Below are 57,671 nucleotides of genomic sequence, written 5' to 3' on the forward strand. Positions count from 1 at the left end.
CAATATGAGTAGGGAGGGGGATGGAAAACTGTTAGGTGGCGCTACCGCTTACCTAACCTACGCTGTTTGCTAGCTGTTCCGACGGGTCGAATCCGGGCGCAGCCAACCACGGCAGTTTCTTACAGGCACAAAAAAGCCCCAGCGAGTGGGGCTATTTCGTAATATGGCGGACCGGACGGGACTCGAACCCGCGACCTCCGGCGTGACAGGCCGGCATTCTAACCAACTGAACTACCGGTCCGCGGTATTGAACGTGGTGGGTGGTACAGGAGTCGAACCTGTGACCTACGCCTTGTAAGGGCGCCGCTCTACCAACTGAGCTAACCACCCCCGCTCAAGAGGTGCGTATTCTAATGAAACGGGGGCTGAGGTCAATTCCTTTTTGGCATTTTTTTCAAAAATCTTCCGTTCGCGAAAACTCTTGTAAAAGGTGGGGCTCTTGCCTCGCCAGTGTCGCTGGCGGCTTGTTATACTTCCGGCTCGCTAAAATCACCCGGGGGTGCTGTGTCGAATCACGTGTTGCGTATTAACTACATCTGGTGTCGATGGTGTCTGCTGACCTTGATGCTGGCTATGGGCGCCGGCGTTCAGGCGGCGGTGGATGTTCGTGAGTTTGATAACGAGGCCGACCGGGAGCGCTACCAGAGCTTTATCGATGAACTGCGCTGTCCCAAGTGTCAGAACCAGAACCTGGCGGGGTCCGATGCGCCGATAGCCAAGGACCTGCGGGACCAAGTCTATCGGCTGATCCAAGACGGACGGTCCGACAAAGAAATCGTGGACTTTATGGTGGAGCGCTATGGCGAGTACGTGCTTTACCGTCCGCCCCTGAGCACCGCTACGCTGGTGCTTTGGGCCGGCCCGCCGGTGGTGCTGATTATCGGCATCATTATCCTGATTTGGGTGGTCCGTCAGCGCCGGGGCGGCGATCCCGCCAACCAATCGGAATCAGTCTCGCAGAGTGAACTAAGCGCCGATGAGCGGGCCCACCTCAACGAGATTCTAAACGACACCGACAACGAGACACCGAAACGATGATGTTACCCCTATGGTTGGCCATTGCGCTGTTGACGGCCCTGGCGCTGGCGTTTTTTTTGTGGCCGATGCGTCGCAAAGCCTCCGGCTCCCACCTGGAGCGGGTTCGCCGGCACTATTTGGAAGCGAACGTCGCGCTGTTTCGGGAGCATCTGGCCGAACTGGAAGCCGCTCGGGACGCGGGGCGGCTTTCCTCGCAAGCCTTTGAGCAATTGAAGCTTGAGCAGGAGCGGGCGCTGCTGCAGGAAGAGCGCGAGCTGGCGGCCAGTCGGCCGACCCGTGGCCGAGCCTTGCCCGGCGGCCGCGTGTTGGTGATGACCACCCTGGCACTGCTAATCGCCAGCGTGGGCTTTTATCAATGGCGTGGCGCCAGTGATGATGTGAAGCTGGCGGCCATGCGCGCCGATAAGGCCATGGCGGACCGGGATGACCTGAATAACGACCGGCGAGTTGACCCGGGACGTACCTGGGCGTTGATTGAGCAATTGAAGAAGCATCTGGAAGACGAGCCGGAGGCCACGGAGTATCGCTATCTGCTGGCGTACTATTCCAGAGAGCTGGGCCACTATGAACAGGCCATTCAAGCCTACCAGGAAATTCTGGCCCAGGAGCCTGACTCCCCACGCATTCAGGCGGAGCTGGCCGAGACACTGTTTATCCGGGACGACAATCAGCTCAATGCCCGCGCCAGAACCCTGGTGCAAGAGGCGCTGGCCTCCAACCCTCAGGAAACGACGGCTCTGGGGCTGGCGGGCATCGACGCCTTTGGCAAAAAGAATTACCGCCAGGCTATCGATTATTGGGAGCGGGCGGTGGCCGTCATGGAGCCGCGCTCTGGGAACGCCATGGCCTTTCGGCGGGGTATAGAGCGAGCCCGGCAGGCGCTCGGGGAAGACGCGCCCGAGACACAAACCGACACTGACCAGGCGGAAGGCACTGCGATTCCCGTGCAGGTTCGTCTGGGAGAGGGGGTGGAGCACTCCGGGGACGAACGGGTGTTTATCTACGCCCGTGCCTGGCAGGGTTCCAAGATGCCTCTCGCCATCACTACGATCCAGGCCAAACAATTGCCAACATCCATTACATTGGATGAAACTATGGCCATGTCACCCGCCGCCTCTCTGGCCTCTGTCAGCCAGGTTGAAGTGGTGGCCCGGTTATCCAAGAGTGGAGATGCCTCCGCGCAGCCCGGAGATTGGCAGGGGAGCGTGGGACCCGTGGATCTCAGCGCTATCCCCGATTCATTGACGGTGACCATCGACGAACCCATCGCCGAATAGGGCGAATCCGTGTAGAATTCCCGCCTTTGTGATTCCCTTCCCGAGACGCCACTCGGGAAGGTTAAAATTCTAATGATTTCAATGAGCTAGCGGGCTTTGGCAAAGGCCCGCACGACCGCCCGGCGGTTGTACTCAACGCCAAGAACAGAGTGAATTAGGGACCTATGCGCCTCAAGTGTATCAAGCTGGCCGGTTTTAAATCTTTCGTCGACCCCACCACGGTCAACTTCCCCAGCAATTTGTGTGCGGTTGTCGGCCCCAACGGCTGTGGCAAGTCCAATATTATCGACGCCGTACGCTGGGTGATGGGGGAGTCTTCCGCCAAGAACCTCCGTGGCGAGTCCATGACCGACGTCATCTTCAATGGCTCCAACGCCCGCAAGCCGGTGGGGCAGGCCTCCATTGAATTGATATTCGACAACAGCGACAAGACCGTTCAGGGTGAATACGCCGCGTTCAACGAAATCTCCATTAAGCGCAAGGTCACCCGCGACGCCCAGAACATCTATTACCTGAATGGCACCAAGTGTCGGCGCCGTGATATTACCGATATTTTCCTGGGTACCGGCCTGGGGCCCCGCAGCTACGCGATCATCGAGCAGGGCATGATTTCCCGTTTGATCGAGGCGAAGCCCGAGGAGCTGCGGGTTTACATTGAAGAGGCAGCGGGCATTTCCAAGTACAAGGAGCGCCGGCGCGATACCGAAAACCGGATGCGCCGTACCCTGGAAAACCTCGAACGTCTGACCGATATCCGCGAAGAGCTTGAGCGCCAACTCAGTCGTCTGCAGCGTCAGGCCCAGGCCGCGGAGAAGTACACGGAATTCAAAAAGGAAGAGCGCCAGCTCAAGGCCCAACTACAGGCGTTGAAATACCGAAATCTGGACGATCAGGCCAAGGTTAAGCAGGAAGGAATTCGGGACCTGGAGCTGCGCATGGAGTCCTTTGTGACCGACCAGGTCAACAAGGACACCCAGATCGAGAAATGCCGCAGCCAGTACACCGAGCTGCAGGACAAGTTCAACGAAGTGCAGGGCCGTTACTACGCCATCGGCGCGGATATCGCCCGCATTGAACAGACGATCCAGCACGCCCAGGAGCGCGGCCGTCAGCTGCAAACGGACCTGGAACAGACCAACCGCGACAGTCGCGAGGCGGAAGACAGCCTGCAGTTCGACCGGGAAAAGGCCGAGGGCTGGGAAGCGGAGCTGCTGGAACTGGAACCGGAGCTCGAACTGATTCGCGCCGCCGAGGAAACCTCCGGCGATGCCCTGCAGGAGGCCGAAGAGGCCATGCAGCGCTGGCAGAGCGAGTGGGACAGCTTCAACCAGCGGGCCGCCGAGCCTCGTCAGCGGGCCGAAGTGCAGCAATCGCGCATTCAGCACCTGGAGCAGGTCCAGCAGCGGCTGTTACAGCGAATTGACCGCTTGAAGGAAGAGCGCTCCAACCTTCAGGTGGGCTCCGCCGACGAAGAAATTGAACAGCTGAACGAGCAGCTGGCCGAGCTGGACTTGGTGATCGACGAAAAACGCACCCGCAGCGAGCAGTTGGGCGACCAGTTGGACAACCAGCGCGAGGCCAACAACCGCCTTGCCGACGAGCTGGACCAGGCCCGCAGCAAACTGCAAAGCCTCCGGGGTCGGCACGCGTCTTTGGAAGCCCTGCAACAGGCTGCCTTGGGCGAGAAAAGTGAAGCCGTGGCCGACTGGCTCGCCGAGCACCAACTGACCGACAAGCCGCGCCTGGCGGAAACCCTCACCGTGTCTGATGACTGGGACAAGGCCGTGGAAACGGTGCTTGGAAACAGCCTGCAAGCGGTGTGCGTGGAAGGGCTGGACGCCGTGGCGGAAACCCTGGCCGGCCTCAGCCAGGGCGAGTTGGTGCTGCTGGATACCGACCGCCGGCCCAATGCCTCCACCGGCCGGAAAGCGGCTCGTTTGCAGGACAAGGTGCAGGCTGATTGGGATCTGAGCGACCTGCTCCAGGGCGTGTATATCGCAGAAGACCTGTCGGAAGCCTTGGCGCTGCGAGATCAACTGGAAGCCGGCGAATCGGTAATCACCCGGGATGGCATCTGGCTCGGCCCCCAATGGCTGAAAGTGGCCCGGGATACCGATGCCAGCGCGGGGGTGATTGCCCGCCGTCAGGAGCTGGAAGAGCTGGACGCGACCATAGAGGAGCGCGAAGCGGAAGTGGCCCGAGTGGACGAGGCCCGCACCGAAGGCCGTGAGACCGTCCAGAACCTGGAGCGCGAACGAGAGACCACCCGCCGCGAGGTGGACGAACAAAGCCGCAAGGCCAGCGAACTGCGCGCCCAACTAAGTGCCAAGCAGGCGCGCATTGAACAGATATCGGTCCGGCGCGAGCGGGCCGAAACCGAAATTCGCGAAGCCAGCGAGCAGATGGACCAGGAAAGCGAGCAGCTGGCCGAAGCCCGCATGATTTTGAGCGAAGCGATCGAATCCATGGAGCAGGATACGGATGAGCGCGAGCGTTTGATGCAAGAGCGCGACCGCATCCGCGGTGGGTTGGATGACGCCCGCCAGAAGGCCCGTCATGACCGGGACAAGGCCCACGAAATGGCCATGCGTGCCCAGTCGCTCAGAACTCAGCTCGACAGCATCCGCTTGGGCATTACCCGCCTTCAGGAGCAGACCCAGCGCCTGCGCGAGCGCAAGGAACAGTTGATGGAAGCCCTGGGGGAAACCCGGGACCCGGCGGAAGAGCACCAGCTCGAGCTGGAAGCCAACCTCGACAAGCGCCTGGCCGTCGAGGGCGAGCTGTCCGAAGCCCGCTCCGCCCTGGAAGCGGTCGAGCACGAGCTGCGCACGGCCGAGCAGGCCCGGCACAAGGCCGAACAGGAAGTCCAGGCGGTGCGCTCCCACCTGGAGCAGGAGCGTCTGGCGGCGCAAACCTTCGAAGTGCAGCGCTCCGGCCTGGCCGAGCAGCTAAAGGAGGAAGCCTTCGATTTGGACGCTCTGCTGGCCGAATTGCCCGAGGGCACCGACGTCAAGCCGCTGGAACAGGAACTGGAACAAATTGCCGGGCGTATTGCCCGCCTGGGGGCCATTAACCTGGCCGCCATTGACGAATACCAGACCGAGTCCGAGCGCAAACAGTACTTGGATGCCCAGGATGAAGACCTGCGCGACGCGCTGGAAACCCTGGAAAACGCCATCAAGAAAATCGACCGGGAAACCCGGACTCGCTTCAAGGAAACCTTCGACGAGGTGAACCGCTCGCTGCAAGAGCTCTTCCCGAAAGTATTCGGTGGCGGGCACGCTTATTTGGAACTCACGGGCGAAGATTTACTCGATACGGGTATCGCCATCATGGCGCGGCCCCCCGGTAAGCGAAACAGCACCATCCATTTGCTCTCGGGTGGGGAAAAGGCCCTGACGGCCATTGCGCTGGTATTCTCGATTTTCCGCCTCAACCCGGCGCCGTTCTGTATGCTGGATGAGGTGGATGCGCCGCTCGACGACGCCAACGTGGGCCGCTATGCCCGGATGGTGGAAGAGATGGCGGAACACGTACAGTTTATTTACATTACCCACAACAAGATTGCCATGGAAATGGCACATCAACTGATGGGTGTTACTATGCACGAACCGGGCGTTTCCCGCCTGGTGACGGTGGATGTGGACGAGGCGGCCGAACTTGCCGCCGTATAATGCCCCCAACGGAGTAACTGACGGAAAACGCTATGGGTGACTGGCTGACGATACTCATTATCCTGCTGATCCTCGGGATCCTGCTCGATGGCTGGCGGCGCATGCGCAACGCTCAGCGAGATTCGCTAAAAGTTTCTCGTTCCATGCGTCGCTCGAGCGCGAGCGGCACGAGAACGGGCGGGGACGACTACAACAGTGCCGAGCTGCCCAACGGGGGCGCGCGCGTGGTGGCCTACCGGGAAACTCCGGAAGATGAGCGGCCCTTCGAAGGGCAACCACCCGCCGACGAAGTGGACATGGACGATACCGAAGAAGAAGGCGAATGGCTCGATGAAGCCTACGATCCGGACCCCGAGGAAGAACACCCGACCGAAGAAGCACCGGCGGAGGCCCCCGAGACCAGACGCGGTAGCATCCCACAACAGGTAAGCTTGAACCTCGACGAGTCGGTCCCCATTTTGATGGAAACCGAAGAAGAGGAACGGGGCGATGACGGTCGTATCGAACCGACCATGGCCGAGACCCGGGAAAAATCTGAACCCGCCCGTCCCGAGCCCACAGCGAAGGCCGCCCCCAAGGCCGAGCGGCCGAAACCCTCGGCGAAGCCCTCAACGCCTAAGCCCTCGGCCGCCAAACCGACCGCTTCCAAAGCGGCGGCGCCTAAACCGGAACCCAAACCGGCACCGCCACCGGAGGAGGTGTTAATCATCAACGTGATGGCGCCCAGCGGCCAGCAGTTCCGCGGGGATGCGCTCCTGGACGCGCTGCTGGAGGCGGGCCTGCGCTACGGCGATATGAATATTTTCCACCGCTATGAGGACCCGAAAGGCGGCGGTTCGATCCTGTTCAGCCTGGCGAATATGGTCAAGCCGGGCACCTTTGATCTGGATGCGATGGATGACTTTACGACTCCCGGGGTCAGCTTGTTCATGACGCTGCCACTGGAGACGGAGAGTGTGGAACTGGAAAACGTCGAAGTCTTCGATGAAATGCTGGAAGCGGCCCGCTCCATTGCGTTTGCGCTCGGTGGCGAGATGAAAGACGAGAACCGTAGCGTATTGACCCGGCAAACCCAGGAGCATTGTCGCCAGCGAATCCATGAATTCGAGCGCAAACAGCTCTCGCGGGCCCCTTGAGGCTCGCGTCTTGAGCCGAGCTTTGTCGTCACCTGATCGGTAGGAAGCACCGCCACATGGCCAAATCCAACTCCGCCATTCCGGCTGAGAAGAGCGCCCGGGCTCAAGAGCTTCGGGCCGAGATTCAAGAACACAATTACCGCTACTACGCCCTGGACGATCCGCAGATTCCCGATGCCGAGTACGACCGGCTGATGCGTGAGCTCCAGGACCTGGAAGCGGAGTATCCCGATCTGGTCACCCCGGACTCTCCCACCCAGCGAGTGGGGCAGACGCCCTTGAGCGCCTTCGCCACCGTCACCCACGAGCGCCCCATGCTTTCCCTCGACAACGCCTTCGAGGAGGACGATTTGGTGGCGTTTGACCGCCGGGTGCGGGAACGGCTCCAGGACGAGGCCACCCTCGAATACGCCTGCGAGCCCAAGCTCGACGGCATCGCCGTGAGCCTGCTTTATCGCGATGGACTGCTGGTCCGGGGCGCCACTCGCGGTGACGGCACCCAGGGGGAAGACATTACCCAGAATGTGCGTACCGTGGACTCCATTCCCCTGAAACTGCGCGGTAAAGGCTTTCCGGCGGTCTTGGAAGTGCGCGGCGAAATCTATATGCCCAAAGCCGGCTTTGAACGTCTGAACGACACCGCGCGGGAGTCCGGCGACAAGCCATTCGTCAACCCGCGCAATGCCGCCGCCGGCAGCCTGCGCCAGTTGGACTCCCGGATTACCGCCAAACGGCCGCTGGAAATGTGTGCCTACGGCGTGGGCCATACCGAAGGCGGCGACCTGCCCGGCAAACACTCGGATATTCTCAAGGCTCTGAGTCAGTGGGGCCTGAAAATCAACCGGGAAATGGCGGTGGTGGAGGGCATCGAGGCCTGCATTGAATACTACCAGTCCCTGGGCGAGCGGCGCTCGGGGCTCGACTACGATATCGACGGCATCGTCTTCAAGGTCAATCGACTCGACCTGCAGGACGAGCTGGGTTTTGTGGCCCGAGCCCCCCGCTGGGCCATTGCCTACAAATTTCCGGCTCAGGAGGAAATGACGCGCCTGCTGGATGTGGAATTCCAGGTGGGCCGTACCGGCGCCGTGACCCCCGTGGCCCGGCTGGACCCGGTATTTGTCGGCGGGGTCACGGTTTCCAACGCGACCCTGCACAATCGTGACGAAATCGAGCGCCTGGGCGTCAAAATTGGTGATACTGTCATCATCCGCCGGGCCGGCGACGTTATCCCGCAGATCGTTTCCGTGGTGACCGGCAAACGGCCGAAAAATGCCAAAGACATCGAGTTTCCCGACCGTTGCCCGGTGTGCGACTCGCCGGTGGAGCGGGTGCCGGGGGAAGCCGTGGCCCGCTGCGACGGCGGCCTGATCTGCCCGGCCCAGCGCAAGCAGGCGATCAAACACTATGCCTCGCGCAAGGCTCTGGATATCGACGGCTTGGGCGACAAACTGGTTGAGCAATTGGTCGACAAGGACTTAGTCCAGGCGGTGGCGGACCTGTACACACTCACCCGGGAGGACCTGACCGGGCTTGAGCGGATGGGGGAGAAGTCCGCCGATAACCTGCTCGACGCCCTGGAAAAGAGCAAAGAGACCACACTGGCCAAGTTCATCTACGCCCTGGGCATCCGGGAAGTCGGGGAGGCCACCGCCCGCAACCTGGCCCAGTACTTCGGCAGCCTGAACGCACTGGCCGAAGCGGATGAGGACAAGTTGCAGCGAGTTGAGGATATCGGCCCGGTGGTGGCCCATTTCGTGGCCGAGTTCTTTGCCCAGGAACACAACCGGGAGGCGGTCAAAGCACTGCGCGAGGCCGGGGTCACCTGGCCGGAACAGGCTCCGGTGGACCGCGAATCCCTGCCGCTGGCGGGCCTGACGTATGTGATCACGGGCACCCTTGAGCACCTGACTCGGGATGAAGCCAAGGAACGTTTGCAGGCGTTGGGGGCCAAAGTGGCCGGAAGCGTCTCGAAGAAAACCGATTACCTAGTGGCGGGCCCCGGCGCGGGCTCGAAACTGAAAAAAGCCGAGGAGCTCGAGGTCGATATCATCGACGAGTCGGCCCTGATGGAGTTGTTGCAAAAATGGGAGCAAGCCTGATGCGGTACTCGGCTTTACTGGGCGTTTTGGCGCTGGCGCTGTTGAGTGGCTGTGCTTCGGCCCCGCCCAAGAGCTTGGATAATATCTGCGATGTGTTCGATGAAAAGCGCGGATGGTACAAGGACACCCGCCGCTCGGAGCGCCGCTGGGGTTCGGATATTTCGACGTTGATGGCGATCATGTACCAGGAGTCGAGTTTCAAGCCCAAGGCCAAGCCGCCGCGCACGAAGATTCTCTGGGTGATTCCGGGGCCCCGCAAGAGCAGTGCCTACGGCTACGCCCAAGTGAAGGATGAGACGTGGAAGGAGTACCAGCGCATGAGCGGCAACCACTGGGCCAGCCGAAGCCGCTTTGCGGATGCGGTGGATTTCGTCGGGTGGTATAACGCTCAGAGCCACAAACGGGTGGGCATCGGCAAGAGTGATGCGCGCAATCTGTATTTGGCCTACCACGAGGGGCACGGCGGCTATGAGCGCCGCACTTATGAGGGCAAAGCGTGGCTGGTGGGCGTGGCCAATAAGGTGGGTGAGCGGGCCAAACGTTACAAGAAGCAGTTGGAAGAGTGTGAGCGCCGGTTTAAGGGGCCTTGGTGGTGGCCGCTACGGTGATTGTGTATCGATTGAGTTTGGTGAGGTCGTAACAGGAGCGGCTATGGATCAGGAGTCTATTGTTTACGGTTGTATTAAGGATACGGCGTATTTGCCGTCTGAGGGTGAGCGGTTGGTGGTGAACCGTGAGGCGATGTTGACGTTGCCTCATGCGGATGATTGGCCGTTTTTGTCTCAGGAGATGTTTTCGATTCCGCAGGTGGAGCTCCGTCCGGGGCATTATCAGACGGAGGTGATGCATTTCGGGGCGTCCTATAAGGCGGTGGAGTATGAGTGGGATCAGTGGCTCGCGCAGTTTGAGGATTTGTTGAGCCGTATGTATTGGGTCTCGGCGACGGTACACCTGGAGACGGAGCTGTCGGGCACGCATACGTTCACTTGGGAGTCCACGGCGAACTATCACAAGCCGGGCTCAGGCGACATGCACGTCCGCTGCGAGTGGTCCCACGAAGGTGCCTTGGCTGTTTGAGGGGGTGCCAATAGTGCTTCCGGGTCGGAGTGAGGTGTATGGTACCCAGACACGCCGTAAACCCCTCCCTGGGGGCTCGAATCGCGGGTCCCCCGCTCCACGGTCTGGGTACCATACACCTCACTCCGACCCTAAGTGCCACCGTTATACGTAGGGCGTATAAGGCGAAGCCGCATCCGCCAAGAGACCGCTCGTCGCAATGAATACACCTATTGCTCGTACACACGTAGGGTAGGCAAGTGAAACGCCACCTACCAAAAAGGGCAAAATCATCCCCTGACGGGCATTAAGAGAAAGTGTGCTATCTCACCACAACTTCCAGCTCGCACAAGCTCAGGGTGGGCATACCACGGCAAGACTCTCTGACGCCTACATGGATGTAGGTGCTAGGGCGACGCAGGAAGCCAAAGCCGCCGCCTACATGGATGCCGATGAGAACCCCCCATGGACGACCCACATGGATGTGGGAAGTGTCCGTAAGCGCCCGGAGCGCGTAGGACCGGGTTTACGGCGGGTCTTGCAGGGATATGCCCACCCGGAGCGCTCCAATACGAAGTGATGAGAATTACCTACAGAACAGGCTAAACAACCGAGGCTAAAAAATGACCAACGACACCCATCCCGAATTCCGCTTCCGCCGCCTGCGCCGCACCGGCGCGCTGCGCGACATGGTCCGGGAAACCCGCGTGACGGTCAGCGACCTGATCCTCCCCCTGTTCATCGAAGAAGGCATCGACCAGCCGGTAGAAATCAGCAGCATGCCCGGCGTGGTCCGCTACCCCGAAAGCCAACTGGCCGAGAAAGTGAAGGGCGCCTGGCAGAAGGGCATTCGGGCCGTGTTGTTGTTCGGTGTGTCCCGCCACAAAGACGATATCGGGTCAGACACTTGGAACGAAGACGGGCTCATGGCCCGCATGATCCGCACCGCCAAGCAGGCCCAGCCCGAGATGTGCGTGATCAGCGATAACTGCTTCTGCGAGTATACCGACCACGGCCACTGCGGCGTGGTGCACGATCACGACGTCGACAACGATGCGACCTTGAACAACCTGCAAAAGCAGGTGGTAGTGGCGGCGAAAGCCGGGGTGGATATGATTGCCCCTTCGGGCATGCAGGATGGTATGATCGCGGCGATTCGGGTGGCGCTGGATGCCTCGGGTTACGGTCACGTGCCGGTGATGTCCTACTCCACGAAATTTGCCTCGGCCTTTTACGGGCCCTTCCGGGATGCCGTGGACAGCAACTTCAAGGGCACGCGGGCGAGCTATCAGATGGACCCGGCCAACCGGCGTGAGGCGCTGGCCGAGTCCCTGCAGGACGAAGGCGAGGGGGCGGATGTGCTGATGGTTAAGCCCGGCATCGCCTATCTCGATGTGCTGGCGGATATTCGGGCCCACTCCGAGCGGCCACTGGCGGTGTATCAGGTCAGTGGGGAGTTTGCCATGATCAAAGCCGCCGCGGCCGCCGGGGTGGTGGATGAGAAAGCCGTGGCGTTGGAAAGTCTGCTGGCGTTTAAGCGGGCCGGTGCCGACTTGATTATTACCTATTTTGCGGAAGATGCCGCCGATTGGCTGGCGCAATAGCAATTCGAGTAGCGGAGAGGGTGGAATGAAGGCGATTTATGCATTGATTGTGGCCAGTTTGCTGATGATTGTAGGCGGCATTGCGCTGATTATGAACCAGCCGCCGGTTCCAGAAGAGTCGCTTGCCGCGGGGCCCTCCCGCGATATCGGGGTGATTCCCGCTCCCGCTGAGACCGATTCGGAGATTCCTCAGCTTGAGATTGAGGCCGACCCGGGCAGCGAGCCCTGGTGTGAGCAGATGATGAATGTTCCCAACGCCGACTGGACCCAAGAGGACTCCAAAACCTTTGCCGACAATTGCATCTACGAATAATTACTGAATGTTCTTTACCGAAGAGCGTCCGTATTTTTTCAACCCCCTGACCGGAAAATACCGCGAGGTGGTGGCGGAGTGCCTGCGCCTGTTGTATCAGCGGCTGTACACCGATTTGCGCGATTACGGCTCCGGACTCAACCGGGAAGGGTTGTTGGATATCTTCAAGGAAGCCATCGCCCGCACGCCGGTGTTGGATAGTCGGGACGAGCCGGGGGACACTGAAGGCCGGTTCAAGAATCAGCGCGAACTGGCCGGCTTTATTATTAACCGTCTGCTGGAGGCCGGCTGGTTGGAGCGTCGGGTGGACGATGCCAACCTGCAAAGCAGCTACGGTTTTTCCCGCATGGGCCGGCTGTTTACTCAGCCGTTCGCGGCCAATCAGCACAATGACTTCCGTACCCGTCACCGGAACACTCGCAATACCCGCAACAGCCTACAGGCGTTTCTGGACCGGGCCGAGGTGTACGACCTGCTGGACGCTTACGAATACTCCGAGCGAATTATCAGCGACTTTACGGATGTGATTGCCGAGCTGGAAGAGCGCAAGCGTCAGCTGGTTCGCGATGTGGAAGCGCGGCAGTTGGTGCAGCAGGCCAGCGACGAATTTTTCGATTTTATGGAAAAGGTGTTCAAGCCGGACTTGGAAGTACGCCTGTCGGCGGACAGCGTGGAAAAGTACCGGGACCAGATCGCTCATATTATCAGCCGCATTCGCCGCAAACGGAAGTTTGGCCAGGGCGATGCCGCTGAAAAAGACTGGCGGGCGGTGATGGAGATGCGGTTGCGGGCATTGTTGCCTCAGCGGGTGGTGTCGGGCAGCTCCTTGCTCGAAACTCTGCTACAGGCCATTGAGACCCGGTTAAAAAACGCCTGTGAGGTCATGCTACCGGCACTGCGCAAGGCGTTGAACACCTTTACCCAGCGGGCGGATATTATCATCCGCCAGCTCAGTTATATTCACACCCAAAGCGGCGACAGTGCCCTGGAGCTGTGTCAGATGCTCTCCCAGCAGCCGCGCGAGCGGCAGGATGCGCTCTTGCGTGAACACGGCGACGGCTGGTCGGCCATGCACCTGGGCTATCTCGATCCAGGGCAACTGGTACTGCGGGAGCGGCGGGATAAAACGCCCATCCGCAGCGACCTGGACGACGAGAAGCCCCTGGACCGGGAGGCTCAAAAGCAGCTGTTTGTTCAGCAGGCGCTCGAACAGGCCTTTACCTTGCAGGGCAAAGACGTGCGCGCGTTTGTCCAGCGGGCGCTGAGTGAGTCCGGGCGCGTCAGCAGTCGGGACCTGGTAGCCGAGTCTCTGCCGGAGCTGTTAAGCCTGGCGCGGGCCAGCGAAGTGGGCGCTTCGGCGAACCTGTCTTCCGAGTTCGGCTTTCGGGTCCATCAGGACGACCAGTGGCTGCAGGACAGCCCCGGCATAACCGATGGCGGCTTCTTTACCCGCCGCGACGAATACACGATTGAACTGACCGAGGACGCTCATGAGCGGTCTGACCGATAGCCTGGAACAGGCGTTAACTGCGGAAAATCTCAGCCTGCGAGACTGGCGCGAACTGATTCAGCGCTTGCTGGATTACGGCGTGCTCTGCCGGGACGACAGCCAAGTGGAGGCGGAGCTGTACGATCGGTTTGAGCGCATCGAAGCGCTGGTGGATGAATACCTCAGCCTGATGGGTGTGCGCTTGCAGCACGACCAACGCTTTCAATTTGTTCGGCTGATTCCCCCCGGCGCGCGCGTGCCCGGTATTGAAGACGAGGCCGATGAACCCTTTAACGGGGGGTTCCGCACCCGTCTCACCCAGGCGGAAATTGCATTGGTCTTGATTCTTCGGGCCGAGTACGACAAGTCCGTGCGCGAGGGCATCATCGACGAGCAGGGCTGTGCCACCTTGTCGGTGGAAGCGGTGGCCCTGGCGAGCAAAAATCTGCTTCAGCGCAGCCTCCCAGAGAATATGGTGGAACGCCGGCAACTGTTTCGCCGCCTGCGCCAACTGCGGTTGATTCACTACGCCCACGAAGCGGACCTGGAGCAGACTGACAGCTGGATTAAGGTGCGCCCGCTGATTGTGAACCTGGTTAGCAACGAATGGCTCGATAATCTGAAACAGGCGATTGAAACCGAGGTAGCGCCAGAGCCGGAAGACTCCCCCCCGGAAGGCGCCTCCCTGTTCTCACAGAATACGTAACGCATTTCCGTAGGCCGGGTGAGCGAAGCGTCGTCCGACCTACAGACCGAAAAGACTCCCCAATTTGTGGGCACGAACACACTATGTACCTGAAAAAGTTCATTTATATCCACTGGGGCAATATCCCGAACACCGAATGCGAGTTCGGCCCCATCAACCTGTTTTCCGGGGGCAACGGCTCCGGCAAGACCACGGCGGCGGACGCTATTCAGACCGTGATGACCGCGGCCCATGACAACCTGTTTCACTTTAACCCGGGGCAGGACGAAGCCAGCCAGCGGGGACGGGGCGGCAAACAGGTGCGTACTCTGGCCTCCTACATTCTGGGCTGCGACGACGGCGCCTACGCCCGTCCGGGGGGGTGCGACGGTTATCTCGGGGCGGTGTTTTATCCCACCCCGGGAGAGACCAGCGAACCCTTTACCGCGTTGATCGGCATGCGCGCCTACCTGGAAGGCTCGGGCCAGCAACGGGTCGCGCGCCTGGACGATACCCAGTTCTTCCTGTTGCCCGGTGTTCAGCTCGCCCTCAAGGATTTACTGAAAGAAGACAAGGCGGGCCGCTACGTGCTGCCGCTGGATCGGGTCTACAGCGTATTGCGTAAGCAGTTCGGACCGGAAGCGGTGGAGAAGTACGATAAGAAAAAAGCCTACCTCGGGCGCTTGTACGGCTTGATCCGAGACCGTGCCGACGCGGTGCCCGAGCGCGAAGCGATGAATGCCGCGCGGGCCTTCTCACGCTTTATGGCCTACAAGCCCATCAAGGGCATCGACGAATTTGTGGCCAACGAAGTGCTTGAGCCTCGGGACTTGGGTGAAGCCGTCCGTTCCGTCTCCGCCATGCTCAAGCGCATTCACGGCATGGAAGCCGAAGCGCGCCAACTTCGGGATGCCATTGAACGCCTCAACCAAGGGCGCCATACCGCGGCGGCCTTTATCGACCAATGGCTCGACTGGCAGTTGTTGCATTACGGCTTGGCCAAGCGCCGCTACAGCGACTGCCAGAGCCGATACCTGACGGAAAAACGCCGTCAACAGGAGCAGCGCGAAGCGGTGGAAGCCAGCCGCCAGGCCATTGAGTTGAGCGAACAGCGCCGGGATAACCTCCAGCAACTGCTGCTGGATCTAAATACCCGGCGCCTGGGCATTCCCAGCCTGCGGGAAAAGGATCAACTGGTGCAGGAGCGTCGCGGCGAAGAGCAGCGCTTGCAGCAGTCGGCCCCGAAACTGCTGGAACAGCTTCAGCAGGTGGAGCGCAACGTGGCCAGTGCCGGCTCGCTTCGGGATGGGTTGCAGAAAACCTCTCTGGCCCTGGCTCTGCCGACATTGGCCGATAAGACCTTTGTCAAACGGCTCAAGGAAATTGCGGACGACGATCTCCGTCTGGACGTTCACGGCTGGCTGAACCAGGACTGGATTGACATCTCGCCCCTGGAAGCCCGGCTGGATGAAGCCCTGGCGCAGCAACAAAAGCACCGCCAGTGGGTGGCCAGCTGGTTTGAGGGCGTAGAAGGCCAAAGCCACCTGCGGGACCAGCTTGCGCGCGAGTGTGAAAAACGCCAACAGGCCAGCGAGCAGGCCCGTACTAAACTGGAACGGCTCGAGCGGGAAATGCGCGCGCTGGAGGCGAGAGAGGTGAGCTATCCTCCCTACGTACAGCAAGCGCTGGCTGAAATACACCGACAGTTGCCTGAAGCCGACGCGCGGGTGCTATGCGATCAAGTGGAAGTGACCGACCCTGACTGGCAGTCGGCCATTGAGGGTTACTTGGGCGGCGCCCGTTTCGGTTTGATTGTCGATCCGGATTGCGAGGCAGAGGCCATTCGCCTGGTGCGAAGCCTGCCCGGCCAGGGCCAGAAGGCCCGCGTCATTCAGGGTGAAAAAGCCCGCCGTGATGTAGAAAAACTCGGCGCCGCGCCGGAAGGCAGCGTGGTTGAGGTCATGCACTTCAGCCACGCCACGGCGGAGAATTACCTGCGCGCCAGCTACGGTGCCGTGCAACGGGTAGCCGATGCCGAGACGCTGCGCCGCACCCGGCGCGGTGTGACCCAGGACTGTCTGGGCTCGGGCAATTATTCGCTGTTTCGTTGTGATATTGCCGACAGCGATCTGGTTTTCGGCCAAAGCGCGCGGGAGCGTGCCCTGACCGCTCGGCGGGAGGAGCGCGATGCGTTGGCCCGCGAATGGGAGGCCTGCGAGCAGCTGGCCCGCGAAGCCGCCGCGTTGCTGGCCGCCGTGGATAAGGTCGCCGCACCGTCCCACGGTGACTTATTACAGCAATTGCTTAGCGCCCAACGCCGGCTGCAAACGCTGGACCAGCAATCCGAGCAGTTGGACCTCAGCGCCGGCGAAGACCTTGAACAAGAACTGGCGGCGTTAAAGGCGAAAGTGGACGAGCAGGCCGCCCAGGGGCGGGCGCTCAACGAAGAGCGGGCCAATTTGCTCGCCGAGCTCAAGAATATCGACAGCCGCTGTCACACCCTGGACCGTGACCAGGATCAAACCCTCGCGGTGGTTGAATCCTGTGAGGCGAGCCTGGAGGGGCTGGACGCCCTGGTGCCGGGCTTTGACCCGGAAGCCCGGCTAGCCGCGGTGGACGAGGATTTGCGGGAGGCCAAATATTACGAGGCGCAGCTCGCGGAAGTTCAGGGCGAGCTCAAATCCGGCATGCACCGCTTGCAGCAGGCCGTAATGCAGCACAACCAAGTGTGTCGCCAGGCCGATGCCATTGCCCTGGAACTGAATTTCAGTGATGAGTTCGGGCGGGACAACTTCGCCCGGGTATGCCAACTGCGCCGGCAGTTCGACAGCCTGTACAACCGGGACAAAAACCATATTCTTGCCCAGCGCCACAGCGAATTGCAGTCCCTGCGGGAGAGCTTCAATAACGCCTTCGTCACCAACCTCTGTCACTCCATTTACCAAGCGATTAACGATGGCAAGCGGGTACTGGAAGACCTTAACCGTGAGCTGGAACACCACCGCTTCGGTGCGGACCGCGAGCGTTTCCGCTTCGACTGGCAGTGGGTGCCGGAATTCAAGGAGTACTGGCAGTTCTTCAAGGCGATTATCGACAACCCCAGCCTGGGTGACGGGGAAACCCTGTTTGATATCAGCCTGGAGCCCAAGCACCAGAAGGTCCGGGAGCGGCTGATGTCCATGCTTCTGGATGACGATGAACAGAAAGCATTGCGGGAACTGGAGCGCTTGGCGGACTATCGAAACTACCGGCGCTATGAGATTTACAAAGAACCCGAAGGCAAGCAGCCCATCGCTTTGAGCCAGTACGGCACCGGTTCCGGTGGCCAGTTGGAGACGCCGGCGTATATTATTCGCAGCGCCGCCATTACTTCGGCTTTCCGTTTTGGCGAGGGCAACAGCCACCTGCGAATGGTGCTGGTGGACGAGGCTTTCTCCAAGATGGACGAACACCGCTCCCGGGAGGTGATTCACTACCTGACCGAGAGCCTGGGGCTACAGTTGTTGTTTATTATGCCCAGCAGCAAGTCCGGCCCCTTCCTGGAGCTGATTTCCAACCAGTTTGTGTTTAGCAAATGCGCCACCGCCGAACACACCGGGGAGCTGAAAACCCGCGTGGTGCTTGACCGCCAGGAGTGCGACCGGGCGCGAATTCAGCAATTGATGGCCAACCATCGCCAGACCATCCGCCAGCAGGCGGAGTTGGACTTTCTGGAAGAAGTTGAAGAATGATGTAACCCGGTCGTTTTTCAACAAGCTGGCGCTTCGGCGAAAACGACGCCGGAGCGGCAGTGGGCCTTTCTAGAGACAATCAACAATGATTTCAAACGAAACGCTTCAAGCCCGTTTCAACCAGCTGCGCAGCAATAAGGCGTTCGAGTTGTTCGTGGTGGGCATTATTATCTTTTCGGCGCTGGTCATCGGCGCCAAAACGTATGATATCCCCCCGCTGGTGTCCAACGCCATTGTCATCACTGACTGGTTTATTACCGTCTTCTTTCTAGTGGAAATTACCATCCGCTTTCTGGGGGAGCCGCGCAAGCGGGACTTCTTCAAGAACGGCTGGAATATTTTCGATACCACCATTGTGGTGGTCAGCCTGATTCCCATCGAAGACAGTGAGTTGGCGCTGGTGGGCCGCTTGGTCCGGGTCTTTCGAGTGCTGCGGATGGTCTCTATTATCCCGGAGTTGCGCACTTTGCTGGTGTCGCTGCTCAGGGCAATGCCGCAGTTGGGCTATGTGGCCCTGATGATGTTCATCATCTTCTACATTTATGCCGCGATCGGGAGCATGTTTTTCGCCAGCGTCAACGAGGAGCTTTGGGGCGATATCGCCATTAGTATGCTGACGCTTTTCCGAGTCATGACCTTCGAGGACTGGACCGACGTCATGTACGAAACCATGACGGACTACCCGTTCAGTTGGATCTTTTACGTCACCTTTATTTTCCTGTCAGCTTTTGCCTTTTTGAACATGATTATTGGTATTGTGGTTAATGTGTTGGATGAGCAGCACCGCAAGGAACGCCAGGAGGAGGGTGAGCCTACCTTAAAGGAGTTGCGCGACGAGTTAACGGAACTTAAAGCAATGCTTAGGGAGAAAAGTTAACCTGGTTTCGGCCGTCCTGTTTGGCTTGATACAAGGCCCGGTCGGCCCGTTCCAGCAGCTTTTCCCGGGTGTCATCGGGTTGGTATTGGGTCAGCCCCAGGCTCATGGTGATATCGATCTCCTCTCCGAAGTATTGGTAGGCCACCGCTCGGCGCAGCTCGTCGGCGACCTGGCGGGCCGCCTCCAGGGTGGTGTTGGGACAAATCAGCAAAAACTCCTCTCCGCCCCAGCGCCCCAGGCAGTCCGTACGCCGCACACGCTGACTGAGGATGGTCGCCACTTCGACCAATACCTGGTCGCCCTTGTTGTGGCCGTGCCCGTCGTTGACCACCTTAAAGTGGTCGATATCCATTAGAATCAACGCCAGAGGGGTAGGGCAGCGACTTTGGCGCTCAATCTCAGCGTCCAGGGTTTCGTCAGTGCGCATGCGGTTGTATAACCCGGTGAGGGGGTCGGTAGTCGCCAAACGCTGCATTAACCGGTTAGTCTCTTCCAGTTCTCGGGTACGCTCCTTGACCAACCGTCGCAGCACTTGGCTTCGCTCCTCCAGTTCCTTGAGCGGATAGCCTTCATTCTCTCCATGAGCCTGAGAGGGCTGCGACAGGTGCTTGTGTTCGAGCACCCAGGCCCCGTCGATCCAACGCATCACCAATGAGAAACGAATGTTCAACAGACTGGCGGCCTGGTTTAGATAGGTAAAATGCCAATCCATCTCTCCCATCACCACACCAACATCGTCGGTTAAAGGCTGCGCTTGAATATGCTGTAGGCAGTATTCAATCGGGCTGGGGAGCGCGTCGGTATCCGCTTGGTACAGCTCCAGCGCTCGCTCCACGCTGTAGACCTGCTCTTGGGCACCGGTACCGAACCCGGTGATTCGGTTGCTGGCCAGGGCCGCCGAAGCCTCGGGATCCCGGTGACACAGAAAGGTGTCGAAATAAAGGCGCGCGGCCGAAATAAGCGTTTCAGAAGTGGGACTATAATCCATGTGTGTAACGAACCCTTGTTACTCAGATCTGCATTCCAGACTCTCATTCCAACGTTCTGTTCCCAAAGCGCTCGCCGGCCGCAGCCTGACTGTCCCTTTAAATCAGGTACTATTTAAATCAGGTACTATAAAGGTCAGCAAGGTTAGCGAACACCTGGCAATTTGTTAATATGCACGCCAAGTGCTCGGAACAGTGCCCTGAGTATAGCTGAAAGACTGAGCGACGCGACCTGTCGGCCGAATTCAATGTGTAGAGGAGCTCCCGTGAGTCAAACGGATGCGATTGTGCAACGACTGGATGCCTTGCTCGGGCATCTCGAGAGGCTGGTTCCGCCGGTGACTCCGGCGCCTAATTGGAGCGCTCAGGCGTTTCGTTGGCGGCGAGTCAATGGCCGGGGCCACCTGCAGGCGGTTCGCCACCCGCACCGGGTGGCGTTGGCGGCGCTTCAGAATATCGAGCCCCAGAAAGAGGCGCTGGTGCGCAACACGCGGCGTTTCGTGGAAGGGCAGCCGGCCAATAATGTGCTGCTGACCGGCGCCCGGGGGACCGGGAAGTCGACCTTGATTAAGGCGGTCTGGAACGAGTTTTCCGGACGCGGACTCAAGTTGATTGAGGTGGACAAGTCGGACCTGCCCGAGCTGACCGATATTCTCATAATGTTGGAAGACCGCCCCGAGCGGTTCATCCTGTTTTGTGACGACCTGTCGTTCGAAGAAGGGGATGCCAGCTACAAGGCCCTGAAATCCGCCCTGGACGGTTCCATTGCCGCTCCTTCCGAGAACGTTCTTTTTTACGCCACTTCCAACCGGCGCCACTTGTTGCCCCAGAGCATGCGCGATAATTTGGATGTGAGCTACGAAGAAGGGGAGCTTCGCCCAAGCGACAGTATTGAGGAAAAAACCTCGCTCTCGGACCGCTTTGGCCTCTGGCTGAGCTTTTATCCCTTTAGTCAGGAGGAGTATCTGGCGGCGGCGCGCTACTGGGTGGAGGCCATGGGAGGACGCTGGAGCAATGAGGCCGAATCCAGCGCACTGCTATGGCACCGTACCCGTGGCGCTCGCAGCGGCCGGGTGGCTTGGCAGTTTGCCCGGGACTTTGTGGACGTGCGTTGAGTGAGGCATCTACGGCTATCCGAATCAGCCGTGCACCCCATTAGTGATACCCGTAGCCTTGAATGATACGCTCGGCCGTATCGCTTTGCAGGAACGTCAACAGAGCTTTGGCCGCCTCGCTATCGGCGCCGGTTTTTAATAACACCGCGTCCTGGCGAATGGGACTGTGGTGGCTGGAGGGAACCCGCCAAACCGAACCTCCCTTGAGTTCGCCATTCTCCAGTACCTGAGACAGCGCGACAAAACCGATATCGGCGTTGCCGGTGTGAACAAACTGGTAGGTCTGGGCGATATTTTCCCCTTGGACCCACCGGGGGCGGGTCGCCTCGGCCAGCCCCAGGCTCTGCAGCACTTCCACTGCGGCGGCGCCGTAGGGTGCCAGCCGGGGGTTGGCGAGGGCGAGTTTATTGAAATCGCCTTCGCGTAGGACTTGCCCCCGCGAGTCCACCCGGTCCGGTTGGCGGGACCAGAGCGCCAGCGCCCCCAACGCATAAGTAAACCGGGTGCCCTCAGCGGTCCAGCCTTCGCGCTCCAGGGCTTTCGGTTTGGCTTGATCGGCGGAGAGAAAAACCTGGAAGGGCGCCCCATTGCGGATTTGCGCATAGAACTTACCCGACGCTCCAAAAGATAGCCTGACGCGGTAACCCGTCTCGCGCTCAAAGCTCTTAACAATGTCTTTCATCGGTGCCGTAAAGTTGGAGGCAACGGCAACGTGCAGCTCTTCTACGTCGCTCGTGCAAGCCTGTGCCAAAAGCGCCAACAAGCCCACCAGGCACGCCCTGATTGAACGGCCAGTGCGGGAGGGGCGTGGGCTTGATGGGGTCAAAACGTTCATAACGTCCCGAAAAGGTGTGGCTACCGTCGCATTAAACGGCGATGGAATCGTACACAACAACTTTGCGCCAAAGGTGAGAGCACTCTTCCACAAACTTTTCGTGAATGGGGTGAGTTTGATAGGCGTTCTGCCCCTCCACATCATCAAAGAACAGCAGCTCCGAGACCTGGTAGCTGTTATCGACCACTTCCCGCTCTTCCGTGGAAGCCGGCACGCCGATGTGAATACCCTTGACGGTGTCGATGTCTGCCAGCGTCTTGAGCCCGGCAATCAAGGCGTCGCGGTCCTCTTTTGACTCCGGGTTTTTCAGCCAGAAGAACACCGTATGAGTCAGTTTGGGAAGTGTGTCCGGGCCGGAGTGATCGTGGTGCTTTGCCTGCACACCGGGGACCACGGCGGCGGCACTGAAAGCCGCGGCGCCTGTGAGGAACTGCCGACGGTTGGTTTTGGTGGTCATTGTTTTTCTGCTCCTTTGTAAATGCCGGTATCCGCAAGAATAACCAGTTGATCGTGAGGCTGAATCGCCAGGGCCGCTTCCCGGTTGGGGTTTAAGTGCAATTGTCGGACGCCTTGCGAAGAATGGTGCAACACGCCCAACGCCGTCTCCCCGCGCTCGCCGGCCAGTGTTTCCAGCTTCCAAAAGGGCACTGGCCCTTTAATACCGTAGTGTTCCGGCGCCCGAAATACAATCTCGGCGCCGCCTTCGGTAAACAGCTCGTCAAATACCAGGCGCAGCTCCGGGCGCAGCGCTACTTGGGCAAGCAAGTGGCTCAGAATCAGAGGGCTGATAATCGTCTCGCCCCGTTGTTGGCCGAGCAAAATGGCGTTGTCCGGGTCACTGAGCTCAAGCAACAGGTGAGGAGGGTTGTCCACGTCTTGAAGGTGCTCTTCAATAATGCTCTGCCCCACGATGGCGCGGGCATCGGCCTCTTCCCCGCTGCCCAGCCGGTCGCTGCTGATCAGCACAATACTGTCATACTGGGCGGGGTCGATGTCGTGCAGTTCGCCTTCGAGCATAAAGTCCGTTTGGATATGGTGGCAGTGCGCCCGAACCTTGCCGTTGTGATAGCGGATGATGGCTTTGTCGCGCTCTTCGGGCGGCACGATGGAGACAATGTCCAGATCAAAGCGGTAGTGGCGGTAACTGCCCAGCTCGTGCACCAGCGCTGGCAGCCGTTCATTCCACCCCAGAATGAGTACTCGGCGGCGATGCTGGCGGCTGGAGGGGGCCTGCTTGGGGTCGGGGCCCCGGCGCTCCACCGGGTTCAGCCGATGCCCGCTGGCCTTGAGAGGCTGGGTGTCCTCCAATTCCTGGGCGATCATAATGACTTTGTCTTCGGCTCGCACCGGCGTATTCGAAGGGGCGTTGAGGTGTACCTGCCATTGGCCCTGGCGGCGCGTCAGCACTCCACAAACCACGGCGCGCGGGCACGCCATGGCGACGCTGGATAGGGTTTCCCCGCCGAAGTGTTCGCCGCTGCGCACGTAGAATTCGTTACCGCTTTGGTCTGCCAGCAGCTCGTTGTAGATTTCCGATAGCCCCGGATGAATCAGGTTCTGGGCCATAAGGCTGGCGATGGTGACATCCCCGGCGACCACCTGAAGGGGGCCGTCATAGGCACGGCGGGCAATGGGGAGCTTGCGCAAATCCTGGATTTCCGCCACCACAAACGGGCGGGAAACGCCCTGGGCGCGGGCCTGGGCATCCAGCGACATCAGGGCCTTAACGGTTTCCACATCGGAGCTGACCAGGCTGCCCAGTTCGTGTGCTTCACTGGGAATAATAACCGCGGCGGCGTTCAGGCAGGCGGCGCGGTGGAGCGCATCGGGCTGCAGGGGACTGCCGGAACGCAGCACAATGTGTTTCGCCTTGCGGCCGATGCCCGGCTCGTTGCGTAGCTCCTGGGCCTGGGCGGCGGACATTTGCTCGGCGAGCACGACCAGTTTCAGGCGGGAGCTGTCCCGTCCCAATAAGTGTTTGCGCATACTGCCGGAGGCGCTGAGCAGTTCACGAATCAAGGGCAGGGTGCGGCTGTTCCAGCCGAGAATGACCACATGATTGCGATAGGCAACCGGCGTCATGCCGCGCTCGAGCTCGGTCATGCGGGCGATCAGCGAGCGAGTAAGAATGGCCACCAGCGTACCCATAAACACCACATAACCGCTGATGGTGAGGAGCGTGGAAACCGCTCTAAGCCAGGAGCCTTCATCGTCGCCCAAGTAGCCCGGATCGGTCAGCCGCAGAAAGGCCCACCAGATGGCATCTCCCACATCCTCTCCCTGTCCAGCGGGGAAGGCGAGCAATCCGCCTGCCAGAGAAATCAGGCCGATAATGGCGCCGACAACCAGCAACTGGAAGAGCGCCCCTTTGACGAACTGGCGCTCGACAAAAAACTTGGCCCGGTCTATAAAACGCAACGGCAGCATTGTGGCTCCCAAACTCCATTGAGACATAAAAGGTGTTGGTTCGCCCACCTATTAGGCAGGGCGCTCAGTATACCCGTTTTTGCGATCCGTCCAATTGAGAACCATGACCGTCAGCGCCGGCAGCATTGTCAGCGTTACCAGTGCGGCCCCGACGATCCCCGACATCACGATGATACCCACACCCCGGTACAGCTCACTGCCCGCGCCGGGCAGGAACACCAGCGGCGCCAGCCCCATAATGGTGGTGATGGTGGAAATGGCGATGGGGCGCAGACGCGAGCTGACCGCTTCGCGCACCGCGTCAACCGGCGTCATGGCTTCCTCTTTGAGGTTACTGATGGCCCGGTGAACAATCAGAATAGGGTTGTTCACCACGGTGCCCATCAGAATCAAAAAACCGAGCATGGTAATCATATCGAAAGGTTGGCTGAAGCCTCCCAGGCCCAGCGCGGCAAACAGAGCGCCCAGGCCATTGAGCAGGGCCAGCCCGGCAATGCCCCCGGCGATACCCAAGGGGATAGTGGTCATAATCAGCAACGGATAGCCCCAGTGGGTAAAGATGGCCACCATTAGCAGATATACAATCACCAAGGCCACCAAGTAGTTGTTGCTTAGGGACTCGCGCGTGGCATCGAGCTGGTCCGCCGCACCGGAGATGTTCAACGTGACGCCCGTGGGCACCTGCCCGTTATCCTGTAGGTGTTGGACTATGTCTTCCCGTACGCGCCGCACCCCGGTCTCGAGCGCCACCGAGCGGGGCGGAATAATGTTCAACGTTACGGTGCGGCTGCCATCAAGGCGGCGTATGCTGCTGGTGTCTACCGTCTCTTTAATGCTGACAATATCGGCCAGTGGCAGAGCGCCGTGACCGGGTACATAAGTCACGATGTCATTCAGCGTGTCCACGGTAACGCCGGGCCCCTGTTCGTTGTACAGGTACATATCAATTTTGTCGTCGGCCCAAAAGAACTCGTTGACAAAGGCCCCGTCGGTCAGCGCTGAGACAGTGAAACCCACATCTTCCGTGGTCAAGCCGAGCTCGGCGGCTCGCTCCCAGTTCGGCCTGACTTCCAGTAGCGGTTGGGCCAGTGAAAGGCTACCCGGGCGGGTCTGGATGCGCGGGTTATCAAACACTTCTTCGGCGCGGGCATAGGCGGCCCTGGCCACTTGGAACAGGTCGGCGAGCTGCGGGCCTGACACATCGAGATTGACACTGCGGGTCCCGCCGTCGTTGCTGCTGATAATCGAGCCGCGGGCAGCGAAGGCACGCATGCCCGGGTAGCTCTCGTACTTCTCCACAATGGCGTCCATCAGCGGTTCAATGTGAGAGGGGTCTTTGGATTCGGTGATGATACGCAGGCTTTGCGGTGAAATGCCCATGTTCACATATTGCATGGCCGGCACGTCAGCTTCCCCGGTTTCAAATGCCGAGGGATCGTCATCCACGAACTGCATGAAGTACTCCTGGATTTCCAGGCCGATGTGTTCCATGGTTTCCAGATTGTAGCCCGGGGGCGCATTCATGGAGGCAAAGGTTTTGGCTTCCTCACCTTCGGGCAGGTACTCCGCCGGCGGAGTGAGGAACAGGGCAATGGCCCCGCTGGTTAACACGGTAATCAGGATGCAACTGATCCGCCGACGGGGCGTGGCGATCAGCCAATCGATTCTATCAGTGATACGTTTCTGCAGAGGATGCGCAGCGTCGCCGGATGAGCCGCTCTCGGATGAAGCACCCCCCTTGAAAGACAGTCTGGCGCTGGCGGTCGGTATAACGGTAATGGCGACCAGCATGGAAACCAGGATGGATGCCGAGATCGCGATGGCCACATCGGAGTACAGTTGGCCGGCTTCTTCCTGAATAAACACCACCGGCAGAAACACCATGACCGTGGTCAGGGTGGAGGCCAGCACGGCGGGCCAGACTTTTTGGACGCCGGCCAGGGCTGCCTCCATTTTTTTCAGGCCACGGCGCCGCTCCAGCTCAATGCTTTCGAGCACCACGATGCTGTTATCCAAGGTCATGCCGATGGCAAAGGCAACCCCCGCCAGGGAGATGACGTTGATGGTTCGCCCGGCAATCAGCAGCCCGAGAAAGGCGGCGATGGTACAGATGGGAATCCCCACCACGCCCAGGGCGGTGGCGCGGAACGACCGTAGGAACAGATACATGACGCCGGTCGCCAGCAGGGCACCGAGAATCAGATTTTTCCAGACATTGAAAATGGAGTCCTGAACGTACACCACATCGTCGGCGGTGCGTTCCAGAATCATGCCTTCGGGGTTTAGAAGGTCCCGGTTCACAGCGTCGACTTCCTTCATCATCGCCTCCTTGATGGCGATGACATTGGAGCCACTTTCACGGCGCACCGATACGCTGATAACGGGGCGTTCGTTCACATAGGATTTTTCCCGAACTTCGAAGTGGTCCAACCGAACGTCGGCCACATCGGACAGCCGGGTAATGCTGTCGCCGCTTCGCGCGATGATCAGTTCTCGCAGGTCTTCCAGGTCCTCGAACCGTCCCATGGTACGGAGCAGGTAACGTCGTTTGCCGCTTTCCACCTCGCCTCCGGAGAGGTCCCGGTTCCGCTCGCGAATGGCAGTGCTTACCTGCCTCGGCGTCAGTTGCCGCTCGGCGAGGCGGTCCGGGTTCAGCATGATCTGTATCTGCCGTTCGGCGCCGCCGCCGACGTTGATCTCGGAGACTCCGGGCACGCCGGACAGGCGCGGGCGCACATTGTCTTCGACGTAGTCGCGCATCATCACCATATCCAGCCCCCGAGGGTTTCCCTCAAGTGGTGAGATACGGAAGTACATAAACGAGTTGGCTGAAAAAGAGGTGGCGAAAACCCGGGGTTCGTCCACGTTTTCGGGGTAGGAGGGGACCTGGGTCAGGGCGTTGTTAACCCGAATCAAGGTTTCGGTGATGTCCACCCCGAAAGGGAACTCAAGTTCAATCTGCGCTTCGCCGAAGTTGGCACTGCCTTGCATTTCCGCCAGGTAGGGAATATTGCGCAAATATTCTTCCTGCTCGATCAGAATTTCCTTTTCCACGTCCTGGGGAGTGGCGCCGGGCCAACTGGTGCGGATGGAAATAGTCCTTACTTCCAGGTCCGGGATCATCTGCACGGGGATGCGGGTGGCCGCCAGAATACCCAGTACACAGATAATCAGTACGGTGACCGTGACCAGAATGCCGTGTCGGATAATTTGAGAAAACATCGCTTACTGCTCCCCGATGGCGGAACCGTGCTCTTCAATGGACTCCGGCAGCACCTGTTGGCCTTCCTGCAGCGCTTCGTTGCCCCGGGTAATGACGACGGCTCCGGCTTCCAGGCCCGAACGGATTTCCACCCAGCCCGAAGCGCTCATTCCGGTCTCTACCTGTTGCTCCCGTACGGAGCTGACCTCCCCCTCGGAAGGTTCGGTAATGACCCAAACGGTGACGCGGCCGTCGGGGTAACGAATCAAGGCATCTCGGGGCACGGCGATGCCGGTTTGCCCCGTGTTCAGGCGCAGGGCGCCGGAGGCGGACATGCCGGGAATCAGCGTGACGTTCTCATCCTCCGGTGCGCTCACCCGAAGCAGAAAGGTGCGGGCGCCGCTCTCGCTAAGGGGGACCTTGCGGTGAATAGCGGCATTGAAGGTGCGGTCCGGATAGGCGTCGAAACGCAAGTCCATGTTCGCGGAAGGATCAACTTCGGGGTAATACCGCTGAGGGACCTGGAAGTGAACCCGCAGGGGGCTGATGGCGACCATATCCACCAAAGTGTCGCCGGGAGTGACCCATTCACCAAGATCCACAAGCCGGGCGCTGATCACACCGGTGTAGGGCGCCCGTACCCGGTGGCGCTCGAGTTCGGCTTCCAGGCGCGCCAGGTTGGCGCGCGCGGCATCGCGGGTCGACTCCTGAACACTGACTTGGGCTTCCAGCGTTCGGACCTCGCTGGCGGCGATAGCACCGCTTTCCAGATTCTTCGCTTCGGTGAGTCGCCGCTGACGGTCTCGCAGCTCGGCTTCCGCCCCTTTGAGTTCGGCCTGGGCACGGTCCCGGTCGATGCCGGTCAGTTCCGGGTCCAGTTCCAGAAGCAGGTCCCCTGTTTCAACGGTATCGCCAATATTGGCCTCAATGCGATGAACAATGCCTTCCACTTGGGGTGAGATTTGGGACTGGCGTTCGGCGTTGACCGAACCGGTTACCGGCACCGTTTCAATCAGCGGCTGCTCATTCAAACGCACCGCCTCGACCCGAGTGGCCTGCTCCGGCGATTGCGCCAACGCCGGGGCTTGAAAGAGTATAATTGTGCTGAGCGCAGTCCAAAGGAACCGCTGGGCGGTGTTCAGGGTCTTCATGTATTGAGGCTCCCGGTATCCGTGGTGAGGCCGAGTTTGTCACGGCTCGGTCATCGCTGTGACCCGAAATTATGGTACTGTTGGGGCATTCAGCGAACCCTTCTTCATGTAAGGAAGGGTAAAGTAAAGAGCAATACGGGTGGAACACTATGGCCGATCAATACAACCGGCGCAACGCCGCTTGGCGCGCGGCGCAAGACTGGCGCCAACGCGCCCAGTCGTCCGGGCGCTGGCGTGGGCCCAAGCTTTTCCTCGCCTGGTTGGTCTTCGGCGTGCTGATGGTAATGGGGCTGATCATCGCCCTGGTTTTCCTGCTGATCGGTTGGATAGCCATGCCCTTTTTGCGCCACCGTCTGCGCAAGCGTACCGAGCACATGCGAGCTCAAGCCCAGGCCGCCGCGGACCGCGCGGCGGGGCGTGGCGCCCGAACGGACCAGCGCGGGAACGTCATTGAAGGGGACTACTCCGTCGAGGAAAATCGAAATGAACGCTAACACCTTGGTTTGGCGGGGACGTACCCTCGGCTTTCTAATGTTCCTTTCTTCGATGCTATTGTTGCCCGGATGCGCTTTCTGGAAAACCGACATCAGCCGGGAAAGCTGGCCAAAGGAAGCGCCTCCTCGTTCTGTGTTTGAGGCCGAATATGCTGCCGACAAGAACAATCAGGCGGTGCAGAGCGAGGAAGAGTACCTGCTTTGGGTGAAGCGTTTCTATACCGGCTGGCGGCTTTACGGCGACGGTTGGAACGACCTGGTGCCGGAAGTGCTCTCGGATATTGAGGATCCGGACGTTCTCCAAGAGCTGGAGAATACGCTTTACACCATCGGCCGGGATATCGCCAGTGAGTGGGCCAAAGACACCGAGGACCGCCGAGTCCATACCCGGCATCTGTCAGTGTGGGGTAACGCCATGCGAGATGCCATGACCCGCGGTGAAACTGAGGAATTGATTAACAATATCGCTCGTGATGTCGACCGTCTGATGGATCGCCAGCTTACGGTTGGAGATATTACTTCGGGCCGTTACCACGAAGAAGACGAAGACGACGTTTTTCGCCCCTAGTGGCCGCGCCCGCCGCTCAAGCGGGCGTTTCCTCCCGATCCAGTTCTCTTAGTATGCGATGGACGTACTCCTGGAGCACGCCGGGCGCTTGCTCCAGGAGGCTGTCGAGGTCGCGGGCGTTGTCGCGGCCTTCCTCGCGCTCCTGCACAAACTGTTTGGCCGCCGCTTCCAACACCTGACTGAAAACCACCGGCTCCTCGAAATAGGCTTCCGGATGCGCTTTACAGTATTGGGTGAACACATAGAGCGCTTCGACTACGGCGCTTTTGTAGTAGGCCGGGTGCAGGTGCTGCGTCAGGCCATCGATCAGCTGCGCGAAACTCTCCTCCCCGGAGGTCATGGAGCTGCGCACCAGTTCGCAATCCAGTGTTGAGTCGTCGCTGTCCCGGTCCCCAAACTCCAGAATACTGGCGTGGGACAAACTTTGCCAAATGGCCTTCAGGAAGTCGTTGTCAAAACGAGTGATCAGCCCGCGGGCCAGGCGCCACTCAAACCAGTCCGCGTCCAGCGCGTGGTATTGCACCGCATCACTGATGGCGACGCTGTCGGACGCGGCGTTTTCAAAGGGTTTGCTGAGCTGAATGTCTTGGGAAAAAATTCGCCGTTGATAGGTAAGAATGTCCACCAACCGCTGCATAACGGTGGAGGGGGGCAGAATACCCAATTCATCGAGTGAACAATAGTCTTCCGTCATATGCCCCTGGCGCAAACACAGCTGCATAAAATTGTGCAAATGAATCGAGCGTAAGCCTTCGAACAACTCCGGACGAGTGCGAACAAGGGTGCCTATTTGGGCCAGCATCTCCTGGGCCAGTGTTCGTTCCACGGGGTCCTCGTAGGTTTTGAGAATGCCGGCCATTAACTCGTCATTATTGAGTTGGGCGCTGACCACAAACTGGTGCTTCTGATCCCCCAGAACGATTAACAGGTGGCGCACCGCCAGCACCGATAGGCTGCCCGCCAGATCGGGATGGAATCGATTGAGGGCGGCAAAACAATAGCGGGCGAGCAGCCAGTGGTTCAGTTCACGGGCACGGCGATAAAGCACCTCCAGCCACTGCTGCACGACAACGGCTTCCCCATCGTGGGTGCCCACCAGGTTGTCCAGCTCACGCTTGCTCAAAAACTCATTCAGTTGATGCTGAACCTCCACTTGTGCGCCGTCGGCCACTTGATCCCAGATCGCCTGCGCGGCGGGGTCCAGGTCGTCCCAGTGGCTTTGGCAGAGGCTGCAGGGCCTCGGCCCAAAGGGATTGAAGTCCATGTTGTCCACGCACAGGGAGTTGACCCGCGAGGCCCGGTAGGCCAAGTTCGCGGACGCATAGCCCACGTGCTCGTGTTCGGTGCGCAACTGCAGGGACCGGATCGCGGCGAACAGTTCTTCCACGTTGGGCATTTGGCACAGTTCATGGGTTAGCAGCAGCGTGAACACCGCCACTTCCTGGTTGATCCAGTGTTTTCGAATATGCTCGATCTCTTGCGCGAGGCTTTCGCTGAACCAGCGGGCATCGTATAACCGATAGTCGTCCTCTTCACTTTGTAACCAAGACAGGCTCAAGTAGACCTTGCCATTAATCTGGTAGGTTTGGGAGCTGGCCAGACTTTGCAAACGACGTGCGGGTCGGCCGGTGAGCCGCAGCGCCGCATTCGCCCCAACAGCGCTGTAGGCTTTGACCAGCTCCGGCGCCGAAAGCGCCACCAGCGGTTGAATATCCTGCAGGCTTTCGGCGATTACGCCGCTTTCGGACAGGGTCGCCTTGGTGGTTTCGTTGTCGGTCAGTACCACCAGAGCAATCTGCGACTTAATGAACTTGGTGGCTCTTCGGCGCAAAGCCAAGGGGTCCAAGTGATCCGGCTCAAGCAACCCCTCGTGCAAGATCAGCCCCGTCCAGTATAGGCTTTGAGCCCACACCAGCGGCACATTCTCATTGGCCACTCGCTTTTGAGAGCCCGGGTGTTTTTTCTCCGTGCCGATACACTCTTCGGGTAAATAGTAAAGTTCCGGCAGCAAACCGGTGTCGCCCACCTTCACCATAAGCGACTCAAGCCGCTCGCGGTAGTGCTGGGCGGTGGATTCGTTGCCGTCAAACAGCGCCTGTATGTAGAGGTAGGTAAAAAATAGCGGCCATTCGGATTCGATGTGCTCGAAGTTGACCAGCTCGGAGTGCTCATAATAGATGCGCGAGGTTTCCTCCACCGCCGTTTGGTGGCCGTCCCAAATAAAGCGTTTGCAGCCGTAGTGGCCGCCGAGCTTTGCCAGCACCTCATCGCGGGTCCGGGTCACCAGTTTCTCCCGGCTGACGGCAAAGGCGGGAAAGCCGATGATGCTCAGCAGCGCGCTATCCACCTCTTTCGAGACGGACTCCCGTGGCAGCAGGGAGGCCAAGGTGGTCCGCGCCAGGGAAATGGCGTCGGCGACGACGTGGATGGTTGCGCGCTGGTCGGCGTTGGGCCCAAACAGGTTGAACCCGTCCAGCGCTTGCAGTGCGGCCTTGGCCATGCCCACGGAGCTGGCGTTTATCTCGGTTTTGCCATTGTTAATCTTGTTGCCTCGCTCCCATATACCGTAGTCCGGGGTCCGATAGGCGCTGGAAATGTAGTACACCAGGTTCTGGACAAAGTCGACTTCCCCAAAGGTGGTGACGATGCGCAGGCCCGAGGCGGTCATCTGCGCCAACATTAGCAGATACAGCGAGGTGGCATCGATCTGCAAGTGCCCCCAGGCGTCATCGGCCACCACCGTCAGGCCCGATGCGGTATCATATTTGGCGTGCAGAGCGTCTTGTGGGGCGAGGGTGGATTTGAAGGTTTCCACCTTCTCCGCCTGGCGCATCATGGCCTGGAGCAGCCCGCGCATCAGCTTGATGGTGGCCTGCTCCATTTGATCACTGCGCTTCTTATCCCCCGCGTGGCGCAGAGCCATCCCCAGGGACCAGACACAAATGATGGAATAGACGTTGTCCCGAACCCAGGCGTCGGTGTAATCACCGTGGTGGTTGACGCTGGTGCTGGCCGGGAGCAGGCCCGTGACCGGGTGCTGGCGGCTGAGGATGACCGATTCAATCTCGTGAAATAACCGATTCAGTACTGACTTGCTTTTCATAGGCTTACGACACCAACCTGGGCCGAGCGGAAGAAAAAATGGGTTTTTGCCCTCTGGGCCGCTATTAATGCCAAGAAGCTCCGGCATTAATAGAGGTGCCCTTAGTATATTGATAGAATACCGCTGCCGATATGACAATACGTTGGCATCGGTAACCTTCATACAATTGCGAAGCACGATCTGTGCCCAGAGCACCCCAGGCACGGGGCACCGGAGTAACCTTTTGAGCACCCTCGCCCCCCAAACGCAAGACCCCGCGGCACAGGGTCCAGCGCCCCTGGAGGACCCACTGTACTACCTGCGCAACTTTGAGTGGGTGTTGGCGTGGGTCAGCCACCGCTATGAGGATTTGCTACCCGAACCAGAGCGGGACTTTATCCAGGCGGCGCAGGCCCTGCCCGGGGCGAGCCGGGGCCTTTTGGCTCGAATGGTAATGCGCAAGGGCGACCTGTTTCGGCCCGAGGCGCTCAAGTACCCCGAACTGGGGGACACCGTTTCTGTCGCCGAACCCCTGCGGCGCCAAGGCTGGCTGGATACGCAGCCGATATTGGCGCTGGAGGACCTGTTTCGGCTGGTGACCTGGAACAACCTTAAGGCCCCCTTGGCGCCCTGGCTCAGAGACCTCGGCCTAACCCCCTCAACCACCCGCAAGGGCGAGGCGCTGACACAGTTGCAGGCGCTTGCGCCGGAGCCTCGCACCATGGCCGGTTGGGGCCTGCCGAACCAGAGTGTCTGGCGACTGGAAGTCATGCCCCTCTGCGATCGCCTCCGGTGGTTGTTTTTCGGAAACCCTTACCAAGACTGGTCGGAATTCGTGCTAACGGAGCTGGGGTGGTACCAGTATGAACCGGTGGTGTTCGACGAGCGCGCTCGCGCGGTGCACTCGCGCACCGAACTGGAGACTTACTGGCAGCTGTTGGAGTGCCGCCGCCAGTGGCAAGAAGAGGAGTCGCCGGAAGCGGTGATGCCCCGGCTGCCTTCCGAGCCCAGCGACAACCCTTGGCTAAGCCGCCACTATCATCGCTTGCTGTTCAAATTGGGCCGCCACTGGGAGCGGGCAGGGGAGTGGGGGCAAGCGCGGGCGCTGTATGAGACCTGCACCTATCCCGGCGCCCGCGGCCGCCGACTGCGGGTATTGGAGCGGCAGGAAGCGTTTGAGGCCGCACTGGCGCTGGCGACGGAAGCTCAGCAAGCTCCTGAAAGCGAAGCGGAAGCCCAGCAGCTGGAGCGGCTGGTCCCTAGGTTGCGGCGTAAGCTGTTTAACGAGAAAGCGGCGAGGGCCGCAAGCCCGGAGGCCGAGCAAATATCCCTGGCTCTACCGGTCAGTGATGGGGTGGAGCAAGCGGTGCAGGCACACCTTAGCCAGCCCGAAGCACCGATTTACTACACTGAGAATACGTTACTTACCGGCGTGTTCGGGTTACTCTGCTGGGAGCCCGTGTTCCAGCCCGTGCCCGGAGCATTCTTCCATCCCTTTCAGCGGGGCCCGGCGGACCTGTACTGGCCGGAGTTTTACCAGCGCCGGGCGGACGCCTTTGACGCCTGCCTGGAAATGCTCGATGACGGACGCTATGTGGCACAGATCTGGCGTAATTTCCGAGAAAAGTGGGGCCGCCAATCGCCGTTTGTATTTTGGGGCGCGCTGGACGAGGAGCGACTGGCGCTGGCACTGGAGTGCATTCCGTCGGAGCACCTCAAATTGTGCTTCCGGCGCCTGTTGCACGATGTTAAAGCCAACCGTGCCGGCCTGCCGGATCTGATCCAGTTTTTCCCGAGCACCCGAGCCTACCGAATGATCGAAGTCAAAGGCCCGGGGGACCGCCTGCAAGACAACCAAAAACGGTGGTTGGCGTTCTTCCACCGCCACGAAATGCCCGTGGCGGTGTGCTACGTCACTTGGCGGGCTTCGGAGCAGGGCGAAGAGGGCACGGAATGACCGAGTCTTATCGGGTCTCGGTCCGGGCTCTGTGCGAGTTTACCGCCAAAACCGGTGACCTGGATCTACGCTTCACCCCATCCCCCACGGCCCGGGAGGGTATGGAAGGGCACTTGGCGGTGGCGCGCCGCCGGGGGGAGCAATATCAAACGGAAATCGCCCTGAGCGGGGAGTATGATGCGTTGACCGTTCGCGGGCGGGCCGACGGCTATACGCCGGAGATAAACCGTTTGGAGGAAATCAAAACCTTTCGGGGGGATTTGGAGCTGCTGCCGGAGAACCACCGGGCACTGCACTGGGCTCAGGCCAAAATCTACGGCTGGCTGATGTGCCAGCGGGAGGGGCTGGAGACCATTGAGCTGGCGCTGGTGTACTTCGACATCGTTAAACAGCAGGAAACCCTCGTTAAAGAATCCTTTAGTGCCAATGACTTAGAAGCATTTTTTAAAGCTCAATGTCACACCTTTTTAGCCTGGGCGAAACAGGAGTTGGCCCATCGTCGGGCCCGGGATAGCGCCGCTGAAGGCCTCCAGTTCCCCCACCCGGACTTCCGGTTTGGCCAACGCCCGCTGGCCGAAGCGGTCTACCGGGGCGCCGCCACCGGGCAGTGCCTATTGGCCGAAGCCCCCACCGGAATTGGTAAAACCCTGGGCACGCTGTTCCCCCTGGTTAAGGCCATGCCCACCCAGCAGCTGGACAAAATTCTGTTTCTGACCGCCAAAACGCCGGGACGAGCGCTGGCCCTTGGGGCGATTGCCCAGCTTGAGCTCCCCGAGCTGAGGACCCTGGAGCTGGTCGCCCGGGACAAAAGCTGCGAACACCCGGACAAGGCCTGCCACGGGGACTCCTGCCCCCTGGCTGAAGGCTTTTACGACCGACTGCCCGAGGCCCGGGCGGAGGCTGTGAGGGAGCCGCAACTAACCCAATCCCGCCTGCGGGATCTGGCTCTGCACCACGGCATCTGCCCCTACTACTTGAGCCAGGAAATGGCCCGCTGGAGCGACGTGGTCGTGGGGGATTACAACTACTATTACGACCAAAGCGCCATGCTTTACGCCCTCACCACCCAGCAACAGTGGCGAACGGCGGTGCTGGTGGACGAGGCTCACAACCTGGTGGAGCGGGCCCGGGGAATGTACTCAGCCGCCCTGAACCAGATTCAGTTCCGCGCCACCAAAAAGCAGGCACCCAAGGCCCTCAAAAACCCCTTGGAAAAGGTCAACCGCGCCTGGAATGCCCTCAACCGGGCCCAACCCGACGAGGAAGAGTTTGTCATCCAGGCCGAGCTGCCAGAGGACTTCAACCACAGCCTGCAGTTGGCCACCGCCGCCATCACCGACTACCTAACAGAACACCCCTTCGCGCTGGATAGCGATTTGATGCAGTTCTACTTTGATGCCTTGCAGTTCCTGCGGGTGGTAGAGCTTTTCGAGCCACAAAGCTTCCTGTGTGACGTGGAGTGGCTAAAGCCAAACCGGGGCCGGAAGGGGACCCTTGTCAGCCTGCGCAACCTGATTCCCGCCGAGCAGCTTAAACCCCGGTTTGAGGCGGCCCACAGCACGACGCTGTTCTCCGGGACTTTGCGGCCGGCCCGCTACTATCGAGACCTGCTTGGCCTGCCCGCCGATACCGTGGCCATGGAAATGCCATCGCCCTTTAGCGCGGAGCAGCTGCGCATTCACACTGCTCCCGACATATCCACCCGTTACCGGGACCGGTCCGCGTCCATTGCGCCCATTGCCCGTCTTATTAACCAACAGTACCGGGAAATGCCCGGCAACTACTTGGCGTTTTTCAGTAGCTATCAATACCTGCAGCAGGTACTGGAGGCGGTTCAAACCGAGTACACGGCGCTGCCCGTTTGGGCCCAAAACCGTCGAATGAGTGAGAGCGCCCGCCAGGAGTTTCTGGACACTTTTCAGGAAAACGGCCAGGGTATCGGTTTTGCCGTGCTCGGAGGCGTTTTCGGGGAGGGGGTGGACCTGCCGGGGGACCGCCTCATTGGTGCATTCATCGCCACCCTGGGGCTGCCCCAGGTCAACCCGGTCAATGAGGCCTTAAAGCAACGTCTCGATGAACAGTTCGGGCAGGGCTATAATGACACCTACCTCTATCCGGGCCTGAGAAAAGTCGTTCAGGCCGCCGGCCGGGTTATCCGCAGCGAGCGGGATCGGGGGGTGATACACTTGATTGACGACCGTTTCCGCTGGAAGCAAGTGAAGGATTTGCTGCCCGGCTGGTGGCCCACCTCGGGGTGGTGAAGTGGTAATGGGTTGTTGGGAATGCCCGACACATGTCGGGAAGGTGATAAAAGTAAATTAGGGAAAGAAAGGAAATAGAATGAAAGTTGTTATGCTAGCGGCGCTGTTGTGTTGGTCCGGGCTTGGCTTTGCGAGTGAGGTATTCAAGTACCAGGACGAAGACGGCAATTGGGTGTTTACCGATAAACGCCCCGCTGACACCGAGTTCGAGCTGATTGAGCTTGAGAGCCACGAAAAGTACACAATACGCCCCCGTTTGTATACCGAAAAGGTAGAAGGGCAAACCGCGCTTTTCGCCCAGAACCCTCTATTTGCGCCGGTGGAGCTGAGGGTCAAGTCAGACGATGGAGAGGTAACGTTTCAAGGAGTGATAGAAGCGCAGAGTGTCCAGCGCGTGTCCACTCTGGAAGGCCGGGAGCGCTATCGGTATCGCTGGGCTCTGGGTGACCCCAACGCGCAACACAGTTCCTTTTCCTACCACTTCCCCGTGACCCAGAAGGGCAAGTACCCAATCAGCCAGGGGGCGAACGGGCGGTTTTCTCACTTTGAGGAACCCAACGTTCATGCGGTGGATGTGGTCATGCCCGTGGGAACGGAAATTGTGGCGGCCCGATCGGGAACAGTGATCTCGGTGAAGGATGATTACCATATGAGTGGTCGGAATGGATACTTCATGGACAAGGCCAACTACGTCAGCGTACTCCATGAAGACGGCACCTACGCCACCTATGCCCATGCGCTGCTGGGCAGTGCTCAAGTGAAACCGGGTGACCAAGTAAAGGTGGGCCAGGTGTTGGCCCAATCCGGCTCCTCGGGCTTTTCCACCGGCCCCCACCTGCACTTCGTCATCCGGAAAAATGTGGGGATGAGAACGGTCTCGGTTCCCTTCACCGTTGCGAACGAGGCCGGTCAGAAGGTTCAGCTGAACAGAGGCACCGTGGTCACGAACCGGTAGTGGGCGCGTCCTTGCGCCCACTAAAGGCTGCCGGCTAAAACGCCGGCAGCTCGTCCAGGGTAATCACATTCTCGTGCTGGTAAACATGGACCTTGTGTTCGTTGGTGTTGTAATGCTCGCCGGTCCAAAAATTGTTTTCGTCGGTAACGCCGGCCTCTGAGCTGCCATCGTTCCACACCACAAACCACAACCACCAGGCGCCGTCGGTTTCCATCTGGTCCGGGTCGGGAATATTGCTGTTCTCGCTCAGGGCCACCATCTTGGTTTGCAGCGGATACTGTGCGGTTTCGTTATACACCTCGATTTGAGACTCGTAGTTCCGGGCCCCGTCGTAAATATCCGTACTGACAATATCCACATAGTCATCCCCCGGGTACCAACCCGCACTTTGTCCGTTCCACACCCAGATTAAATTGTTCAAGCCGTGGTATTGGGTCAGGCGATCGTAAAGGTGGCGCCACAGCACGACCTGCGCGTAGGCGGGCGGCACGCCGTCAGTGCGGGCACGGCCCCACCAGAACCAACCGCCCGAGGCTTCATGCAGTGGGCGCCAGAGTACCGGCACGCCTTCGTCTTCCAGCCGTTGCAGCTCTAAAGCGATATCGTCAATGTCATTTTGCATAGCGTTGAAGGCATCGCTCTGACTATCCAGTTCGCCATTGACGATTGGGATTTCAAAGTCGGTGTACTCGCTGTAGAACTCGGCATTACCGCTCGCCAGAGGGTCCCGCCAGTGCCAGCAGAAGGTGACCAGACCGCCGCGCTCCCAGTGGGCGATGGCTTCTTCGGTCTGCATCAATCCCGAGGTGGAGTTATAGGCATAATTCATAAAGTCATAGCCCATAATGGCCGGTGCCTTTCCGGTGTCGTCCACTACGCGCTGAAACATATCCGTGTCATCTTTCCAGGTTAGGTCTTGTTGCCCCGAGAGGGTCTTGCTGCCCCAGATGGACCGAAAGTAGTCATACACCGACTCCGCCGTGGCGGTGGCGCTCTCGTTCACAAGGTTTTCCGAGAGGGGAGTCTGTTCCGCGGTTCGATTGGTCGGACAAAAGCTTTCGGACACACAAATCTCACCGCTCTTATAGCCCCAGCTGGTGTTGTCCACGGAACAATAGGCCCAACTGCTGGTACCGATAATGCACCCCTCAAAATCTCCCCGATCCGGGTCGGCCTCAGAATTGCGCACAACGCAGGTGCCGTTGTTCTCCCAGCCCCAGCCATCGCCGTCGGGGTCCGAGCCGGCAGGTGTGCAATACGGGTCTCCATTGGAGGTTTCGGTGGGCCGGGAGGAGGCGCTGCTTGAGGCGGAAGTGCCGGCCTGACTCTCACTGGCACTGGCACTGGAGTTGGACGAACCGGCGAGGCTCTTTTCGCTGGCGCTGGCACCGCTCGCGGCGGTATCCGAGGCATTGCTGGAAGACTCGGGCTGGGCTCCGCCACCGCTGCTACCGCAGGCGGTCAACACCAGTGCTAAGCATAGGACCCAGAGAAGAGAGAGTTTTGGATAGGGCATGGAATATCTCCAGGGGATGTTATTGTTGTGTAAACAGTACGTTAACTGACAAATGTAATCGGTTACTCGGAAGTGTAACCGGTTTTATGGCGCAAAAAAAGTGGTTTTTGGAGAAAATCGTCAGTAGATCGGAGAAGAGGCTGAAGGAAATGCGCCCGGCCTCCCAGGGGGCGGGCGCGCTGAAAATGAGCCTCCCTCTGGCGAGAGAGGCTGCGGGTCGTTATTGCAGAGCCGGGGTATCCCAATTTACCCAGCGGTTAAAGTCCACATTAATGTTGCCATCGGTGCGGATCACGTCGGTATTGCCGTTGTTGCTGTCCAGAAGGAAGCGGGCAACGAAGGCATCCAACACATTCTGTTGGGAGGAGGGGAACTGACAGTGGCTGTAGCCCCCCATCTGGGATACAGCCATGTGATCAGACACGCCCAGCGCCTCCCAGATTTCCCGAGCCACCACTGCCGCGGTGTAGGTGCTCTCATTACCCAGCCATTCCATATCGGTGTTTTCCAGCACCAACAGACCCCGGGGTGCGACCAGCCCCAGCACTTCGTGGTGGTCAAAGGGCAGGCGGGTAGCGCTGTTGCCGAACTGAGAGAACGACTCCCGGAACCAGACGTTTTCGGTCACAATTTGGCTCAGGGTCTGAACGTTCTGCCCGTTCGCCTGCTGAGCATCCGACACTCGCCAGGCGGCCGAGCCACCGGAGCCGGACTCCTGCGGAACGGCCAGGCGAATGCGCTCATCCAGCGCCCCGGCCATCAAGGCACCTTTACCGTTGCGAGAGCAGCCGGTGACGGCGAGGCGGTCCGCATCGATATTCACCGAGGGAGTTGTTTCCAGCGCGTCAATCAAGCGGCTCACACCCCAGGCCCAGGCGGCCATGGCGCCGGCGGAGTGATTGCCGCCGTAAAGATCATAGAACTTACCCTGGCCACGAGCGTTCCCCCCGGCTTGCGAGGCGATGTCGTTGTTCGGGAAGGTGATCACCGCCACCCCTTGGTTGCGCAACCGGTCATTGTTCAACGAGGAGCCGCCCATACCGATAACGGCCGGGTAGGGCGGCTGGCCACCGTTGGGCAGGCTGATGTTGGCGCTAAAGGAAATGGACCCGCCGTTGTCTTGTACATTAACGGTAATGCTGGAGCCGTTACCGGAGCCACTGACCGTTGCGGTGGGCGCGGGCTTTTCCCCCAACTCATAACGTTGTAATTGAGCGCTAATTTCAGCACGGCGGCAGGTCCAGTCATCGGCGCTGGTTATATCCGTACCGTCAATGGTCCGGAACGGATCGGGCAAGCCGTTGATTGTCGTCAACTGGTTGTAGCTCGGCAGGGCGGGAATATTGCAGTGGCTGCCGGAGTTTTCACCATTATTGTCGGTGGGCGGCGGGGGTGGCGGGTCAACCGGGCCGGTATCGCCGTCAGTGGTCATCACCATATCATCGACATAGTAGGCGACCGTGTCATTGCTCGATTCCACATAAGCGATCAAGGTTGAGACCGAACCGCTGGCCGAGTGAGTATAAGTACCGCTTAGCTCAACCCAACCGGAGCTTGTCGCCTGCGTAGAGTTCAGGTTGATGTAGGTGTCGCCGCTGCCATCGGTGCGTTGTACCGTCAGGGTGACCTCAGTGGCCGGTTCATCGCTCATTAACCGCACCCAAGCGGAGATGCTGTACTCCTGCCCGCTATTGAGGCTTCCCAGTGGCATTGCAATGCCGTGCCAGTTGGCCGTGCGGTTGGCGGCGAGCACGCTGTAAATGCCGGAACGGGTTTGCGCTTGGCTCAGTTCAATGGAGCCGCCACGGCCTTCCCAGGGCGAGAGCGCGCCGCTTTCCACATCGCCGTTGCTCAGCAGGTTATCCGCCTGGTCTTCAGAAGACGCCGACGCCGAGCTACTGATGCTGGCGGTGCTACTCACACTGGAAGCGCTACTGGAGGCCACCGGACCTGAGACAGTGCCAAACCCGATGGAGCCGTCACAGTGCAACATCTCAGAGAAAGAGCCGCCGCCGCAGGTGTCGTCCCAGGCGCCGGTGTTGTCTTGTTGGTCTTCCGCCTCACGAACTTCACCATTAACAATGAGGTAATCCACCTGTACGTCCCGGTCGCCCGAGTCATTGGTGAAGGCTACACGCACCTCGCCCGAGGCGCTGGTGTTGGCCGAATAGTCCATCATGGCAGTGCCTAGGGTCCAAGTTTCAATGACACTTCCGTCAATTTCCAGGCTGACGCTTTCTTCCCCGGTCACGCCTTGCATACGGACCGTCAGGGTGTTGGCACCGTTGCCGGTGGAAGAGACGGCTGAAGAGGCAATGGACGAGGTAATACTGGAGGCGGCGCTTGAGGTCGATGCGCTACTACTGCCGTCACAAACGGAAACGACACCGCCGTCTCCAGTCTGGCCATTACACGTTGTTCGTCCAATACAGCTTTGTTGGTTCTCCCAGCCCCATCCCGAGTCTTGGTTTTGACACAAGGGCCGGGGGGCGTCTTGATACCACTCACACATTTCCGTGCATTGTTGCCCCGAGGCCACCAGTGGGGCGGCCGCGAGCAATAGCAGCGACAATGGCTTGTACAGCGCTATAGTTTTCATGACAGAAGTCTCTTATTCATTATTTCACTTATCCCCTATGCGTCGGAACGATCCGGCATCGCATAAGGGGGCTCGTGGTCATGGGAATAAATTGCCGCATGAGCCACAGACCATAAGCTGTCATGGAGACGTTGTTGTTGGCATAGTTATCTTTGTTTGCAGCTGACATTCTAGTGTATCAGTTAATCGCGTTATGACTATAAGCCAGGTGTAATGCCAATGAAAGAGTTATAGGCGCCAAGTATGAAATTTATTGGCACCTGTGGTAACGTTTCGGCAATTTAATCACTGCAAGAAACACAGGCTTCCCACTGAAAGACAAGGAGTAAAATGGATGTTGTCGACAAGAGTTACCCACGCACTGGCTATTGTGGCCGGGTTGGGGATCGGTTTCGTGGCCCCTACAATCCTCGGTTACACCAGTGCCATTCCTCTGTCGGGCACTTACATGAACTGGTTTGGAGAATGGTGGAAGCTGGGCCTGATACTGTGGGAGTGGCTTGTGGTGCGCGTGCCGATCTATGGCATTTTAGGCGCGCTTGCCACATGGGCGGTGGTCCGTACCGGACAGGTGCACTGGGGCATTGTCTGTGTGCTGGTCATACTGGCCGAACTGGCCGTGCTTCTGTGGATCTACCCCCGGCTGATCGGGCTGGAAGGCGCCACCCCAATCTTGCACGAATGGCTGGCCCTTCATCTGGCGGCGCTTATCCCCGGTGTTTTATTGGGAGGTTGGCTTGCGGGGCGCCGAGCCTAACCGAGCGCCTTTGAAGCCTATGGTTTGATTGATCTGAGGTTGCTCTTCAATGACGCCGAAGACAAGGCACCGAAGTGCGTATCCACCAGTTCGCCATCAGAATTAAAGAAATACGTGGAAGGCAAACCGTTCGCTCCTAGTTGCCGCATAGTGTACGACTGCTGATCAAGCAGGATATTATCCAGGCCCAGCTGCTCTTCCTCCAGGTACTGGTTGATAGTATTAGGACCTTCCCCCTGGTTGATGAAGAGAAACACAATGTCTTTCTCGGACTGCTGAGCGTCGGCCAGCACCGGCATTTCGCGTCGGCAGGGTGGGCACCAAGTCGCCCACAGGTTGATAACCATCGGACGCCCTTCAAATGGCTCCAGTGAGGTTTTCTCGCCATCAAGTGTTGTGAATGTCAGTGCGGGCAGGTTGGCTTGGGTGGTATACATCACGCCGATAATACCGGCCGTGGCCGCCCAGGTGCCGGCGCCGACGACAGAAGCCACTCCCAACGGCACTCTTAAAGTGGGGCGACGCCACGCGTAGAAAAGGCCCACAACGAGGGCGACTGCAAGCCCAGCCGGAAGGAAGAAGCCACCATCCCGGATATCCAGTATGCTCAACGGCTGTTCGAGATAGTCCTCCAGATACAGCAGTACAAACCCCACCCGTGCGCCCAACACGCCCAGAAACAGCATACTGCTAAGCGCCGGCTCCACGGCCACGTTCCGCCGCCGGCCCAAAAGCCACCCCACGAGCACCGCGGTGAAGAAAGCCAGAAAAAGCAGAACGACGTTCAATGAAAGGGCGAGGGGCCCAGCTGAAAGGGACAAAGGCTAATTCCTGTAACGGTTAATGGTCGGTCTTTTTCACACTCAAGGAGTGATGCTGGTTAGTCCAGACAATCACCCCTGTTGACTGAAGGACATTTGCTCGCAGTATTCCTTTAGCTTCTCAGGTAAATCCGACGGGCAGACCCCACACTGTTGGTTGCCCGGTACGGCGTAGTCAATGAATTTCGGGTAGGGCAGGTTGAGGTTTTCCATAATGCGCTGAAACTCTCCCAGTGAGATCTCCTTATTCAGCCGTTCGTTGCGGTCCTTTTCCTGGGCAATGGTGGACACTCGGCGCTGTTTATAGTCGTGGGCGGGATACACCAAGTAATCGTCGGGCAGGGCGAAAAGCTTTTCCTTCACGCTGCGGTACAGGGTTTCCGAGTCGCCGTTCTGAAAATCCGTGCGTCCACAGCCCTCGATCAACAGGGCATCGCCCGTGAAAATTCGGTCCTGAAACACATAGGCAAAGTGGCCATCGGTGTGACCGGGCGTGTGCATGGGGTCGAGCCGAATGCTGCCGACTTGAAAGGGCACCCCCTCTTCGATGCCCAGGTCGGTGCAGTCCAGACGCTCCATGGCTGGCGTGACGATCTGACTGCCCACCTTGTTTTTTAGCTCCAATGCCGAGGTAATATGGTCGGCATGAATGTGGGTGTCCACGGTATAGGCCAACTTCATCCCCAAACGGGACACTTCCTCCAGGTCTCTTTCGATGGAGTTGATAACCGGGTCCACCAATACCGCTTGCCCCGTCTCTTCGCAGCCCAGGAGGTAGGTGTAAGTGCTGGAAACCGGCTCGAACAGTTGCCGAAATATCATCGCCTGACTCCTTCAATTTAAGTGCAAAAGGTCGGGTTCTCGCTCAATTATCCTTCAAATACTGAACCGCTTCTTCAGTGGAAAGAAAGACTTTTCCCGGCGCTAGCCACCGCTCAATACCGTAGCGTTCCAGCCGGTCCATAACTGGGCCTTTGACTTCAGCCAAGTGAAGGCTGATTCCCGCTCGGTGCAGGCTATCCGCCAGCTGATCCAGCGCTTCCACGGCGCTGTAGTCAATGCTGTTCATTGCGCTACAAATGATCACCAAGTGTTTCAGCTGTGGATGCTCCGCGACTTGTTCCGCCACCAAGTCATCCACATAATTGATATTAGCAAAGAACAGGCTTCGGTCGACGCGCAATAGCACCAGGCCGGGCCACGTCTCCACATGATGGCGTTTGACGTTGCGAAAGTGCTCCGTCCCGGGAATCCGTCCCACAATGGCGGTATGAGGCCGGCTGCTTCGCCATAAAAACACACCGATGCCCGCGGCAATGCCCAAGAGCAAACCGATTTCGATATCAAACAACAGAACACCGGCGAACGTCACCAGGAGTGTCAGGGCATCCGCTTTATCGTAACGCCAGGCGTTGACGAGACCCCGCCAGTCAAGCAGGGATGAGACCGCCACCACGATAATCGCCGCCAAGGCGGCCTTCGGCAAGTGGTAAAACAGTGGAGTAAAAAAGAGCGCCACCAGCCCCACCAGAACCGCCGTTACAATCGCCGCCAACTGGGTTCTGGCACCGGCGGAGAAATTGACGGTGGACCGGCTAAACCCGCCCGCTACCGGCATGCCGCCAGTGACCGCCGCGGCGATGTTGGATGCCCCCAGAGCGATAAGCTCCTGGTTGTTATTGAGTTTTTGTCGACGACGAAAAGCCAGTACTTTGGCCACCGAAATGCTCTCGACATAGCCGATCAGGCTGATCATGAGGGCGGAGGGGAGCAACTCCAGAACTCGGTCGAATCGCAAAAAGTCCAGGCTGGGAGAGGGAAGCCCTTTTGGAAGCGTCCCTACGACCGCCACGCCCTTCTGGTCTAGCTGGAAGACTCCCACACAGAGTGTGAGCACGGCGATCACTGCCAGTGGCCCCGCTCGGGAGGCAATATGCGCCCCGTTTTCGCTCACGCCCATTCGAACCAACAGTGTGACAAGGGGCGCGCGCGCTAGCAGTATCAGAGCGACACCGGCGCCACCCAGGGCGGCCGTCAGAGGGTCGAAATTGGGGAGGTGATTGACTAGGGAGAGCGTCATTTCCACGCCCGACTCGGAAGAGGGCGCGGAAATGGCCAACAAATTACTCAGCTGGCTCAGGATAATCAAAATAGCGGCGCCGCTGGTAAACCCTGACAGCGTCGGGTGACTGAGGAAGTTCACCAACACGTCCAGCCGCAACAGCGCCATGACCAGCAGCACCACGCCGCTCATGGCGGCCAACAGGAGGGCATCGGCCAGATAAGCGCCCGCGCTTGAGGAGGCCAACGCATTGGCGACCAGCAGCGCTGCCACCGACACCGGCCCCACGGACAAAGTGCGGCTGGTGCCCAACAGCGCGTACACCACAGGCGGTACGACACTGGCATAGAGACCCACCTGCGGCGGCAGCCCGGCCAGCGTGGCATAAGCCATGCCCTGAGGCACCAGTAACACCGCCGTAATAAAGCCCGCCAGTAAGTCCGCCGGCAGCGCCCGGCAGTCGTACTGCATCAACCAGTCCACCGCGGGGACGAAGCGTTTCAGTGTGTTTGCTCCCATAAAACTCGCCAGTAGCACCGGACTAAACGAATAGTAGCGTATATAGCAAAATGGCTCTCTTTTGACACAAAGGCAAGCCATACAGCATTTCGGTGGGTTAGACTCTACTTTAAACGCTCGATTTGGACCAATTTACAGAGGTACAGTATGACCGATAATCCCAAAGTGGCGCTGGTGACCGGCGCGGCTCAGGGAATTGGTAAAGGCATTGCCCATTCCCTGCTGGAGCGAAACTGGCGGGTGGTGCTTTTCGATATCGACGATGCCGCCGGACAGCAATGTTTGAAGCAGTTACCAGAGAGTAGGGCAGCGACATTTATCGCAGGGGATGTGGCCAATGAAGCCGATGTCCGTCGTTGTCTCGAACGAACACTGGAGTGGGGCGGGCGACTGGACGCGCTGATCAACAACGCCGGATTGGCCGACCCGCACTCAAGCCCCTTGGAGGAACTGGCGCTTGCCGACTGGCAGCGCCGGCTCGACGTTAACCTGACCGGACCGTTTCTAATGGCAAAACACGCTGTTAAAGCGTTGCGGGCCACCAAGGGTGCCATCGTCAATATTGCCTCAACCCGCGCCTGGCAATCAGAACCCCAGTGCGAATCCTACGCCGCCAGCAAGGGCGGCATAGTGGCGCTAACGCACGCCTTGGCAATCAGCCTCGGGCCTGAGGTAAGAATCAATAGCATCAGCCCCGGCTGGATCGACGTGCGAGCTCAGCAGGCCGATGCGCCGGATAGTCTGGAACCCCTGCCGTCCAACGCCCACGCGCAACACCCGGCGGGCCGGGTGGGCAAGGCAGAAGATATCGGTTCACTGGCTGCCTACCTAGCGTCGTCGGAAGCGGAGTTCATCACGGGACAGGATTTCATTGTGGACGGCGGTATGACCCGGAAGATGATATATGAGTGAGACCTCGCTTTGCCCCTGTGGCAGTCAAGAAATGTATGAACGCTGCTGCGGCCGTTACCATGCCGGGCAGCCGGCGCCCACTCCGGAAGCACTGATGCGCTCGCGGTTCACCGCCTTTGTGCAGAATCGGGCCGATTACCTGCAAGCCACCTGGCATCCGTCAACGCGGCCCGAGCACTTGGATCTGGCCAATAGCCCGGACTGGGTGGGGCTGTCGGTGCTGGCGAACGACGCCAGCGGCGATCAAGGTCATGTTCACTTCAAAGCGTATTACCGAGCGGGCGGGCAATGGCGTTTTCTGGAGGAGCGCTCAGAGTTCGCTCAAGAGTCAGGGCGTTGGTTTTATGTCAGCGGCAGGACCCAGGACGAAAGTTTCAAACCGGGGCGCAATGATAGCTGCCTGTGTGGCAGTGGGCGCAAGTTCAAACGGTGCTGCGGGCAATGAGTAGAGGAGAAAGCGATCGCACCGCCCCTCGGCTCTGCCATTAGGGGTAGGTTAGTCCCCAACTGAGTTACCCCTATTGGGGTGCGACAATTTGTCACTTTTTCCCTCCTGGTTCGATTTATACAATGAAGGCTGTCTTTCCTACTGGGAAACGTTACATGTCTTCAACTCACCGTTTATCTTCTCTTACATTGGCTATTATCGGACTGCTTCCAACTTCCGCTTTGGCAGGCCCCGGGGCTCTAGAGGAAGTAGAGGTTATTGGCCAAAGGACTACCAACGCCCACGAAACTAGCAATACACAGTCACGACTGCAGCAGGAAGGTGTCACGTTTTCCGCCGCTGGTGGTGTTTCCGCGCTGCCCATGCTCAATGGTTTTGGGGCCGACCGAGTCAAAGTCTTGGTGGACGGGGCCGGATCGGGCGTCGCCTGCGCCAACCAGATGAATCCCCCGCTATCCTATGTATCGGGCAACCAAATCGCCACGCTCTCGGTAATGGCGGGCATTACGCCCGTGAGCATCGCTGGAGACAATATCGGGGGCGTGATCAGTGTTAACGCCATTGATCCGCGTTATACCGACAGCGAATCACTAGCCTGGCAATCGGGCTATGTGGCCACCGAGTACCGTAGCGTCAATGACGCCCGGCAGCTCTCGGCGGGTGCCCGTGCCGCCAGCAACAGCCTCAGTTTGGCCTACAGCGGCGCCTTTGTGGATGCCGAGAGTTATGATGACGGCAAGGGCAATCCCGTGCTGGATACTTTATACCGCACCCAGAACCATAGCCTCGTGGTTGCCGCACGGGACGAACACCAGCAGCTGGCGGTGAAGCTTTCTCACCAGTACATTCCTTTTCAAGGCTTTCCCAATCAATACATGGACATGACGAGCAACCGTAGCACCGGGGCAACGCTCCAGTATCGGCGTGACCTGGAGGCGGGTGGAGCGTTTGAAGGTCAGCTCAATGGTCGGCGAGTAACCCACGAAATGGGATTTTTCACCGAGGAAAAGCCGGGAACCATGCTCATGAATACCGACGCCGACGAAGTGAGCTATAAACTGCAATGGCAATTACCGCTGGCCGACCAGCACACGTTAATAGCGGGCCACGAATATCACAATGATCGGTTGAATGACTGGTGGCCAGCGGTGGAGGGCTCCATGATGATGGGCCCGAACGACTACCGTAATATTATCAACGGCCAGCGCAAACGCCTTGCGGCCTACGCCGAGCTTAGAAGCCAAGTAAGTCAATACTGGACATTTCTGGGCGGTGTACGGGTGGAAGACGTCACTACCAACGCCGGCGAAGTGCAGGCCTACAACAGTAGGCCAATGATGGGAGTGCCCAATGCCGACCACGGTGCCGCCCAGGCTTTCAACGCCGAAGCCCGGAAGCGCAGCGATACCAACGTTGACGTCATGCTTCTGGCCCGTTACCACTGGAACGAGCTTCAGCAGCTGGAGCTCGGGTACGCGCGGAAAAACCGCAGCCCCAATTTGTATGAGCGGTATTCCTGGGGCCGAAGCACCATGGCCGCGACGATGGTCGGCTGGTTCGGCGATGGCAATGGCTACGTTGGTCAAATTGACCTTCAGCCAGAAACCGCTCAGACATTGAGTGCCACTTACGCGCTTGGCACCGACAAAACGCCTAGCCAAGTCTCCATTACCCCTTATTACACTCAGGTACAGGACTACATCGATGCAGAGGTTATTGATACTTTTAACCGCACCGACGACCCTCACGGCCAACGTAACCTTCTTCAATTCACGAACCTAAATGCCACGCTCTACGGACTGGATATCGACGTCCGGCTGCAGCTGGAGGAGTACGAATACGGCGCCTTAGACCTGGAAGCCTCCTTGGATTACCGCCATGGGGAGCGTGACGCTAGCGATGAGCCTCTGTACCAACTTCAGCCGCTGCGTGGCGTGCTGGCGCTGGAACATACCTTGGGAGACTGGCAAAACCGGCTGGAAATCGAGTGGGTAGGGGAGAAGGACCGGAAAGACCCGCGCCGACTGGAGAACGCTACCGACCACTACACGCTGGTGAATGTGAGTAGTCGTTACCCGTGGAAGGCCTTAACCCTTTCCTTGGGCATCGACAACCTTCTGGACGAATATTACGAGCCGCCATTGGGGGGCGTGAATATTGCAGCCTTTAAATCCAGCCAAAGCAATGGCTTTGCGCCTGTTGCCGGACCTGGCCGGTCTTTAAGTGTGGGGGCCCGCTACGAGTTTTAGCCAGGGCCGTGCAAACACGTAAAGCCAACCACTGAGCCCAAGCAAACCCAGTGTGATGAAAAACGCTCGGGTTTCGCCGTAGGGAAAAGAGAGGCACAAACCGCTTAACAGCAGCGCCACCCAGGCGCCAATAGCCCACAATGCCGGTGCAGAAGACGCCTCCCGATAGCGTCGCCATAAAACCACACAGGCAAGATTGAGAACCACGGCCAAACCTACCCAAAGTACCGTCATACCGTATCCCCCGCAGGCTCGTATGGCCTCGTGGTAGCCTCTACCGTTGAGCGAGAACGCGGTTGCGGGCGAGCGCTGGGCAGCCGACGAGCCAGCCAAGCGCATAACCCACCAAAGAACAACAATGTCATATCGACGCCGGCGGTAATCCATTTACCTTGCATCATCGCCAGTGGCAGGGCGTCGCCAGTCACCACGGCATTAAGGAGCGGGACACCCACTGACAAAAGCGCACAAGCGGCAAATAGCTCTTTGATGGTTCGGTAACTGTTTGACCTAATCAGTGCCCAGGCAATGACCAGAAGCCAACTACCAAAAAAGAAAACACTGAACCAATAGAACTGTTTTTGTGGAGGAACGTTTACCAGCAGTTGCCCGTAGAACAGAGCCAGACTTGCCACCACAACGCCCATGCAGCTTCCCACCGTGAAGCGGCTGATTCGGTGGTAGGCGTTCACGGAGAGGCGGCCTTCCGGGCCATACGCGCGCCGTTCCACCCAGATCATCATGCCGGTCACGGCGAGCATGGCGGTGCCCACACCCAGCACACTCCATACGATTTTCACCAACAGGCCGCCGAAATTGCCAAAATGCAGTGGGTACATGGCATCCAGCACGACTCCCGTCGCGCTCTCCTGTCGGCCAAAGGCGGTATAGTCACGCAATAGCTCGCCACTGGCGGCATTGAATTCGAAAGTGCGGCTCGCCGAGAGCTGATCGCCGCCCAAAGTGGTGACGGCCATCACCTCGCCCTGGTCTCCCCAACCGTGGATGTCGGTCTCGATCAGCACAAGTTCGGGATTGTTTTCGGAAAAGTCGGTTAGAATACGGGCGGGCCGACTTTTCGCCGCTGTCCCGGTCAGCGTGGGCTCCACTTCCGGTACAAACGTCTCCACCAGTTTTTCCTGGTCCCCGGAAAAGCTCACGAAAGCTGCCGCAGGCACCAGAAGCACCAACACCAACCCCAAAAACGCGCCCGTAAACCCAATGACGGCGTGGAACAACAGTCCCCATACGCCTAATACTTTGTGCGTATCCGTAAACAACAGGCGGAGGCTGCGTGTCGGCCGAAACGAGAACAGCTCCTTGAAAAATTTCCGATGAATAATGACGCCGGTCACGGCGGAGCAAAACAGTGTTAAACCCAACACCCCCGTCAGCACCAATCCCCATGGCGAGCCCAAATGTAAATCGCCGTGAAAGGTGACCATAAAGTCCGCCATATCCGTCGGCCATTGTTGGAACCACTCGGATAACGACCCCTCAAAGCGGCCCTGCTGCGCCAACGTTTTAGGGTGGTGCTCAAACGCAACGACTCGATGCTCTTGCCGGCCAGAGGGCAACTCCACTTCTTTTTCAAAGATGATTTGAAGGGTGGGGGAGCGGGCACCGGCAAAAGTGACCCGAACGTGGTGCAGATACTCTGAATCGACGCTCTGGGCATGTTGGCGAACCAAGTCTTCAATAGCGGCGAAATCGGGGCTGTTTAGACCGCGCACTTCCGGGTTGGACCAGACGTTAAGCTCGGGCCGCCCGAACACGGAAAACGCCCCGGTGTAGGCGACAATAAACAGCAGAATCCCGGTAACGACACCCAACCAGCTGTGGACGATATAGAACTTTTTGGTGGTATCCCTGCGCATGTTGTTATCCCATCAAGTGCTGGTAGATCAAGCCCGCATGAATAAGGCACAGCAGCCCCAGCCCCAACCAGACTCTCCAAATCGAGCGGGCCATGGCGGAGAACAGGAACAGAAGCGTCCAAGTGACCGGGAACAGCAGAATCGGCACACCAATCCGGTCGATATCATTGAAGGGCAGGTAAGTGGCGGCGCCGGCGGTAATTAAGGTGGCCGCCAGCAGAGCGCCCGCGACGCAGGCCACGAGGCGGCTTTTGGGCGCGCTGAACAAGACGGTTGTCCGGGCCATGAGTGGGGCTCCTTTACTCAAACTTCGCACGGGACAGTATGTTTATCCGCAAGGGGCGTTGGCGAAACCACAGCCAGCTACGCACGCTGACATCCGATAGAACCAAAACAGTGAGCATCATCAAAAAAGTCTGCAGCCAGTTGAGTTGCTGAAGCCCGAAGGGCAGCAGCCCCCAGCCGATTAAGACCCATTGAGTCACGTAGATGGCGGTCACGTACTTTCCCCAGAAATACAGAGGATTCAACCAACGGCTGCCATGGGCTCTTTCCGTCACCCATTGACAGGCCCACAGAGTCACCAACACAAAGCCCATAACCACCAGCGTTACACCGGGGCCACTGCGAAGATTGTGGCCAACGTGGTACTCAGGACTGGTGCTAATCGCCAGCCCACCCACGACGAATAAAGCCAGTCCGAACCATAAGGTTTTTTGAAATAAGCGACGGTTATTCCCGGCTTCCCTGAGCCACTGGCCGAAAGCCATGCCGGCGAGCGGGTAGGCGAGCCAAGGAAAAAGCGGGAACATTGCCCCCTCAGAGTGGTCGCCTCCAAGCATCTTGAAGAACTCGTCAACGGGCGTAAAGCCACTTGAGAGCGTCCAGAAAAACGGGGAACAAAAAATCACAAGGAGCGAGGCCGCAAGCCAATACTCGGGCCGGGGGAGGAAGTGCTTGAGTAGAACACATAGGGCCAACGCGAGGCCCGCGAACTGCAATATGTCAAAGATCAGGAACTCGGTAAGCGGACTGTGCGCCCCAAGCTCTTCATGGCTTACCAGCCCCATCTGCAAGGAGGCCCACATGGGTATTGAGCCCCGTGCCAAATTGAGCAAGTAGCCCAGCAGGAACAAGCTCGCCGCTCGCTTGAGCCCCCGAGCCAAGCTTCGTTTGCTCGAATAGGTGACAAAAATACCCATGACAAACACGAATACAGAGGCGGCGGGCCACCCAATGGCAAATGCCAATACCACGCCAACCAGGCTTTCGTGCACCTCCGGCGCGCCGTAGAAGTCCAGCACATGGATGACGATCATAAAGACAACGGCCAACCCCCGTATGAGGTCAAAGGTCGCAATGCGAGGGAGGTTTGCAGGGAGCGCGGCGGCTTCCGTTACGCGAGATGTGTTCATATGCGCCATTATTGTAAATGATAATTGTTTTTATTATATATTAGGTTTTTGCTCTGCGCAATTGCAGGGGCCCGGTAGGACTTCTAGATTCGGTGCGACTTCTAAAGAATGTACCTAACGCTCACCGCTGTCCTCCGGACTCACCCGCGCATGATAGGAACTTCCCAAAGCCAGGGTTGCCCCATTGAAATACCGCACGGTTAAGGCCGCTCAAAACGGGCGCCTCGGTCGAACACCCCAAATTGATCAAGGGAGGTTTTCAATGAAAATGCAGCGTATCGAAACACCGGGGATCGCACATTACGCTTACCTCATCGCGGACGGCGCTCAGGCCGCTCTTTTTGATCCTGGTCGTTTCGTTGAGCCGTATTTTGAAGCGGCTCGAGACCTGGGCGTACGCATTACTCACATTGTTGAAACTCACCGTCAGGAAGATTTCGCCATGGGTTCGGCGTATCTGGCCCAACAGACCGGCGCAAAAATAGTCAATGGGAATTTCGATACCCTCGAATATGGTGATATGCGGCTAAATGCCGGCGACACCTTTGCCCTTGGCGAGCTCACGATTCAGGCGCTGCATACACCCGGCCATACGCCGGAAAGCATGAGCTACGTGGTATACCCGCCCGGCGACGAGGCTTGGTGTGTGCTCACGGGCGACGCGCTGTTCTATGGAACCACCGGCCGTACCGATCTTCCAGACGCGGACAAAGCCGTGGAAAACGCCGGCCTTTTGTACGATGTGGTGCAAGATAAATTCTCCAGCCTGCCCGATACCACTGTGGTGTTACCGGCGCACGGGCCCGGCTCAGTATGCGGCAGCGGCATGGCGGAAAAGCCGTTCTCCACCATAGGGGAGGAGAAACGCTATAACGAAGTATTCACCCTGAGCCGGGAGCAGTTTGCCCGCAAGAAGGGCGGCGAGCGCAATCCGCGGCCTCCTTTCTTTCGGATAATGGAACGGGTAAACAAGAAGGGCGGTTTGGCGCCCCTGGCTCGGGCCGAAGCCGTTCCGCTACTGAGCGCCGCAGAGTTTGCCGAGCGGAGCCGAGAGAAGCTGGTGTTCGATACTCGTGAACCCGAGGGTTTTGCCGGAGGCCACCTCGCTGGAAGCCACAGTATTTGGTTCGGAGGCCTCCCTGTGTTTGGAGGATGGGTCGGAGACGAGAACACATCAATTTATTTGGTCACGGACCGAAATGACGACGTTTCTGGCGCCGCGAAACACTTGGCCCGTATCGGCATTGATCACGTAGACGGGGCGTTAACCGGTGGCTTCAGTACCTGGCGTAGCTCCGGTCAACCCATTGAGGGCTCTGGAACCATCACCCCCGAAACCCTTAACGCCAACCGGGGCGAGTACCAGGTACTGGATGTGCGCGAGGCCGATGAGTTTGCGGGCGGACACATTCCCGGCGCGCTCCATATGTACGTAGGTTACCTTGCTGACCAGCTGAAAGAGCTGCCACTGGACAGGGACCGCCCCGTGGTGGTCACTTGCGGTGTGGGGCACCGCGCCGGGCTTGGCGTCAGTATTTTGCTCAGGGCCGGCTTTAAGGACGTGCGGAACTTATTGGGAGGCATGAAAGCCTGGAAAGCTCTGGAGCTACCGCAGGAGGATTGATTGTGGAATATGCCGCCACCGAATTTACCCCCTGGCTGGGCTTGGCGGGAGGCGCCTGCACCGGCGCCGCAAAACCCTCGTCACGGATTCATTCCATGTGCCAGGCAACAAGGCGGTCACCCTGAAGTTAACGGGCGGCTCCGCACTATTTGGCATTGGCTGGGGCTATCCGGCTTTTGTCCCGGGCCCGGAATCACGGCATTGCCGACACTGCTACCGGGCTCCATTCTATTCGTAGTGGGTCTTTTTGCCGGCTTCATCGTTTACTGCGTGGTGGAGACGATCTGATGGCCCTAAAGTCGATCCAACACCGCCTGGGTGAATGCGGTGGTACCGTGGCAGCCCACTCTCACCCCTTAACGAGGTAATGCCCGAATAAGCCAACTCGGGGCGTTGGACAAAGCGCTCACCACAGGTTTACAATAACAAAACAATTGAAAAGTTTGTAAACCTGGTGGCGATTATGGATTCCCAAGAACGATTGACCCAGTTCGGACAACGCCTGCTGCGCGCCCGGAAGGCTGCGGGATTGTCCATGAAAACCTTGGCGGGCCAGGTGGGCCTGTCTGCCAATGCCATCAAGAAGTACGAACACGGCGACAATATGCCCACGTCCACCAATCTGCTGAAATTGGCGCAGGCGCTGGAGGTCCGCACGGAGTACTTTTTTCGTCCAGTCAATGTCACGCTCGAGCGGGTTGAATACCGCAAGCGTTCCGGCACCTCTCAGGCCTTGCTGAATCAGGTCACGGGGGACGTTATGGACCAGGTAGAGCGCTGGGCCGAGCTGTTGACACTCTACCCGGACTCGATCAAACCTGTGCCTGTCTTTGCCTTGCCGAAGACACTTCCCTCCCAAGTCTCGGCGGACGCCGATATTGAGGCTCTGGCGGAACAAATGCGCAACGCCTGGGCTCTCGGAATGAACCCTATCCCTGACATGATCGATACCCTCGAAGCACGGGGAATACAGGTAATTACCACCGATGTACCCGCCAATAAAAAAGTGGACGGTCTGGCTGGTAAAGTGGGCGACATGCCCGTGGTAGTAATCTCTAGCAATTACCCCGGTGACCGACAGCGTTTCACCTTAGCGCACGAGCTGGGACACTTGGTGCTCCATGGGCGGCTGTCAGAGGGCCTTGACGAGGAAAAGGCCTGTAATCGCTTTGCCGGCGCCTTTCTATTGCCCGAAGCCGCTTTGCGGCAGCAAATAGGCACGCACCGAAACGCCATCGAGCCGCGCGAGCTGTACATGCTGAAGCACGAATTTGGTGTCAGCATGATGGCGATACTGGTACGGCTGCGCCAGTGCGGTGTAATTTCGGAGGCACTCTACAAACAGACCCTACTAGCCTTTAACGGAGCCGGTTGGCGCACCAAAGAGCCCGGAGATCCTTACCCCCAGGAACAGACTATTCTGTTTGAACAGTTGGTTTACCGAGCATTGAGCGAATGGTATATCGGTGAGTCAAAAGCGGCGGAGCTGCTGGGGCAGTCTCTCAGTCATTTTCATCGGGAGCGAAAATTGGGGGGCATGGATGCTTTTGCTCATAGGCCTGAGCCTCATCCCGCAGGCTACACGGCCTCGGCACAATCCGGTAGACTTTCGCGTCATTAATTATCGAGCCCCGCAAAGCAAGTGACTACGTGTTATCCAATACAAAGCTGAGAACTAATGTCTGAAGATCCCCTGAAAGCACTGTCCGATATGGCCAGCGATGCCCACGCGCGCATCCAGGCCACCCATGAACTCATCAATCCGGTGGTGGAAGTGCGCCGCAAAATGCGGGACGCCGGCATTCCAGCCGACGTGATGACGATTGACTGCCTGCGGACGCTTCGCCGTATTAACCTGATCTTGCACGATCAGCAGCCGGGCGTCTTGCTGTATCAGTTCATCACGATTGAAGACGAAGTGCGGGACGACTTTCAGAGCATGGCGTTTTCGCAGGTCAATACGCAGACGCTCTATGAATGGATGGAGACGTACTTTGCGTGAGGGCCAGATTTGCCCTGCGGCGGCCAAAAACCCTATAGCCGCTGTTATTGGAAAGCTTATAAGCCATGCTTAAGCTTCACCTCGGCAGCAACGTCACGCAACGTCAGGTCGCTTTCGCCACTCTTCTCCCCAGCTTCGACAGCCTGCCTGAGCGCTTGAGTCTGACTCTCGTGACGCTCCAGCAAGTGCATTGTCGAGTAGACAACCTCTTTGGTAGTACGAGCCATAGGGCCACCCCTGTGTTAATCGATAACACACTTAAGCTACATTGATCTTATGAAATACGCCACCGTGTGATGTATAGTAATCCCCTAGCAGATACCGGCGGCAGTGCCGCGCAACGTGTCTTCTCACGATCGCCGCCCACTGGCCGATAAATCCAAACAAATGGTTGAATATTAAAAAGATACCTAACAAATTGGCGACTTCAAGACGAACGGGCGTGGAGCGCTCATGAGTAAATACGATGTTGGCGGTAGCCAAATCGCTTTTCAACCGGGCTCCGACAGTCAGGTGCTCGCGAACAAGCTTGGGATCACCGATCCAAAGGATATGGATGACGCTGAGTTGGAGCTCTTGGGAAAGCTATATGAGCGTGTTTTAAACGAAGCGCTGCCCCAAAACGCCGTAACGACTCTGGACCCGCTGGTGGCTGAGCCCCATCTATGAATGGGCTGGGGTCGAGCGCTCGGTTAACATGGGAAAGGGCGGCTTTGAGTTCGCCGCTGCGGCGCAAATTCCGCGTCTGTTGTCTGAATTGAATGAGAAGGTGCTAGCCCGCTATACGCCTTGCGACCAAATGCACGATGATGACCTCATCGAAGCCATTGCGGTAGTGCATGTAGAGTTTATTTT

The 57,671-nt window shown here is 58.8% G+C and carries 44 protein-coding genes and 2 tRNA genes (1 of these 46 running past the window's edge); 28 read left to right on the forward strand and 18 right to left on the reverse strand.

What is annotated here, in order from left to right; genetic code table 11:
- Nucleotides 1-164 precede the first annotated feature (164 nt).
- Both AAE514_RS15280 and AAE514_RS15285 read right to left on the reverse strand, forming a co-directional pair.
- Nucleotides 165-241 (reverse strand) — tRNA-Asp (locus AAE514_RS15280).
- A gap of 13 nt (nucleotides 242-254) precedes the next feature.
- Nucleotides 255-330: transfer RNA gene (locus tag AAE514_RS15285), tRNA-Val, on the reverse strand.
- A gap of 174 nt (nucleotides 331-504) precedes the next feature.
- Here AAE514_RS15285 and AAE514_RS15290 point away from each other — a divergent pair.
- The 13 genes from AAE514_RS15290 to AAE514_RS15350 all read left to right on the forward strand — a co-directional run bounded on the left by AAE514_RS15290 (nucleotide 505) and on the right by AAE514_RS15350 (nucleotide 18,982).
- Nucleotides 505-1,038: a cytochrome c-type biogenesis protein gene (locus AAE514_RS15290; protein ID WP_347332423.1), complete on the forward strand. Its 534-nt coding sequence runs from the start codon at nucleotides 505-507 to the stop codon at nucleotides 1,036-1,038.
- The gene (gene ccmI, locus AAE514_RS15295; RefSeq protein WP_347332424.1) at nucleotides 1,035-2,315 is read left to right on the forward strand and encodes a c-type cytochrome biogenesis protein CcmI; all 1,281 of its coding nucleotides are present in this window, start codon (nucleotides 1,035-1,037) and stop codon (nucleotides 2,313-2,315) included. The genes AAE514_RS15290 and ccmI overlap by 4 nt, the downstream gene beginning before the upstream one ends.
- A gap of 164 nt (nucleotides 2,316-2,479) precedes the next feature.
- On the forward strand, nucleotides 2,480-5,989 hold the full coding sequence (gene smc, locus AAE514_RS15300; RefSeq protein ID WP_347332425.1) for a chromosome segregation protein SMC: 3,510 nt from the start codon (nucleotides 2,480-2,482) through the stop codon (nucleotides 5,987-5,989).
- 32 nt (nucleotides 5,990-6,021) lie between these two features.
- Nucleotides 6,022-7,125, forward strand: a complete 1,104-nt coding sequence (zipA, locus tag AAE514_RS15305; RefSeq protein ID WP_347332426.1) for a cell division protein ZipA — start codon at nucleotides 6,022-6,024, stop codon at nucleotides 7,123-7,125.
- A gap of 56 nt (nucleotides 7,126-7,181) precedes the next feature.
- Nucleotides 7,182-9,227, forward strand: coding sequence for an NAD-dependent DNA ligase LigA (gene ligA / locus AAE514_RS15310; RefSeq protein WP_347332427.1), 2,046 nt, complete (start codon nucleotides 7,182-7,184; stop codon nucleotides 9,225-9,227).
- Nucleotides 9,227-9,835: a transglycosylase SLT domain-containing protein gene (locus tag AAE514_RS15315; protein ID WP_347332428.1), complete on the forward strand. Its 609-nt coding sequence runs from the start codon at nucleotides 9,227-9,229 to the stop codon at nucleotides 9,833-9,835. The genes ligA and AAE514_RS15315 overlap by 1 nt, the downstream gene beginning before the upstream one ends.
- A gap of 43 nt (nucleotides 9,836-9,878) precedes the next feature.
- The gene (locus AAE514_RS15320) at nucleotides 9,879-10,304 is read left to right on the forward strand and encodes a hypothetical protein (RefSeq protein ID WP_347332429.1); all 426 of its coding nucleotides are present in this window, start codon (nucleotides 9,879-9,881) and stop codon (nucleotides 10,302-10,304) included.
- A 602-nt stretch (nucleotides 10,305-10,906) separates the two neighbouring features.
- The gene (gene hemB / locus AAE514_RS15325) at nucleotides 10,907-11,887 is read left to right on the forward strand and encodes a porphobilinogen synthase (RefSeq protein WP_347332430.1); all 981 of its coding nucleotides are present in this window, start codon (nucleotides 10,907-10,909) and stop codon (nucleotides 11,885-11,887) included.
- Nucleotides 11,888-11,912: 25 nt separating this feature from the next.
- The gene (locus tag AAE514_RS15330) at nucleotides 11,913-12,200 is read left to right on the forward strand and encodes a DUF3012 domain-containing protein (RefSeq protein ID WP_347332431.1); all 288 of its coding nucleotides are present in this window, start codon (nucleotides 11,913-11,915) and stop codon (nucleotides 12,198-12,200) included.
- 7 nt (nucleotides 12,201-12,207) lie between these two features.
- On the forward strand, nucleotides 12,208-13,710 hold the full coding sequence (locus AAE514_RS15335; protein WP_347332432.1) for a Wadjet anti-phage system protein JetA family protein: 1,503 nt from the start codon (nucleotides 12,208-12,210) through the stop codon (nucleotides 13,708-13,710).
- Nucleotides 13,691-14,395, forward strand: a complete 705-nt coding sequence (locus tag AAE514_RS15340; RefSeq protein WP_347332433.1) for a DUF4194 domain-containing protein — start codon at nucleotides 13,691-13,693, stop codon at nucleotides 14,393-14,395. Before AAE514_RS15335 ends, AAE514_RS15340 begins: the two co-directional genes overlap by 20 nt.
- 83 nt (nucleotides 14,396-14,478) lie before the next feature.
- Complete coding sequence (locus AAE514_RS15345) at nucleotides 14,479-18,105, forward strand: ATP-binding protein (RefSeq protein WP_347332434.1); 3,627 nt, start codon at nucleotides 14,479-14,481, stop codon at nucleotides 18,103-18,105.
- Between the two features lie 85 nt (nucleotides 18,106-18,190).
- Nucleotides 18,191-18,982 (forward strand): ion transporter, encoded by a 792-nt coding sequence (locus AAE514_RS15350; RefSeq protein WP_430623907.1) that lies wholly within the window; start codon nucleotides 18,191-18,193, stop codon nucleotides 18,980-18,982.
- Here the strand turns inward: AAE514_RS15350 and AAE514_RS15355 are convergent.
- Entirely contained in the window at nucleotides 18,966-19,970 is a 1,005-nt protein-coding gene (locus tag AAE514_RS15355) for a diguanylate cyclase (protein WP_347332435.1), read from the reverse strand. The genes AAE514_RS15350 and AAE514_RS15355 overlap by 17 nt on opposite strands.
- A 264-nt stretch (nucleotides 19,971-20,234) precedes the next feature.
- Between AAE514_RS15355 and AAE514_RS15360 the strand changes: the two genes are divergently transcribed.
- Nucleotides 20,235-21,083: an ATP-binding protein gene (locus AAE514_RS15360; protein WP_347332436.1), complete on the forward strand. Its 849-nt coding sequence runs from the start codon at nucleotides 20,235-20,237 to the stop codon at nucleotides 21,081-21,083.
- A gap of 40 nt (nucleotides 21,084-21,123) precedes the next feature.
- Here AAE514_RS15360 and modA read toward each other — a convergent pair whose 3' ends face one another.
- The 5 genes from modA to AAE514_RS15385 are packed head-to-tail and all read right to left on the reverse strand — an operon-like array spanning nucleotide 21,124 to nucleotide 28,698.
- Nucleotides 21,124-21,918, reverse strand: a complete 795-nt coding sequence (gene modA / locus AAE514_RS15365; RefSeq protein WP_347332437.1) for a molybdate ABC transporter substrate-binding protein — start codon at nucleotides 21,916-21,918, stop codon at nucleotides 21,124-21,126.
- 31 nt (nucleotides 21,919-21,949) lie between these two features.
- A complete protein-coding gene (locus tag AAE514_RS15370; protein WP_347332438.1) occupies nucleotides 21,950-22,375 on the reverse strand; it encodes a Dabb family protein in 426 nt (141 codons plus the stop codon).
- Nucleotides 22,372-24,345 carry a CASTOR/POLLUX-related putative ion channel gene (locus AAE514_RS15375; protein ID WP_347332439.1) on the reverse strand — a complete coding sequence of 658 codons (1,974 nt, stop codon included), beginning with the start codon at nucleotides 24,343-24,345 and terminating at the stop codon, nucleotides 22,372-22,374. Before AAE514_RS15375 ends, AAE514_RS15370 begins: the two co-directional genes overlap by 4 nt.
- Before the next feature lie 51 nt (nucleotides 24,346-24,396).
- Nucleotides 24,397-27,567 carry an efflux RND transporter permease subunit gene (locus tag AAE514_RS15380; RefSeq protein ID WP_347332440.1) on the reverse strand — a complete coding sequence of 1,057 codons (3,171 nt, stop codon included), beginning with the start codon at nucleotides 27,565-27,567 and terminating at the stop codon, nucleotides 24,397-24,399.
- Nucleotides 27,568-27,570: 3 nt separating this feature from the next.
- Nucleotides 27,571-28,698 carry an efflux RND transporter periplasmic adaptor subunit gene (locus AAE514_RS15385; RefSeq protein WP_347332441.1) on the reverse strand — a complete coding sequence of 376 codons (1,128 nt, stop codon included), beginning with the start codon at nucleotides 28,696-28,698 and terminating at the stop codon, nucleotides 27,571-27,573.
- A gap of 149 nt (nucleotides 28,699-28,847) precedes the next feature.
- Between AAE514_RS15385 and AAE514_RS15390 the strand changes: the two genes are divergently transcribed.
- Both AAE514_RS15390 and AAE514_RS15395 read left to right on the forward strand, forming a co-directional pair.
- Nucleotides 28,848-29,192, forward strand: coding sequence for a hypothetical protein (locus AAE514_RS15390; protein WP_347332442.1), 345 nt, complete (start codon nucleotides 28,848-28,850; stop codon nucleotides 29,190-29,192).
- Nucleotides 29,182-29,760 (forward strand): hypothetical protein, encoded by a 579-nt coding sequence (locus AAE514_RS15395; protein ID WP_347332443.1) that lies wholly within the window; start codon nucleotides 29,182-29,184, stop codon nucleotides 29,758-29,760. Before AAE514_RS15390 ends, AAE514_RS15395 begins: the two co-directional genes overlap by 11 nt.
- 16 nt (nucleotides 29,761-29,776) lie before the next feature.
- On the opposite strand, the gene AAE514_RS15400 is transcribed toward AAE514_RS15395, so the two are convergent.
- Nucleotides 29,777-32,863 (reverse strand): phosphorylase b kinase regulatory subunit alpha/beta, encoded by a 3,087-nt coding sequence (locus AAE514_RS15400; protein WP_347332444.1) that lies wholly within the window; start codon nucleotides 32,861-32,863, stop codon nucleotides 29,777-29,779.
- A gap of 223 nt (nucleotides 32,864-33,086) precedes the next feature.
- Between AAE514_RS15400 and AAE514_RS15405 the strand changes: the two genes are divergently transcribed.
- The 3 genes from AAE514_RS15405 (at nucleotide 33,087) to AAE514_RS15415 (ending at nucleotide 38,015) form a co-directional block, all read left to right on the forward strand.
- Nucleotides 33,087-34,799 carry a VRR-NUC domain-containing protein gene (locus AAE514_RS15405; RefSeq protein WP_347332445.1) on the forward strand — a complete coding sequence of 571 codons (1,713 nt, stop codon included), beginning with the start codon at nucleotides 33,087-33,089 and terminating at the stop codon, nucleotides 34,797-34,799.
- Nucleotides 34,796-37,060, forward strand: coding sequence for an ATP-dependent DNA helicase (locus AAE514_RS15410; protein ID WP_347332446.1), 2,265 nt, complete (start codon nucleotides 34,796-34,798; stop codon nucleotides 37,058-37,060). Before AAE514_RS15405 ends, AAE514_RS15410 begins: the two co-directional genes overlap by 4 nt.
- A 79-nt stretch (nucleotides 37,061-37,139) precedes the next feature.
- Complete coding sequence (locus tag AAE514_RS15415) at nucleotides 37,140-38,015, forward strand: peptidoglycan DD-metalloendopeptidase family protein (protein WP_347332447.1); 876 nt, start codon at nucleotides 37,140-37,142, stop codon at nucleotides 38,013-38,015.
- Between the two features lie 34 nt (nucleotides 38,016-38,049).
- Here the strand turns inward: AAE514_RS15415 and AAE514_RS15420 are convergent, their stop codons facing one another.
- Nucleotides 38,050-39,531: a glycosyl hydrolase gene (locus AAE514_RS15420; protein WP_347332448.1), complete on the reverse strand. Its 1,482-nt coding sequence runs from the start codon at nucleotides 39,529-39,531 to the stop codon at nucleotides 38,050-38,052.
- Between the two features lie 220 nt (nucleotides 39,532-39,751).
- A complete protein-coding gene (locus tag AAE514_RS15425; protein WP_430623908.1) occupies nucleotides 39,752-42,130 on the reverse strand; it encodes a glucuronyl esterase domain-containing protein in 2,379 nt (792 codons plus the stop codon).
- 334 nt (nucleotides 42,131-42,464) lie between these two features.
- Here AAE514_RS15425 and AAE514_RS15430 point away from each other — a divergent pair, with 334 nt between their 5' ends.
- Nucleotides 42,465-42,887, forward strand: coding sequence for a hypothetical protein (locus AAE514_RS15430; RefSeq protein WP_347332449.1), 423 nt, complete (start codon nucleotides 42,465-42,467; stop codon nucleotides 42,885-42,887).
- Nucleotides 42,888-42,904: 17 nt separating this feature from the next.
- Here AAE514_RS15430 and AAE514_RS15435 read toward each other — a convergent pair whose 3' ends face one another.
- The 3 genes from AAE514_RS15435 to AAE514_RS15445 all read right to left on the reverse strand — a co-directional run bounded on the left by AAE514_RS15435 (nucleotide 42,905) and on the right by AAE514_RS15445 (nucleotide 46,289).
- Nucleotides 42,905-43,708 carry a prolipoprotein diacylglyceryl transferase family protein gene (locus AAE514_RS15435; protein ID WP_347332450.1) on the reverse strand — a complete coding sequence of 268 codons (804 nt, stop codon included), beginning with the start codon at nucleotides 43,706-43,708 and terminating at the stop codon, nucleotides 42,905-42,907.
- Nucleotides 43,709-43,780: 72 nt separating this feature from the next.
- Nucleotides 43,781-44,530: an MBL fold metallo-hydrolase gene (locus AAE514_RS15440; protein WP_347332451.1), complete on the reverse strand. Its 750-nt coding sequence runs from the start codon at nucleotides 44,528-44,530 to the stop codon at nucleotides 43,781-43,783.
- Nucleotides 44,531-44,573: 43 nt separating this feature from the next.
- A complete protein-coding gene (locus AAE514_RS15445) occupies nucleotides 44,574-46,289 on the reverse strand; it encodes a SulP family inorganic anion transporter (protein ID WP_347332452.1) in 1,716 nt (571 codons plus the stop codon).
- A gap of 147 nt (nucleotides 46,290-46,436) precedes the next feature.
- Between AAE514_RS15445 and AAE514_RS15450 the strand changes: the two genes are divergently transcribed.
- The 3 genes from AAE514_RS15450 (at nucleotide 46,437) to AAE514_RS15460 (ending at nucleotide 49,898) form a co-directional block, all read left to right on the forward strand.
- Nucleotides 46,437-47,201, forward strand: coding sequence for a glucose 1-dehydrogenase (locus tag AAE514_RS15450; protein WP_347332453.1), 765 nt, complete (start codon nucleotides 46,437-46,439; stop codon nucleotides 47,199-47,201).
- On the forward strand, nucleotides 47,194-47,646 hold the full coding sequence (locus AAE514_RS15455; protein ID WP_347332454.1) for a YchJ family protein: 453 nt from the start codon (nucleotides 47,194-47,196) through the stop codon (nucleotides 47,644-47,646). The genes AAE514_RS15450 and AAE514_RS15455 overlap by 8 nt, the downstream gene beginning before the upstream one ends.
- Before the next feature lie 158 nt (nucleotides 47,647-47,804).
- Entirely contained in the window at nucleotides 47,805-49,898 is a 2,094-nt protein-coding gene (locus AAE514_RS15460) for a TonB-dependent receptor plug domain-containing protein (RefSeq protein ID WP_347332455.1), read from the forward strand.
- 230 nt (nucleotides 49,899-50,128) lie between these two features.
- Here AAE514_RS15460 and AAE514_RS15465 read toward each other — a convergent pair whose 3' ends face one another.
- The 3 genes from AAE514_RS15465 to AAE514_RS15475 are packed head-to-tail and all read right to left on the reverse strand — an operon-like array spanning nucleotide 50,129 to nucleotide 53,190.
- Nucleotides 50,129-51,775: a PepSY-associated TM helix domain-containing protein gene (locus AAE514_RS15465; protein WP_347332456.1), complete on the reverse strand. Its 1,647-nt coding sequence runs from the start codon at nucleotides 51,773-51,775 to the stop codon at nucleotides 50,129-50,131.
- Nucleotides 51,776-51,779: 4 nt separating this feature from the next.
- Nucleotides 51,780-52,061, reverse strand: a complete 282-nt coding sequence (locus AAE514_RS15470; RefSeq protein ID WP_347332457.1) for a DUF3649 domain-containing protein — start codon at nucleotides 52,059-52,061, stop codon at nucleotides 51,780-51,782.
- Nucleotides 52,062-52,074: 13 nt separating this feature from the next.
- Nucleotides 52,075-53,190, reverse strand: a complete 1,116-nt coding sequence (locus AAE514_RS15475; RefSeq protein ID WP_347332458.1) for a heparan-alpha-glucosaminide N-acetyltransferase domain-containing protein — start codon at nucleotides 53,188-53,190, stop codon at nucleotides 52,075-52,077.
- Nucleotides 53,191-53,452: 262 nt separating this feature from the next.
- On the opposite strand from AAE514_RS15475, the gene AAE514_RS15480 reads away from it, so the two are divergent.
- From AAE514_RS15480 to AAE514_RS15490, 3 genes are all read left to right on the forward strand, one after another.
- Complete coding sequence (locus AAE514_RS15480; RefSeq protein WP_347332459.1) at nucleotides 53,453-54,814, forward strand: MBL fold metallo-hydrolase; 1,362 nt, start codon at nucleotides 53,453-53,455, stop codon at nucleotides 54,812-54,814.
- Nucleotides 54,815-55,277: 463 nt separating this feature from the next.
- On the forward strand, nucleotides 55,278-56,435 hold the full coding sequence (locus AAE514_RS15485) for a helix-turn-helix domain-containing protein (RefSeq protein ID WP_347332460.1): 1,158 nt from the start codon (nucleotides 55,278-55,280) through the stop codon (nucleotides 56,433-56,435).
- 57 nt (nucleotides 56,436-56,492) lie between these two features.
- A complete protein-coding gene (locus AAE514_RS15490) occupies nucleotides 56,493-56,816 on the forward strand; it encodes a hypothetical protein (protein WP_347332461.1) in 324 nt (107 codons plus the stop codon).
- Between the two features lie 56 nt (nucleotides 56,817-56,872).
- On the opposite strand, the gene AAE514_RS15495 is transcribed toward AAE514_RS15490, so the two are convergent.
- Complete coding sequence (locus tag AAE514_RS15495) at nucleotides 56,873-57,043, reverse strand: type II toxin-antitoxin system ParD family antitoxin (RefSeq protein WP_347332462.1); 171 nt, start codon at nucleotides 57,041-57,043, stop codon at nucleotides 56,873-56,875.
- A 226-nt stretch (nucleotides 57,044-57,269) separates the two neighbouring features.
- Here AAE514_RS15495 and AAE514_RS15500 point away from each other — a divergent pair, with 226 nt between their 5' ends.
- Both AAE514_RS15500 and AAE514_RS15505 read left to right on the forward strand, forming a co-directional pair.
- Entirely contained in the window at nucleotides 57,270-57,485 is a 216-nt protein-coding gene (locus AAE514_RS15500) for a hypothetical protein (protein ID WP_347332463.1), read from the forward strand.
- Between the two features lie 28 nt (nucleotides 57,486-57,513).
- Nucleotides 57,514-57,671: the 5' portion of a Fic/DOC family protein gene (locus AAE514_RS15505; RefSeq protein ID WP_347332464.1), read on the forward strand. It continues 202 nt past the right edge of the window; 158 of the gene's 360 nt are visible here — the first part of the coding sequence; it begins with the start codon at nucleotides 57,514-57,516; the stop codon falls past the right edge of the window.

It is taken from the genome of Marinimicrobium locisalis, from assembly GCF_039822625.1.
Lineage (GTDB): Bacteria > Pseudomonadota > Gammaproteobacteria > Pseudomonadales > Cellvibrionaceae > Marinimicrobium > Marinimicrobium locisalis.

Coding starts and splice junctions, on each gene's coding strand:
- AAE514_RS15395 (WP_347332443.1), top strand. CDS start 29,182: ATGAACGCTAACACCTTGGTTTGGCGGGGACGTACCCTCGGCTTTCTA.
- AAE514_RS15425 (WP_430623908.1), bottom strand. CDS start 42,130: ATGAAAACTATAGCGCTGTACAAGCCATTGTCGCTGCTATTGCTCGCG.
- AAE514_RS15470 (WP_347332457.1), bottom strand. CDS start 52,061: ATGGCCCGGACAACCGTCTTGTTCAGCGCGCCCAAAAGCCGCCTCGTG.
- AAE514_RS15455 (WP_347332454.1), top strand. CDS start 47,194: ATGAGTGAGACCTCGCTTTGCCCCTGTGGCAGTCAAGAAATGTATGAA.
- AAE514_RS15440 (WP_347332451.1), bottom strand. CDS start 44,530: ATGATATTTCGGCAACTGTTCGAGCCGGTTTCCAGCACTTACACCTAC.
- AAE514_RS15465 (WP_347332456.1), bottom strand. CDS start 51,775: ATGCGCAGGGATACCACCAAAAAGTTCTATATCGTCCACAGCTGGTTG.
- AAE514_RS15480 (WP_347332459.1), top strand. CDS start 53,453: ATGAAAATGCAGCGTATCGAAACACCGGGGATCGCACATTACGCTTAC.
- AAE514_RS15375 (WP_347332439.1), bottom strand. CDS start 24,345: ATGCTGCCGTTGCGTTTTATAGACCGGGCCAAGTTTTTTGTCGAGCGC.
- AAE514_RS15330 (WP_347332431.1), top strand. CDS start 11,913: ATGAAGGCGATTTATGCATTGATTGTGGCCAGTTTGCTGATGATTGTA.
- AAE514_RS15420 (WP_347332448.1), bottom strand. CDS start 39,531: ATGCCCTATCCAAAACTCTCTCTTCTCTGGGTCCTATGCTTAGCACTG.
- hemB (WP_347332430.1), top strand. CDS start 10,907: ATGACCAACGACACCCATCCCGAATTCCGCTTCCGCCGCCTGCGCCGC.
- AAE514_RS15355 (WP_347332435.1), bottom strand. CDS start 19,970: ATGGATTATAGTCCCACTTCTGAAACGCTTATTTCGGCCGCGCGCCTT.
- AAE514_RS15415 (WP_347332447.1), top strand. CDS start 37,140: ATGAAAGTTGTTATGCTAGCGGCGCTGTTGTGTTGGTCCGGGCTTGGC.
- AAE514_RS15460 (WP_347332455.1), top strand. CDS start 47,805: ATGTCTTCAACTCACCGTTTATCTTCTCTTACATTGGCTATTATCGGA.
- AAE514_RS15410 (WP_347332446.1), top strand. CDS start 34,796: ATGACCGAGTCTTATCGGGTCTCGGTCCGGGCTCTGTGCGAGTTTACC.
- zipA (WP_347332426.1), top strand. CDS start 6,022: ATGGGTGACTGGCTGACGATACTCATTATCCTGCTGATCCTCGGGATC.
- AAE514_RS15315 (WP_347332428.1), top strand. CDS start 9,227: ATGCGGTACTCGGCTTTACTGGGCGTTTTGGCGCTGGCGCTGTTGAGT.
- AAE514_RS15320 (WP_347332429.1), top strand. CDS start 9,879: ATGGATCAGGAGTCTATTGTTTACGGTTGTATTAAGGATACGGCGTAT.
- AAE514_RS15485 (WP_347332460.1), top strand. CDS start 55,278: ATGGATTCCCAAGAACGATTGACCCAGTTCGGACAACGCCTGCTGCGC.
- AAE514_RS15430 (WP_347332449.1), top strand. CDS start 42,465: ATGTTGTCGACAAGAGTTACCCACGCACTGGCTATTGTGGCCGGGTTG.
- AAE514_RS15370 (WP_347332438.1), bottom strand. CDS start 22,375: ATGACCACCAAAACCAACCGTCGGCAGTTCCTCACAGGCGCCGCGGCT.
- smc (WP_347332425.1), top strand. CDS start 2,480: ATGCGCCTCAAGTGTATCAAGCTGGCCGGTTTTAAATCTTTCGTCGAC.
- AAE514_RS15350 (WP_430623907.1), top strand. CDS start 18,191: ATGATTTCAAACGAAACGCTTCAAGCCCGTTTCAACCAGCTGCGCAGC.
- ccmI (WP_347332424.1), top strand. CDS start 1,035: ATGATGTTACCCCTATGGTTGGCCATTGCGCTGTTGACGGCCCTGGCG.
- AAE514_RS15475 (WP_347332458.1), bottom strand. CDS start 53,190: ATGAACACATCTCGCGTAACGGAAGCCGCCGCGCTCCCTGCAAACCTC.
- modA (WP_347332437.1), bottom strand. CDS start 21,918: ATGAACGTTTTGACCCCATCAAGCCCACGCCCCTCCCGCACTGGCCGT.
- AAE514_RS15385 (WP_347332441.1), bottom strand. CDS start 28,698: ATGAAGACCCTGAACACCGCCCAGCGGTTCCTTTGGACTGCGCTCAGC.
- AAE514_RS15500 (WP_347332463.1), top strand. CDS start 57,270: ATGAGTAAATACGATGTTGGCGGTAGCCAAATCGCTTTTCAACCGGGC.
- AAE514_RS15335 (WP_347332432.1), top strand. CDS start 12,208: ATGTTCTTTACCGAAGAGCGTCCGTATTTTTTCAACCCCCTGACCGGA.
- AAE514_RS15345 (WP_347332434.1), top strand. CDS start 14,479: ATGTACCTGAAAAAGTTCATTTATATCCACTGGGGCAATATCCCGAAC.
- AAE514_RS15400 (WP_347332444.1), bottom strand. CDS start 32,863: ATGAAAAGCAAGTCAGTACTGAATCGGTTATTTCACGAGATTGAATCG.
- ligA (WP_347332427.1), top strand. CDS start 7,182: ATGGCCAAATCCAACTCCGCCATTCCGGCTGAGAAGAGCGCCCGGGCT.
- AAE514_RS15490 (WP_347332461.1), top strand. CDS start 56,493: ATGTCTGAAGATCCCCTGAAAGCACTGTCCGATATGGCCAGCGATGCC.
- AAE514_RS15380 (WP_347332440.1), bottom strand. CDS start 27,567: ATGTTTTCTCAAATTATCCGACACGGCATTCTGGTCACGGTCACCGTA.
- AAE514_RS15450 (WP_347332453.1), top strand. CDS start 46,437: ATGACCGATAATCCCAAAGTGGCGCTGGTGACCGGCGCGGCTCAGGGA.
- AAE514_RS15340 (WP_347332433.1), top strand. CDS start 13,691: ATGAGCGGTCTGACCGATAGCCTGGAACAGGCGTTAACTGCGGAAAAT.
- AAE514_RS15390 (WP_347332442.1), top strand. CDS start 28,848: ATGGCCGATCAATACAACCGGCGCAACGCCGCTTGGCGCGCGGCGCAA.
- AAE514_RS15495 (WP_347332462.1), bottom strand. CDS start 57,043: ATGGCTCGTACTACCAAAGAGGTTGTCTACTCGACAATGCACTTGCTG.
- AAE514_RS15445 (WP_347332452.1), bottom strand. CDS start 46,289: ATGGGAGCAAACACACTGAAACGCTTCGTCCCCGCGGTGGACTGGTTG.